This window comes from Vibrio sp. Vb1018 (genome assembly GCF_033338775.1).
GTDB lineage: Bacteria > Pseudomonadota > Gammaproteobacteria > Enterobacterales > Vibrionaceae > Vibrio > Vibrio alginolyticus.
In genome coordinates, this window is the sequence record NZ_JAWOTI010000020.1 from 56,757 (window position 1) to 99,025 (window position 42,269).

At 45.1% G+C, this 42,269-nt stretch carries 33 protein-coding genes and 4 pseudogenes (1 of these 37 only partly in view); 26 read left to right on the forward strand and 11 right to left on the reverse strand.

The features are described 5' to 3' along the window. The 10 genes from R7Z10_RS18685 to R7Z10_RS18730 all read left to right on the forward strand — a co-directional run. Nucleotides 1–382, forward strand: the 3' portion of a protein-coding gene (locus R7Z10_RS18685) for a hypothetical protein (protein WP_213867187.1). The gene continues 374 nt to the left of window position 1, outside the view; 382 of the gene's 756 nt are visible here — the last part of the coding sequence; its start codon lies off the left edge, out of view; its stop codon occupies nt 380–382. 50 nt (nt 383–432) lie between these two features. Further along, nucleotides 433–774 carry a hypothetical protein gene (locus R7Z10_RS18690; protein ID WP_213867186.1) on the forward strand — a complete coding sequence of 114 codons (342 nt, stop codon included), beginning with the start codon at nt 433–435 and terminating at the stop codon, nt 772–774. A 233-nt stretch (nt 775–1,007) separates the two neighbouring features. Then, a complete protein-coding gene (locus R7Z10_RS18695) occupies nt 1,008–1,559 on the forward strand; it encodes an N-acetylmuramoyl-L-alanine amidase (protein WP_170890815.1) in 552 nt (183 codons plus the stop codon). Beyond that, nucleotides 1,559–1,909 carry a hypothetical protein gene (locus R7Z10_RS18700; RefSeq protein ID WP_017635640.1) on the forward strand — a complete coding sequence of 117 codons (351 nt, stop codon included), beginning with the start codon at nt 1,559–1,561 and terminating at the stop codon, nt 1,907–1,909. Before R7Z10_RS18695 ends, R7Z10_RS18700 begins: the two co-directional genes overlap by 1 nt. 282 nt (nt 1,910–2,191) lie before the next feature. Then, nucleotides 2,192–3,841, forward strand: coding sequence for a hypothetical protein (locus tag R7Z10_RS18705; protein ID WP_213867185.1), 1,650 nt, complete (start codon nt 2,192–2,194; stop codon nt 3,839–3,841). 46 nt (nt 3,842–3,887) lie between these two features. Further along, a complete protein-coding gene (locus R7Z10_RS18710; RefSeq protein ID WP_213867184.1) occupies nt 3,888–4,319 on the forward strand; it encodes a DNA-directed RNA polymerase subunit alpha C-terminal domain-containing protein in 432 nt (143 codons plus the stop codon). Further along, nucleotides 4,312–5,886, forward strand: a complete 1,575-nt coding sequence (locus R7Z10_RS18715) for a hypothetical protein (protein WP_213892713.1) — start codon at nt 4,312–4,314, stop codon at nt 5,884–5,886. Before R7Z10_RS18710 ends, R7Z10_RS18715 begins: the two co-directional genes overlap by 8 nt. Nucleotides 5,887–5,908: 22 nt before the next feature. Beyond that, entirely contained in the window at nt 5,909–6,577 is a 669-nt protein-coding gene (locus tag R7Z10_RS18720) for a hypothetical protein (protein ID WP_140203484.1), read from the forward strand. A gap of 8 nt (nt 6,578–6,585) precedes the next feature. Beyond that, nucleotides 6,586–7,194 carry a hypothetical protein gene (locus R7Z10_RS18725; protein ID WP_213892716.1) on the forward strand — a complete coding sequence of 203 codons (609 nt, stop codon included), beginning with the start codon at nt 6,586–6,588 and terminating at the stop codon, nt 7,192–7,194. 13 nt (nt 7,195–7,207) lie between these two features. Next, nucleotides 7,208–7,705: a hypothetical protein gene (locus R7Z10_RS18730; RefSeq protein ID WP_213892718.1), complete on the forward strand. Its 498-nt coding sequence runs from the start codon at nt 7,208–7,210 to the stop codon at nt 7,703–7,705. Between the two features lie 66 nt (nt 7,706–7,771). On the opposite strand, the gene R7Z10_RS18735 is transcribed toward R7Z10_RS18730, so the two are convergent. Further along, nucleotides 7,772–9,103: a Fic family protein gene (locus R7Z10_RS18735; protein WP_213892720.1), complete on the reverse strand. Its 1,332-nt coding sequence runs from the start codon at nt 9,101–9,103 to the stop codon at nt 7,772–7,774. A 469-nt stretch (nt 9,104–9,572) separates the two neighbouring features. Between R7Z10_RS18735 and R7Z10_RS18740 the strand changes: the two genes are divergently transcribed. Beyond that, a complete protein-coding gene (locus R7Z10_RS18740; RefSeq protein WP_318105609.1) occupies nt 9,573–10,472 on the forward strand; it encodes an HNH endonuclease signature motif containing protein in 900 nt (299 codons plus the stop codon). Nucleotides 10,473–10,831: 359 nt separating this feature from the next. Here the strand turns inward: R7Z10_RS18740 and R7Z10_RS18745 are convergent, their stop codons facing one another. The 3 genes from R7Z10_RS18745 to R7Z10_RS18755 form a co-directional block, all read right to left on the reverse strand. Then, on the reverse strand, nt 10,832–12,871 hold the full coding sequence (locus tag R7Z10_RS18745; protein ID WP_014232713.1) for an ATP-binding protein: 2,040 nt from the start codon (nt 12,869–12,871) through the stop codon (nt 10,832–10,834). Continuing rightward, complete coding sequence (locus tag R7Z10_RS18750) at nt 12,868–14,286, reverse strand: SIR2 family protein (RefSeq protein WP_014232712.1); 1,419 nt, start codon at nt 14,284–14,286, stop codon at nt 12,868–12,870. The genes R7Z10_RS18745 and R7Z10_RS18750 overlap by 4 nt, the downstream gene beginning before the upstream one ends. A gap of 93 nt (nt 14,287–14,379) precedes the next feature. Further along, nucleotides 14,380–14,976 carry a tyrosine-type recombinase/integrase gene (locus R7Z10_RS18755; RefSeq protein ID WP_041154776.1) on the reverse strand — a complete coding sequence of 199 codons (597 nt, stop codon included), beginning with the start codon at nt 14,974–14,976 and terminating at the stop codon, nt 14,380–14,382. 109 nt (nt 14,977–15,085) lie between these two features. Between R7Z10_RS18755 and R7Z10_RS18760 the strand changes: the two genes are divergently transcribed. The 5 genes from R7Z10_RS18760 (at nt 15,086) to R7Z10_RS18780 (ending at nt 23,119) form a co-directional block, all read left to right on the forward strand. Beyond that, nucleotides 15,086–16,789, forward strand: coding sequence for a class I SAM-dependent DNA methyltransferase (locus R7Z10_RS18760; RefSeq protein ID WP_041154775.1), 1,704 nt, complete (start codon nt 15,086–15,088; stop codon nt 16,787–16,789). Then, entirely contained in the window at nt 16,779–18,032 is a 1,254-nt protein-coding gene (locus R7Z10_RS18765) for a restriction endonuclease subunit S (RefSeq protein ID WP_318105612.1), read from the forward strand. The genes R7Z10_RS18760 and R7Z10_RS18765 overlap by 11 nt, the downstream gene beginning before the upstream one ends. Further along, a complete protein-coding gene (locus R7Z10_RS18770; protein ID WP_318105613.1) occupies nt 18,025–19,251 on the forward strand; it encodes an ankyrin repeat domain-containing protein in 1,227 nt (408 codons plus the stop codon). The genes R7Z10_RS18765 and R7Z10_RS18770 overlap by 8 nt, the downstream gene beginning before the upstream one ends. After that, entirely contained in the window at nt 19,248–19,829 is a 582-nt protein-coding gene (locus tag R7Z10_RS18775) for a hypothetical protein (protein ID WP_238778001.1), read from the forward strand. Before R7Z10_RS18770 ends, R7Z10_RS18775 begins: the two co-directional genes overlap by 4 nt. A 62-nt stretch (nt 19,830–19,891) precedes the next feature. Continuing rightward, on the forward strand, nt 19,892–23,119 hold the full coding sequence (locus R7Z10_RS18780; protein ID WP_318105616.1) for a type I restriction endonuclease subunit R: 3,228 nt from the start codon (nt 19,892–19,894) through the stop codon (nt 23,117–23,119). Between the two features lie 337 nt (nt 23,120–23,456). Here the strand turns inward: R7Z10_RS18780 and R7Z10_RS18785 are convergent, their stop codons facing one another. Both R7Z10_RS18785 and R7Z10_RS18790 read right to left on the reverse strand, forming a co-directional pair. Further along, nucleotides 23,457–24,581, reverse strand: coding sequence for a GGDEF domain-containing protein (locus R7Z10_RS18785; protein WP_181387656.1), 1,125 nt, complete (start codon nt 24,579–24,581; stop codon nt 23,457–23,459). A 438-nt stretch (nt 24,582–25,019) separates the two neighbouring features. Then, nucleotides 25,020–25,274 (reverse strand): helix-turn-helix domain-containing protein, encoded by a 255-nt coding sequence (locus tag R7Z10_RS18790; RefSeq protein ID WP_181387657.1) that lies wholly within the window; start codon nt 25,272–25,274, stop codon nt 25,020–25,022. 431 nt (nt 25,275–25,705) lie between these two features. On the opposite strand from R7Z10_RS18790, the gene R7Z10_RS18795 reads away from it, so the two are divergent. Together R7Z10_RS18795 and R7Z10_RS18800 are read left to right on the forward strand one after the other, a co-directional pair. Then, entirely contained in the window at nt 25,706–26,302 is a 597-nt protein-coding gene (locus R7Z10_RS18795) for an HD-GYP domain-containing protein (RefSeq protein ID WP_004589546.1), read from the forward strand. 541 nt (nt 26,303–26,843) lie between these two features. Next, nucleotides 26,844–27,392, forward strand: a complete 549-nt coding sequence (locus tag R7Z10_RS18800; RefSeq protein WP_025594094.1) for an outer membrane protein — start codon at nt 26,844–26,846, stop codon at nt 27,390–27,392. A 385-nt stretch (nt 27,393–27,777) separates the two neighbouring features. On the opposite strand, the gene R7Z10_RS18805 is transcribed toward R7Z10_RS18800, so the two are convergent. From R7Z10_RS18805 to R7Z10_RS18815, 3 genes are all read right to left on the reverse strand, one after another. After that, nucleotides 27,778–28,413 carry a recombinase family protein gene (locus R7Z10_RS18805; protein WP_258512333.1) on the reverse strand — a complete coding sequence of 212 codons (636 nt, stop codon included), beginning with the start codon at nt 28,411–28,413 and terminating at the stop codon, nt 27,778–27,780. 319 nt (nt 28,414–28,732) lie between these two features. Continuing rightward, nucleotides 28,733–30,253: a glycerol kinase GlpK gene (glpK, locus tag R7Z10_RS18810; RefSeq protein ID WP_161755291.1), complete on the reverse strand. Its 1,521-nt coding sequence runs from the start codon at nt 30,251–30,253 to the stop codon at nt 28,733–28,735. A gap of 51 nt (nt 30,254–30,304) precedes the next feature. Beyond that, nucleotides 30,305–31,159, reverse strand: a complete 855-nt coding sequence (locus R7Z10_RS18815) for an MIP/aquaporin family protein (protein ID WP_161755289.1) — start codon at nt 31,157–31,159, stop codon at nt 30,305–30,307. Between the two features lie 534 nt (nt 31,160–31,693). Here R7Z10_RS18815 and glpA point away from each other — a divergent pair. The 3 genes from glpA to glpC are packed head-to-tail and all read left to right on the forward strand — an operon-like array spanning nt 31,694 to nt 35,909. Beyond that, nucleotides 31,694–33,364 carry an anaerobic glycerol-3-phosphate dehydrogenase subunit A gene (gene glpA / locus R7Z10_RS18820; RefSeq protein WP_025594253.1) on the forward strand — a complete coding sequence of 557 codons (1,671 nt, stop codon included), beginning with the start codon at nt 31,694–31,696 and terminating at the stop codon, nt 33,362–33,364. Next, nucleotides 33,361–34,686 (forward strand): glycerol-3-phosphate dehydrogenase subunit GlpB, encoded by a 1,326-nt coding sequence (glpB, locus tag R7Z10_RS18825; RefSeq protein ID WP_014257458.1) that lies wholly within the window; start codon nt 33,361–33,363, stop codon nt 34,684–34,686. Before glpA ends, glpB begins: the two co-directional genes overlap by 4 nt. Further along, nucleotides 34,683–35,909, forward strand: coding sequence for an anaerobic glycerol-3-phosphate dehydrogenase subunit GlpC (gene glpC, locus R7Z10_RS18830; RefSeq protein WP_004726856.1), 1,227 nt, complete (start codon nt 34,683–34,685; stop codon nt 35,907–35,909). The genes glpB and glpC overlap by 4 nt, the downstream gene beginning before the upstream one ends. 146 nt (nt 35,910–36,055) lie before the next feature. Here glpC and R7Z10_RS18835 read toward each other — a convergent pair whose 3' ends face one another. Beyond that, the gene (locus R7Z10_RS18835) at nt 36,056–36,529 is read right to left on the reverse strand and encodes a DUF4832 domain-containing protein (RefSeq protein WP_025594143.1); all 474 of its coding nucleotides are present in this window, start codon (nt 36,527–36,529) and stop codon (nt 36,056–36,058) included. Between R7Z10_RS18835 and R7Z10_RS18840 the strand changes: the two genes are divergently transcribed. The 5 genes and pseudogenes from R7Z10_RS18840 (at nt 36,506) to R7Z10_RS18860 (ending at nt 41,544) form a co-directional block, all read left to right on the forward strand. After that, nucleotides 36,506–36,919: a LysE/ArgO family amino acid transporter gene (locus R7Z10_RS18840; protein WP_025589760.1), complete on the forward strand. Its 414-nt coding sequence runs from the start codon at nt 36,506–36,508 to the stop codon at nt 36,917–36,919. The genes R7Z10_RS18835 and R7Z10_RS18840 overlap by 24 nt on opposite strands. Before the next feature lie 702 nt (nt 36,920–37,621). Then, on the forward strand, nt 37,622–39,094 hold the full coding sequence (gene ltrA, locus R7Z10_RS18845; protein WP_031848075.1) for a group II intron reverse transcriptase/maturase: 1,473 nt from the start codon (nt 37,622–37,624) through the stop codon (nt 39,092–39,094). Between the two features lie 360 nt (nt 39,095–39,454). Then, nucleotides 39,455–39,610: pseudogene (gene tdh, locus R7Z10_RS18850) on the forward strand (L-threonine 3-dehydrogenase); the annotation flags it as partial. A gap of 389 nt (nt 39,611–39,999) precedes the next feature. Next, nucleotides 40,000–40,251: pseudogene (locus R7Z10_RS18855) on the forward strand (SCPU domain-containing protein); the annotation flags it as partial. A 168-nt stretch (nt 40,252–40,419) separates the two neighbouring features. Then, a pseudogene (locus R7Z10_RS18860) lies at nt 40,420–41,544 on the forward strand (ISAs1 family transposase). Nucleotides 41,545–41,569: 25 nt separating this feature from the next. Here R7Z10_RS18860 and R7Z10_RS18865 read toward each other — a convergent pair. Continuing rightward, nucleotides 41,570–42,269: pseudogene (locus R7Z10_RS18865) on the reverse strand (PQQ-dependent sugar dehydrogenase); the annotation flags it as partial.

Genomic DNA, 42,269 nt, shown 5'->3' on the forward strand with positions numbered 1-42,269 from the left:
GGAAGAACTGAAAGCGCTTGAGGCAGTGATCAATGGTCTTTCCGGCCATGTGGATGCAGCCGTATCTCTTATGGCGCAAATCAATACTGCATTAACGCCACCAACAAGCGGCAGTGAGTCAGATAACGGTGCAACCTTACCGCCACCAGACTTGCCGCCGGAACTAGAAAGCCAAGCGAATGCGCTAAACGAGATCATGGCTCCCCTTGCTGGTGGCGTGACCAGCTCAAGCACGGTGATTGACGCAATGATCATTGCGTCGAAAGAGGAACGCACCTTAGCGTTAGGCTACTTCACTAAGGCGATTTCATTTACCATTTGTAGCAACCAGACGAAAAAAACGAGCATCAAAGATGCGACAATAGAGGTATTTATCCTGTAAAATGTTTTGGTATTTTGTAAATTTCCTATTCGTACCAAATATTTAACAATATGAGCTATTCAATTAACCTTAACGCATACGAGTTATGCGGATTATTGTCGCTTCTTATCGTACTGACGATTAACTTAGTTAAAGTCCGTAACGAGCTTAAAGCGACCAAGGCGCGCCTATCCTTTGTGGTACGCAAAAGCCTTAGCGTCGATGGCGAGTACATATACGATGGATGCCGAATGAACGTGATATTTGATGCGGTACGATACAGCGGAAATCAGTTTTACTTGATGCGTAAAGATCAGGTGATGGCCAGCTTCCACGTAGAACCCTATCGAGTTAATCCTGTTCTTGATTACTTCAAATCAAACAAGATAGACCCCGTTCAAAACCGACCATAATCCAAGCAAAGCCAGCGTTCGCGCTGGTTTTTTTCTGAATTGCAGGCAAAAAAAAGCCGCGAGGTAAGTGTTCGCGGCGCAAGAAGCTATTACAAAGGTTAAAAATGAAGTTTCAACGTTAGTTGACACCAGTCGATTGGGATGCCGATCTGGTAAAGCAAATATATTTCCTATTCCGAATATAGTCAATACTTAAGTGCATATTAGTTAAGCTAAGTTTGGAAATTTATAAAATGAAAAAAGTCTGTATTGTTGTTGGCCATAGTTGTAAAGATGGCGGCGCTTACAATGAAACATTCGGAATGAATGAGTATGGCTATAATCATCCCCTAGCCAGCTTATTGGCCGCCGAGCTACATAAGCGAGACATTCTTCCAGTGATCATGTATCGAGACACCTACTCACGGATGATCGGTGATGTGAACGAATCGGGCGCTGACTATGCCATCGAGTTACATTGTAACAGCGTGGCCAATAAGTCAGTTCAAGGCTCAGAGACATTGCATTGGCATAAGTCGGACAAGAGTCAAGCACTTGCTCAGCGCCTACAAAAAGCGGTGGCTGGACTTATCGGACAGCGTGATCGTGGCCTTAAGCCTATCTCGAACACTGGTACTGATACTCGCGGTTGGCGTTTCTTGATGAAAACCAAAATGCCAGCCGTGATTTTGGAGCCGTTCTTTTTGTCTAACGACGAGTCGTTACAAAAGGGATTGGAACTGCGCGAAAAGCTAGCCGTAGCACTGGCAGAAGCGTTCGCAGAACACATTAAAGAGAGCAACTAATGATGGGACTAGCAAAAGTGTTTACAAGTAGTCTATTTAAGAGCGCCACCAGCGAGAAAGTAGGTGGCATTATCCACGAACTGACCGAGTTTGGTGATCGTGTGTTTACCAGTGACGAAGAACGCAAAGAGTTTGCCTACAAACTGGCAGAGCTTGAAGCGGCCAGCTCTAACACATTGGTACGTACTGGACGCGCCGCTATGATGTGGAGCATCGCGCTGGTGGTCGTTTATCAACTCATTGTTCGTGACTTTTTGGCCGTTTTCTATGGGGTTGAGCTTCCAAGCTTAGAGACTGACACACAAGAGCTACTAAGCAACGTGTTCGGCTTTTTGGCAGGAACCCTATAACAACTGAAAATTTTTTAAATTTTTTTTAGATGCCCTTTCCTATCCCCTTTTCTCTCAACAAAAACACACGATCAACGACATAGAAATCCCCTGTCGTTACCATTCCCACAAAAGCGCACAAAAAGAAATAGATTCATTATATAACAATAAGTTAAACGAAATTTTACCCCTGTTTTTTTCGCAATAAATCTTAATTACTATCCGAAATTGAGCGAATTTTTACCGCTTTTCTGCGGCTTAACTATTCCGAACACTCTCAACTAATAGCTAAGGTTTATTTACATGGCAGATAAACGTTCTAACTTCAACAAACGCATTGAGGCGATTCATTTAGGCGCTCAAGCAATGCACAATCTGTGTGTCGAATCCCAATTCGATTCACAAACAGGCATATTTCTAACTGACGACAATTCTCGTGGCGCGGCTATTTTGTCAGCCATTGCGAATGAGCCTATGTTCGAGTCAGTGCCTCAAGAAACAGCGGTTAGCATCGTATCAGGCATGCAGTCTGCGGTGCGTGAATACGAAAATACTTACGGCCACCTACCTAGCGATGAACTAATGGCATCAGCTCACGCAACTATGCGTAACATGATGATGCTAGAGGGTGCTAAGCGTGATGGCTCAACAGGCGCAATGATGCTTGAGTCGATCGGTCAATCTCTATCAACATCTGAGGGTGTTGAAATCCGTGCGAAGATGGTTGGCCTAGTGCTTCCAGTTCTTCTTGAGACAGCAACACTTGACGCTGTAACGATGATCCCTGCGGGTGCTAACGAAGTTGAGATCTTCAAAGTGTACCGCCGCACTGGTTCAAACTTCGGTGACTTCGCAGCGGGTACTGAAATCGACCAAGCAACGGTTGGCCAATACTCGTCTATGCGTCAGCGCTACAAGTTTGTCTCTGAACAGCAACCAGACGGCACTAAGACAACTCACGTCTTTGACTCTAAGACTGACCTACAACACACCAAGTTTGAAATCCCATTCACGAAGACATCTGTTTCCCTATTTATTAACCATAAACGTGTGGCTCGCGACCTAGACAGCAACGGTAGTCAAATAATGACAGGTACTCACAATGGTATGGTTATTAACTGTCAGATAGACCATGCAAAAGGCAAAGTTACCGTCACTCCAACATCAGCCCTACCAGCAGGAACGGTTCTGCACATCGAGTTCGAAGTAGACATTGAAAGACGCCCTGACCTTATCCCAACGATCGACCATGATATGGACTCTCGTATACTGCGCCCACGTCAAAACGCAATCGCAGCAGACGCCACTATTCAAGCGATGTTCACAATGCAACGCGAGTTTGGCCAAGATCTGAAATCTCTACAGATGAGCCACATGCGCAACACATTGGCATCGGAAAAAGCGACTCGCCACCTAGTAGATATGGACTTTGCTTGTACGCGCGAAGAAACATTCAATATCTACGTAGCGGCTGGTGAAGATTGGCGTCTACATCGTGAACGTCTAAACGAAGTTCTTCTAAACGTTTCTACGAAGATCCTACAAGCGACTCGCACAACTGGCATGACAGGTATCTTTGCTGGTACTGGCGCGTCAACAATCCTTAAGTCTCTTGGTGCTCCATATTTCGTAGCTCCGGCTAATTACCAACAGAAAAACGCTATCCACTACGCAGGTAAGTTGTTCGGCATGTGGAAAGTATTCGAGTGTCCGGTAGTGATCGGTACGAACGACATGCTTTGTTACGGTCGCGGTTCTTCTCACTCAGAAGCGGGCTACGTAGCAGGTGATGCAATCGCAGCAACCATGTACACGCATCCAATCGGTAAAGGTCTAGTAGCGTCTAACACCCTATACGAACTGGCCTACGGCGAAATCCATCCATTCGACGGAGAAGACTACTTCTACCGCGTGAAACTTATCGACGAAGCTCCTGTAGCAGAAGCGGCATAAGGCAAGTAAGCGGCAGTCTTACGGGCTGCCGCTCTTGGGGGATTCGATGAAAGAAACGCTCGTTTTAATCACCAACCACACACCAAAGGAAATCACGGTACAGGGTCGCCTCATGCCACCACTGGCTAAAGATTTCCCTCTCTCAGTTTTCAACGTGAACCGCTTCAAACACGAAGTGGAAGCGGCCTACCCAAACGGCCTTGTTTCGGTTCGCCTTGAGCCAACGGTTCTACCAGAAGTTCAAACAAAACCAGACACAGCCACCAGCGACAAAGGCACAGTGCTATCAGCACTTGAGCTAAGCGCGAGCGTTGAAAAAGCACTGATTAACCACGGTGTGACAACGGTTGAGCAACTAACCGAAATGACGAAAGACAACGTGATTGCGGTGAAAGGTATTGCTCAAGCGGGTTTGCAAGAAATTGTAGACCAGCTTGCAGCACAGGATCTAACGCTGAAAGAGACAGAAGATGAGTAAGATTGAATTTTCAATGGATAACGTCTCACAAGTTGCGGTTTCGCCAATTAACGCTGACTCGACAACTAAGCAAGGCACTGGCTCTAACCAGCTAGTGTTTGGCGGTGTGATTGTGTCTCAAAAAGGTAAGCCGTTCGAAGTGATTCCGGTAACGGCGGCTAACTTCCTAGACAAGCTAGGTAAGCCTTACCACTCAAGCCTTGGCAAATTGGCTGACGGCATGCGCGTTCTTGATGAAGCCTTGCGCGGCGGTAATGGCCTTGTGGTTCGTGTCGTACCAAAAACGGCTACCTATCCAGCTATCAAGTTAACCAAACCAGCAGACGAAGTAACGATCACAAATGAAGCGATCAACTACTCGGCTGACCTGTCACTTGAAGATGGCGAATTTTTAGCGATCGCTATCAAAGACGGTGCTCAATCCGACAACCGCTCTATCACGCTTGCGAAAGCAGACGAAGCGACTTACGGCGCAGGCATGTTCACTCTTACCCTAGCAGAAGAACAGGCGGCTGGTGGCTCTGTAGTGCTAGAAGAATGGGTTGTATCCCTAGAGCCTACAGCAGTAGACCAAATGGGTAGCGCTGCGTTTATTGAGACTGTTCTTGAAGAACGTTCGCAGTACCTAACTTGTCGTATCGATGCAGAAGTAGCGAAACGCGAAGTTACTGCAATTGCTCAAACCAAATTCACAGGCGCAACCAACGGCAATATTAGCGACATTACGGCTGAAGATTACCAGAAAGCAGTGAAAGCACTACGCACTACCGTTTACAGCTACAACTACGTTTGTGGTTTGGGCTGCTACGAAACAGCGGTAATCACTGACCTAGCGCAAATCTGTAAAGACAAACGCATTTCTGGCTACTTCGATATTGATCCTCGCCTAACGCACGAAGCGGCATTGGAGTTCAAAAAAGGTCTGAACTTCAACAACCATCGCGCTTCATTCGTGCATATCCCTTACCAAGCTAAGTGTCGTTTCTACGGTAACATGGCGGTATGGGGCGGCTCGGGTATCGGCTTTGCAGCTAAAGCGCTTGGCGTTGCTAAGACCTCTCCGGTCGGCGGTTGGCACTACACACCAGCAGGTGTTGAACGTGCTGTTATCCAACGTACTGGCCTAAAACCAATCCAAGGTGCTGGCGAGCCTAACTACCAAGAAATGTACAAGGCACGTCTAAACAAACTAGGCACAGACGAAAACGGCAACCTGTTTATTGATGACTCCCTAACGTCATCTGCGGCTGAAAACTACCTACGTTTTGAGCAAGTCGTGTCTATTGCTGACGCTATCTCACGCGACTTCTACGCACTAGGTAATCGCCTAAAACACCAACCTGACGGTGCAACGCTTGAGGGTCTAACTGACGGCATGGCCAGCATCCTAGAGGGCTATGAAGCCGTTGGTGCGCTAGTGACACCTCGTAATCCAAATCAAGACGGCGAAAGCGCTTGGACACTGGAAATCAAGCAAGTCGAAATCGACTACTGGAAAGTCACTTGGTCGTTCTGCCCAACTGGCTCAGCGCGTCGAATCCTTGGTGAACCTGTACTAATCCGTTAATCAACAAAAGAGCAAGAATAGAATGAAATCAATGTTTTCTGAGGGTTCTGTTCTTGCTCGCCCATTTGTGATGCCACAAGTGGCCGAGCAGGAACAAACTGAAACTGCATTTTTTGAGTCTGTAACAGAAGACCAACTTCTTGAGTCAATCAACCGTGCATCAACCATCATGGCTCGCCAAGACGCAGCAGCGGCTTGTGTTCAGTGGGTTAACGGTGGTGACAGCTCAATCGACAACCTAGACGCAATGCTATTTGGCATGGCTGGTGGCGATGACGATACCGAGCTAACCGATGGCCAAGTAGCACTATACGAATCGCTACAGGAAGCGGCTAGCGAGTTCATTGCTCAAGTTGGCCAGCCAAAAGAGGGCGACATGCTAGAAGCACTGGAAGATCCAGAAGCAGCAGATCGCATCTTTGAATCCCTAGAGCGTGGCCTAGACAACGTGGACTCAGACGAAGCGATTGCAGAGTTCGCCGTTCGTGAATCCATGATGCTTGAAGCGCTTAAGAAAGTGATCCGTGATGGCAAGGTAACTTACATCAAAACGAATCGCCGTAAGCGCCGTATGAGTGCAGCACAAAAAGCAGCACTTAAGAAAGCGCGCGCGAAAGCTCACAGCTCATCGGCTAAAGCAGCTCGCAAAAAGTCTAACCGCATGCGCGATTCTCGCGGCATGGACAAGTAAGGAAAGCAATGGCTGTAATTATCGGCGTACCTAATGATGATGGCGTGTCTATCCACAATAAATGCGCCATTACACAAGTCATAGGCGGTCAAGAGGTTACGGTCATTGGTTACATGACTGATGAGTGTCAGCTTGCCTTTAGAGCGATATGGGAAGCGCCGTTTGAGGGCGATTCCGTGGGTAACATCAATGCCCTAGATAAAACGTCCTCAGTCGCGCAAACCGTGTCGGATAAGACGAGTAAAACACTATGGAACAGTCAGCAAGTTTGGCAAGGAAACGAACCGCCAGAAATCACAGCAACGCTGAAATTTGTCGCGTTCACCAATGCCAAATCAGAGGTTAATGATCCCATTAAATACCTGGCTCAGATGATAAGTCCCGAGCTGCAAAATACTGTTCCAGTCAGTTCCGATGGCCTTGGTGGCCGTGTTCCAAGTGATGCGCGATTCAAGATTGGCAAAGCGCTCAATCTACCCATGCGTATTAGCGAGGTGAGTTATGACATTAACGCACCTAAGACGCGAGACGGGAATTTCGCTTACAACACGGTAACTATTACCGCCGCTCCTAAGCAAATGATTAATCAGTCACAGATTCCGAACCACTTTCAATAGCATAGGTGTAATTATGGCCGGAGCATTTAACGCAAAAGGCGATATGAATTTCTTAAAACAGAAATTCACTAAGAACGTCCAAGCTGGCGAAAAGATGATGGGTACAGAGTTCGAGATGAAAATCGAAGAATACCCTAATCTTAGCGTTTTGGTGCGTTCTACTCAGTTTCCAGCAATGGGTCGTGCAGACGTAGAAGATTTTGGCCAAATGGGCTTGGGCTACATCCAAAATGGTGCGCTTGAGAACAAAGGCGAAATCACGGTGACGTGCGTAGAAACGATCACAGGTACAGTGCTAGAAATGCTACGTGAGATCGTTCGTGAAAAGAAAATGGTCACTGTCGTTATCGAGTCTACGCCTGAATCAACTAAGGGTAAGGGTGCAACCTCGCATCGATTCCGTTTGGAGCACGTAAAAGTACGTTCAGACGTGATCGACCTATCGACAGAAGATTCAGCAGCACTTGTTAAGCCAGCTATCACACTGCAATACAACTGGGTAGATTTCTAATCGCCAACCAGTCCTATTCTATTCCCTACAAAAAGGCCGCCAGTTTGGCGGCTTTTTTTGATGCTCTTAAGCTTTGGTTAGCCTATCTTTCAAGTCGGCTGGTGCAATGTAGGTATTCTCGTTGCCATCCTTTGATTTGAACAGCAATTTCAGCTCCACCAGCTTCTCAAGATACTTGCGCGCAGAGGTATGAGACACGTCAAAATCAGACTGAATTTCCTTAACTGAAAAGACACGTCCGGCTGTTTCTAATCCCTTGGCCAGAATCACAATGTGCGGCAGTTTCAACACATCCTTAAGATTGGATTCATCGAGTAGATCGCGCACCTCTCTCGTATCTTCAATCTTAGATTTAATGTACTCGTTAAAGCGCTCAATCGCCTTAATGATGACCGTTAACTGGTAGTCCACAAAGTGCGTTAAGTCGTTGTCGTCCGTTTCGGTGTAAACGTAGCTTCTAACGTACTTGGTTGACGCGAGTTTAAGTGGCGCAGAGATCGAGACGTACTTAAAGTTCTCATAACCATGCTTAAGGATGAACCAGTAGAAAAGCGCCCTAGCCGTTCTCCCGTTGCCGTCCATGAATGGGTGAATGTAGCCAATCATGAAGTGCAGAATACAAGCCTTAACGATTGGGTTAATAAAATTGGTGTTGGTGGTATGGTCGGTATTGGCGAAGTCACATAGTTGCTCAATGAGCTTCAAAACGTGCTCATGTTCGGGTGCTTCGTGAACAATATCGCCAGTGGCCACGTCTCTAACCATGACCGCATCCGTTCTATATTGGCCAGCAACGTGCTCATTCTCTAACACGCCATCGGTGGCTATTTCATTAAATCCGCTAATCAATTCTGGTGTGAGCTCTACATCCTTAAGATCATCGGCCATCATAATCAAACGCCAGTTATTGATAATCATCCGTTCGGAGTCATCTTTAGGCTCACGTTCCGTTTCAAGCATTTCCTTGGCCACTTTGCGCGTTGTGGCCGCTCCCTCCAATTGAGCGCTGCTAATGGCTTCTTCCATGATCACGCTTTTCACTAGGTGTGCCTTTTTATCTTGAGCAGATAGCGGCAAATCTTCTAGTTTGAGCTGTTTATCGATGCGGAATAGCTTAGCGTCGAGACTGGCGGCACTAAGCTGGAACGGATTGCCCTTTTCATCAACAAGCGAAATGTCGTTAAGGCCACGTCTGATTTTTAGGGCATGCCAAGCGTAGCCCTTTTGGTCGCGTTTAAACTCTTTTGAACGGTACTGAAAGTCATTCCAATGCAAGTAATTACCGCTGCTATCAAACCCGTACTCAATTGGGTCTAGCTGACCGATTAGTTCTACTACTTTCATGAAATCAGTAGGTTTTGCTGGTGGGATGCTGACTCCCGCTATCTTTTTGCTCATGACGTGAAACTTTTTGAAAATGTTTAATGCATCTAGTATTGCACACAGGAAGTGGGAGTCAATCGATTATCTATCTAGGAGTTACAAGGGGTGTAATGCTTTGCTGAATACTTTCAATAATACAGTTGCCCCTTAACTTCCATCCCAATCGATCAATATTTTATGCCAGTGATCAACAACTGTCGGTAGACAGTAAAGTTCAAAACCTTTCGAATAGTTGGCTTTTCAGGAAGTCACTCTAAAATTCACTTCGTAACACTTATAAGTGCCCTAAAACGTGTTGGGGCTGACCTCGGCAACCACGCCTTGTCACCGAAACAAGTGATGAACCAAAGTATGAGCATAGATTTTCTGTTAACTTTGATATGCAAAAAGTAATACTGGTCAAAAGTTAAGAACTAACACCGATTAACCTAATCAAACATTTATATTTACACAAATAAAAACTAACTACTAAGTAAGGTAGATAATGTCACGAAAAAAATTTATGGAATCCTACGGCGCAACTAATCGCAACGCTCGGTATGGCTGGGCCTTTGTGAATCACGAAAAAAAGGAAGTATATTTTGGTGCGTGGGATGTCAATACAAACGGAAACAGAGCGTTGATTTTTTCAATGGCCTGGGAGTTCAATAACGAAGGGCGTAGGGTTAATGCATTTGGCGAAGCTCTTGAGTATATAAAACTAGTAGAAAATGAAGGTTATTCATTAAGAACATTCCCAATAATATGGGATGAAGATAACGACGGTTACGCAGATACAGGCAGCGCCAAGATAAAAGAGTATATTGAAGAAGTCTCTGACATGTCTCTAGATATTGTTGGCGGTAATTACTATGCGGTTGGTAACCATAAAGCAAAGCACTCTAAAATGCCTTTACCCAACGTAGCACAAGACATCGATGGTATATTCGGTACTACTACTAATAAGACTGAGCGCGAAAGCTTAGTACTTTCTCGTGTTGGACAAGGGCAATTTAGACAAAACGTCATCAACGTTTGGGGTAATGGTGAGAGCTGTGCGTTAACCCTTACACCGGTGCGCGAGATATTAATTGCATCTCATATAGTGCCTTGGTCTAAATGCGAAAGTGATGAGCAGAGGATTGATGGGGCAAATGGTATTCTACTCTGTGCTCATATTGATAAACTCTTTGACGCGCACCTGCTAACCTTCACAAAGAAGGGCTCGAAGTACATATCTAAGTTATCACCCAACCTTGATACTTCACTGTTAAAAGGTTTGGGAATTCAAGGTGGTGAGGAGCTTTGTTCTGAAGAGATCAGTGAACAGCATCGTGACCGATTCGAAAAGTATTTAGAAGTGCATAACAACGAGTTCAACTTCAAGATCTCACAGACTCGCTAAACTATCACTATCTCGATCATTTGGAGTTTAAGTATTCTAATTAAAGAGCCCTACGTGATTCGTCGCGGTGATTGCAGTTAGGTGGATTTGCCAGGACGTCATCGCACGATACAGATATATTGATACAGATATATTGATCTAACTAACTCCTGCCCCATTATTGGTTTCGTCTAACAAATTTGCGATTTCAATCAGTCGCAATTTACCCAAATATAACTCATGTGACGTTAATAATAGTTATGCGGTGAAAGTGAAATTTTAATTGGATTGGTAAGTCGCTTCGGGACAAAAGCGCCTTAGATTAGTTAACCTTAATTCGTGTTGTAAGGCATATCTTTGGCGCTATTTTAACAGATAAATTAATCTCGGTTTTGCCACTCTTCAACGATTGGCTGCCAGTTTACTTCACGTGGCTCAGTTGTGGAGTTAGACCATACGTTCCAAAAGTCTGGATCATCAGATTGTGGTCTTTGTTCTTCAGTAAGTTCTTTCATTCGAACTAAAACGGGGAGTTCAGAAGCCCATCCGAGTAAAATTGCATGTCGTGATGGTAGTGATGGTAGCTCTCTTAATAATCCCCTCATGTTATCGGGAACAAGCCTATGGACTTGTTCTTGGTCTCTATCATTGCTAATTCTGTGCAATAAAAAAGTATTACATTGAGACAGAACAGTGGGAGATAGCTCAGAAGGTCGTTGGGATGATACTACTAGACCTAAACCAAATTTCCGCCCTTCGCGAGCGATCTTTTCAAAGACTTTGCAGCACACATCAGAGACTGACTGACTCTCACTTTCTTCTTTGTATCGTTTGATAAATGTATGGGCTTCCTCTGCAACCATTACTGTCGGTAATGGTTTTCCATTCATTTTCCTGTATCGTTGAAGAGCTTCAAAAGTCACTCTAGAGATTACTGCTGTTACAAGATGGATAATTTCATTTGGAACGAGTGAAAGGTCGATAACTGTGATAGCACCATGAGTGTCCTTCCCAAGAAAAGTATCTAACCAATTAGTTAAACTGATAGGTTCCTCCGAATCTTTAGTGACGGCACTAATTCGGGTGTCACCTAACATTGTGCGAATTCGAGTCAAAAGAAATTCCACGAATTGCTCTGTTCCTGTTTCTTGTGCTAAAGCTTCGAGATATGCTACGAAGTCATCACCTTCAAAACGAATAGGCGTATCTTCACTTTTCGGGAGAAGTTCTTGTTCATCGCCGCCAAGTGCAACATGAGCTTGTTTTAAGTCAGCAATCAACCTGTCTGTATCACCGACATCAGGCTTAGCAGGCCACTGTATTCCTCTTCTGGAGGATAGATACGCATTTATCGTACTTATTAGGTTATCGAAAGGTTGGTTGTCGATTTTTTCGTTTAGTGTTAAAAGGCTACTTTCCCATGACGTTAAACTTTCAACTAAGCCCTTGGCAGGGCCAGCATTCACATATATCTGCCCTTGACTTGCTAGTTGCCTTATTGAAACGAGAAGTATTCCGCAAAAATGTTTTGCTTGAATTGTTACGTCATCTTCTGACAACACATCATTTCTCATCGCCCTCAAAGCTCGTCGTAGCAATGGGAGTTGAACTTTTGAACTTGCTTGAGTGAACGCTCCCCACTCAGAACTATTCCATAGCCATGATGGTACTTTAAGATCTAGCTCACCATCATCAGAGTTAGCTTCTACGCGTAATAACTTACCCTTGTATTTTGACTTTGGGCCAAATGCTCGGCTGTACTCCCCATTAGGATCAAGTATTATGAATCGAGCATTTGGGGTCTTTCCCTGTTGTAAAACTGCGTCCAAAGACCATTGAATTAGCCCCGCCACAGAACAAGACTTACCACTACCCGTATTGCCCAAAACAGCTATATGTCGCCCAAAAAGCCTATCGGGATCGATTTTTATTTCTGCATTGTTAGCTAGAGGACTATCTCCTATTTTAACCCTTCTGTTTTCACCTGATTCGATTATTGAGTTTAATTGTTTATCAGTAGGTAGGAGTACTGAATCACCAACCGAAGGAAATGCATCTGTTCCTCTAGTGAATCTGAAGCCATCGTTTTTTCTATCGCTTCTCAATGTCCCAACGGGGTTGATACTGAGCTTTTTTAGTGGAAAAGGTAGATCTATCAAGCCAAAATCTTGCAAGCCTCTTCTCTTTGGATATGGCGAGTGTTCTACTGCGATCCACTCAACTTGACCAACGAGAAACCCATCATCACTGTTTATCAGTACATAGCTATTTATCCGGGGAAAGTTGCGAGGAGAACCTCCTTGAAGAGACACTGAGTCTGGAGAATCAATTTCTAAGGAAACTCTAATTTCACTAGGCGATACAAAACCAACGGTTCCGATTCGTAGCTGCTCTAGTCTTTCTATAGGCAAGTAACTCATAGTGTTACCTCGGTGGTAGTTGCATTACCTGAGTGTTCTGACTGGATAAAGCCTCGCTGCTTTAGTAGTTCGGCCATCTTTATTGATGCTTTATCTATGGCTGGTTTAGGTAGATAGTTATCAACCAAAGTTTTGAGGTCACCTAAATGGTCACCCATTAGTAAAGTGATTTGAGCTTTTCTTCCACTTTTACTAATGAAGTTCATAATTCTTCCGAGCGGGTCACCGAAAGCAATGATGACGAGATGGGTAGATGGAACGGTAAGCATATCTTCAATTACTCGGTTTATATGCTCATCACCAAAGCTATAGCCATACGTGACTAATGTACTGTTTGGACGGCTAGTCGCTGCTGCTAAGTCTCTAAATAGCTCTACATAGGGGTACTCTGCGGTTTCTCTGTCTTTGACTGAATTAGGGTAAATCATTAGTTGTTCATAGCTATTGCTTTCGTGACCTTCTGCTTCTAAAAACGGTTCAACAGAGCGTGCTCCAAAAGGTAAACCAAAGCGCCTAATCGCACCATCTTGTTCGTGCCAATCAAGAGAACCGTGAAGCTTGGTAAAACGAGCCACTCCTTCCAAATATCTTGGTTCACCACGTATTCCCGGAGGGTTATAGTGATAATCAACTTCTAATCTTGAGGATCTAAAAACGGGAGCGATACTTCCAACAAAACGATCTATGAGTCTTAAACCTGCAAGTTCAGCACCAACCTCGATAATTCGGTCGTAGTTCGTTGTAAAAATATGCAATCTATCGCGTGTAGCGGTTCTACTTGCAAAGCTCATTAAGAAGCTCACAAGATAGTTGAAAGTTTCCTCTTTTCGTTTTGGTTCAGCACTTTTAATTAAGTGTTCTCCGTTACTGACAGATTTTGAAAACTCACCTAGACATCGAGACAACTCCCCCTTAATTGCATCTAAATCAGCTTTTAGGTCTCTATAGGCTACAAAAGGAGCTGGAGGGTTTTCAGGTTGTGGGTTATTTAACACTGTTAGAATTTCAAGCCCTTTGATAAGTTCATTAATAGCTCTTATTTGATCTTCTATATTTCCTTTATCGCGACCAGCCGCTGTGGCAGCTTTTGTAGCGAATGCATTTATTTCGCTTTGACAGACGGCTAGATCACTGATCCACCCCATTCCAGCAGGAGGCGCACCTGTTGCCGACATTTGAATAGACGTACTCAAACCTGCACCGATCAATAGATTTAAATGTTCGGATTGAAAAAGAGCTGTTAACCAAGGCTCGATATTTTGACGCAATTTCTCTATCGATACTTCGGAACCTTGTTCTCCCCATGTACTATTCGTTGAGAGGGTAAAAGGATAAGAATCACTTTGCTCATTGGGGTTTGGCATTAGCTCAATAATATCGGGAACACTGCCAACTTTAATGTGCTGAGTAGTCATAAATGCACTTCTTATATTTGTATGAAAGATATAGTGTTGGGGACACAAACAACTGCCATTAATGTTTACAACTTAAGCCGTTGGCATTGAATCTTACGTCTCGCAACTCTCCGAAATCCTTAGCGCATCTTCAATCTCAACACCAAGGTATTCAATCGTACTTTCTAACTTAGCATGTCCAAGAAGTAACTGGATAGCACGTAAGTTCTTGGTTTTGGCGTAGATCAAAGAAGCCTTGGTGCGACGTAGCGAATGTGTGCCGTACTGAGATTTATCTAAACCGATATCCGTTACCCATCTGTTAACCATAGTCGTGTAGTAATGGTAAGAGATTGGTTGACCTTGACGACGTGGGCTTGGGAACACGTAGTCGGTTGGCGTCAGACAATTCTTAATAATCCATTGAGATAAGGTTTGTTGGGTCTTAGGCGTGATCTCGAAGTGCACTTCTTGATGGGTTTTCTGTTGCTTCACAATAGCTCGTGACATCACACAACCACTGCGGCTAACGTCTTGTACCTTTAGGTTACGCAAGTCACATGCTCTGAGTTTGCTATCGATGGCAAGGTTAAACAACGCCAATTCAAATAACCGTTCCTCAAGCTCCAATCGAATTCGAATGCGCCAAATGTCTTCCAATTTGAACGCTTTCTTCTGTCCAACTCTTTTTCCTTTATTCCAAGCAGCCATAATGTGCTCCTTACTTCATAAAAATCACTGTTAAGTAAGGCAGAACTCAAGGAAGTTTGCTTAGTTACTGGTATCATAAGGTAAATTTTTCGAATTCAAGAAATCAGCAATGAACGAACAAGAACAACTATTCCTCAAAGAGCTGGAAAGCAAGCTCTGGACAGCCGCAGACAAACTCCGTGCGTCACTCGATGCCTCTCAATACAAACATGCGGTGCTTGGCTTAATTTTCGTTAAATACGTGTCTGACGCCTTCATGTTGCGCCAAGAAGAGCTAAAACAAGACTTTGCTAATCCTGATCACGAGTACTTCCTCGATCCTGAAGGTTACACGGCTGAAGAACTTGAACAAGAAATCGCGATTGAGCTGGAACAGCGCGATTACTACAAAGAGAAAAACGTGTTTTGGTTGCCTACAGAATCTCGTTGGAAGTTCCTGCAAGACAATGGCCCGATGGTTATTGGTGGTGCCGATTTGGTTATTGATGGTAAAACGAAGAAAATCACGTCTGTTGGTCACCTGATTGATAATGCATTGGAGGGGATTGAGCGCGACAACCAGAAGCTAAAAGGTGTACTCAACAAGCACTACGCCGCTCTAAAAATTGATCAGTCAAAACTTAATGAGCTGATTAACCTCATCGCGACCATCCCATTCAATCATAAGTCGCTTAACAGCAAAGATATTCTTGGTCATATTTACGAATACTTCCTAGGCCAATTTGCTCTTGCTGAAGGTAAGAAAGGCGGTCAGTTCTACACGCCTGCATCAATCGTTTCGCTGATTGTTGAGATGATTGAGCCGTTTGAAGGCCGTGTGTATGACCCTGCAATGGGTTCGGGCGGTTTCTTTGTGCAATCAGAGAAGTTTATTGAGCGCCGCGCTAACCAAAAAGAGATTGACCCACTCACGCAAAAACAAAGAATCTCTATTTACGGTCAGGAATACAACTACACCACATGGCAGCTTGCAGCGATGAACATGGCAATCCGTGGGTTGGATTATGATTTTGGTAAGGAACCTGCCAGTACCTACACCAATGACCAACATCCTGATTTGCGTGCTGACTTCATCATGGCTAACCCTCCTTTCAACATGAAAGAGTGGAATACGGGTGTCGATGATAATGATCCGCGCTGGGTATACGGCACACCACCGTCGGGTAACGCAAACTTTGCGTGGATGCAGCATATGCTTTACCACCTAGCTCCTGATGGTTCTCAAGCCTTGTTACTTGCCAATGGCTCGATGAGTTCAACCACCAACAACGAAGGTGAAATTCGTGCGGCCTTAGTCGAGAACGATTTGGTTGAATGTATGGTTGCGCTTCCGGGACAACTGTTTACCAACACCCAGATCCCTGCTTGTATCTGGTTTTTAACCAAAAACAAGAAAGCCCGTACCGATAAATCAGGCCGAAAACTACGTGATCGTAAAGGTGAAGTGTTGTTTATTGATGCACGTAACCTTGGCTATATGAAAGACCGTGTGCTTCGAGATTTTACCCAAGATGATATCCAGAAAGTCGCTGACCTTTACCATGCATGGAAAACGGGTGCGGAAGTAAATGGTGTCGCTTACGAAGACCAAGCAGGCTTCTGTAAATCAGCAACGTTAGAAGAGATTAAGAAACACGATTTTGTGCTCACTCCGGGACGATACGTTGGTGCTGCTGAAGAACTAGATGATGGTGTTCCATTTGCTGAAAAGATGACTGTTCTAACCAGTAAGTTAAGTGAACAGTTTGCAGAATCAGCAACACTAGAAGCTGAGATCAAGAAGAACCTAGTGGAGTTGGGTTATGAGCTTTGAAACCGCGACTCTAGATTCATTGTGCGAACTTGTAGTTGACTGTCCTCATTCAACACCAAAATGGACTGATGAAGGGATTATTGTCTTACGAAATCAGAATATCAAAAATGGTGTTCTAGATCTTTCCGCTCCTAGTTTTACTAACGAAGAAGATTATCAAAAACGAATAAAACGAGCAGCCCCAAAAGCAGGTGATATCGTATTTACGCGTGAAGCCCCGATGGGTGAAGTATGCATGATACCGGAAGGCTTAAAGTGCTGCTTAGGACAGAGGCAGGTATTATTACGTCCAAAATCTGATGTAAATGGACAATATCTATTTTGGGCTTTGCAATCTCCTTACGTCCAGCAGCAGATAGCTTGGAATGAAGGAACAGGTTCCACAGTTAGTAATGTTCGAATTCCTGTATTAAAAGCCTTGAATATTCCTCGAATTGGCAATGAGGATATGGTTGCGAAGTCATTGTCTGATATTGCCTCAAAAATGGCGCTAAATACACAAACCAACCAAACCCTAGAACAAATGGCACAAGCTATCTTCAAATCGTGGTTTGTCGATTTCGATCCAGTTAAAGCCAAAATGAATGGCGAGCTGCCAGAGGGGATGGATGCTGCCACTGCCTCGCTATTCCCCGAAAAGCTAGTTGAATCTGAGTTAGGCTTGATTCCTGATGGGTGGGAATTAACTAATATTGGTAAGGTTTCTGAGTGCTTCGATAAAAAAAGAATTCCCCTATCAAAAAGGCAGCGAGAGCAGAAGCAAGGTTCGATTCCTTATTATGGTGCAACATCTGTGATGGATTATGTTGATGAAGCAATCTTTGATGATATCTATTTGCTTATTGGTGAAGATGGTTCAGTTATGAAAGATGATGGCACCCCGTTCATTCAGTACATATGGGGGCCTGCTTGGGTCAATAACCATGCTCATGTTCTTCAAGGAATTAAGCCTGTTTCTACTGAGCAATTGATGCTGTTTTTTCAACAAACAAACATCAATGCTTATGTAACTGGTGCTGTGCAGTTAAAAATCAACCAACGTAACATGAATAGCATTCCGTTCATCAAAGCATCTAAGGAAATAAACGAGCGCTTCTATGATGTAGTTGCACCTCTGTATGCAAAAATTCGAGCAATCAAAGAAGAAAATGAACAGCTTGCCAAGCTCCGCGACACCTTGCTTCCTAAATTGCTTTCCGGCGAAATCGAGTTAGACGTCGAAAAGGTTAATACGAATGACTGAACAATTATTAACTGCCATTGAGTCTGGTGATTTGGCGCTATTGAAAGACGTGCTAGAACATCAGCCAGAGTTAGTTAACACGATCTTTGAAGAATTAGAAGCAACGCCATTTGAGCTTGCTTTGAAAAATGGATTCTCGACACTCGCCGAAAACGTTATTAATCGTGACGGTTTTGATATCAACCATGCAGGTCATAACCCACTTCGGTTAGCAATCGAACTAGGTTTCTTGGATATTGCTAAAGCACTGTTACACAAAGGCGCAAACCCGAACTATCGACCACAACAAATAAGCAGTGCATTGTTGCTTTGTTTAGACAATGAATACTTTGAGCTCGCTGAGTTGATGGTCGAAAAAGGCGCTGAAGTTAACATTCGTAACGACAAGGGCTGGACACCATTGATTTGGGCATCAATGAAAGGCCGACTCAAAGCGGTTGAATTTCTGCTTAAGCACGGAGCAGCCGTCGATGTTTGCAATAACGATGGCTGGAATGCGGTTACGGGCGCTTATTTCAAACAACGTTTAGAAGTAGTCGATAAGCTCCTTGCTCAAGGTGCGGTATTCAGCGCCAAGTACTCAGAAGCCGCTATGCTGTCAGCGTATCAAAATGGGCATGTCAACATCACTAAGAAGCTACTAGCTGATGGCGTTAATCCAGATGTGAAAAACGAAGATAATGAAACGATGCTGATTATCGCCGTTACTAAAGGTGATGATGAAATGATCAAAGCGCTCGTTACTGCTGGTGCGAATCCTAACGCAAAAAATAAAGACTCACACCCAGCGTTATCTTTATTGGCTCAAAATGGCAAAAATGAACTCATTTCGTTGCTGATAGATAAAGGTGCGGATGTAAATCTTCAGAGTAAGTCTGGAAGAACTGCCGCTTATTGGGCAGCAAGTTATAACCAAGCATCAACATTAGAAGTTCTCCATAGTAAAGGTGCCAATCTTGATTTGCGAAATGAGGATGGATGGTCACCTTTGATGGTAGCAGCAAGTCAAGGTTATTTAGAGTCTGTTACGACATTAATGAGGTTGGGGGCCAATACAGAGCTAGCCCATAATAAACAGGGTACAGCTCAACAGATAGCTAGAGGTAATGCCCCGAAACATGGAAATACTTCAAAAGTAAATGGCCACTATGTACACCCACTAGTTGAGTCAAGCTATAAACAAATTGTTAAGTTGTTGAGCGAGGAACGCCAACAGTGATAGCTCAAAGCTCAGTTTTTGATGCAGTCCGTCGTGGTTATAACGAGTTAGAACTCGCAAGTAACGACGACATTCTTGATTACTTCTCTGATGTCGACCCCGATGCGATGTCGGGACATATCAGCAATATCAAAGGCATTGTGTTTGAGCAAGAAGTTGTTACTGCACTCAATGAGCAAGGTATGGATGCCTTGTTATTTGAAGCAACTAACCACCCCATTTCGGATATTGCTCTGATGAGTGATGGTGATATTGCCGCAGAAGTTCAGCTTAAAGCGACAGACAGCGTCAGTTATATCAATGAGACGCTTGCTGAAAACTCAGACATCCCAATTATTGTCACTAGTGAGGTCGCCGATAGCTTTGATAGCACGATGGTGATTGATTCAGGAATAGATAATGTTGCATTGGGTGATACTGTTTCAGAAGTATTATCAGGTGAAATTATCAACAATGTTGGTGAAACTGTCGTAAGTGATGTTGTGAGTGAAGGACTAGCCGATATTGTGGCAGATGTGGCTTTGCCAGTCAGTCCGATAGGATTTGGGATTGGGTTGTTATTCGGATTGCCATTCTAAAACGAGGGACTTTGAATGAATTTAGAATCAAAAGTTACAAATGTTCCATTTGAGGTAGCAATGTGATTACAGAAGACCAACTAGAACAACAATGCCTCGATTGGTTTAAAGAGCTAGGCTACCAATACCAAAATGGCTATGACATCGCACCGGATGGCAACACACCCGAGCGTGAAAACTATCAGCAAGTCACGCTACAGGCGCGGTTAGTGTCGGCATTGGAAACGTTGAACCCTAATGTACCGAGTGACACCTTAATCGAAGTGGCGAAAACCGTTGCCATGCCGCAAACGCCAATCCTGATCAAAAATAACAAGGCTTTTCACCAATATTTAATCGAAGGTGTGCCTGTTGAATACTCGGTAATGGAGCACGAACAATGGGTAACCAAGCATACTCATGTTCGATTAATTGACTTTGACGACCGCGAGAATAACGAATTCTTAGTGATCAATCAGTTCACCATCACAGGCACCAAAGTCAATCGTAGACCAGATGTGATTGTCTTTATCAATGGGTTGCCAATGGCGGTCATTGAGCTGAAAAATCCAGCCGATGATCACGCCGATATTTGGAATGCTTACAATCAAATTCAAACTTATAAAGAAGAAATCGCTGATCTCTTTGTGTTCAATGAAGCGCTGGTCATTTCAGATGGATGGACGGCGCGAGTCGGCTCGTTAACGGCTAATAAAGAACGTTTCTTGCCATGGAAGACGATAGAGAGTGAAGACGACAAGCCACTACTCGAATTCCAATTAGAAACCATGGTGCGTGGCTTCTTTAAGCCAGAATTGCTGCTCGATTATATTCGCTACTTCGTATTGTTCGAAAATGATAGCGACAAGATCATCAAAAAAATCGCAGGTTATCACCAATTCCATGCCGTCCGAGCTGCTGTTAAGGCAACCGTCACGGCTGCCACAACGTCTGACCAAATTACTGAGCCACGGGCAAATTACGCCAATACCGTGGTGCCCGGAAGTAAAAAAGCGGGCGTGGTTTGGCATACCCAAGGCAGCGGGAAAAGCATTTCGATGGTCTGTTACGCAAGTAAATTGCTGCAACAACCAGAAATGAATAACCCAACCTTAGTAGTGGTTACCGACCGTAATGACCTAGATGGCCAGCTATTTAACACCTTTACGATGGCGCAAGAAACGCTAAAACAGATCCCTCTGCAGGCAGAAGACCGTGACTCATTGCGCGATTTACTGCTCAATCGTCAATCCGGTGGCATCATCTTCACTACTGTACAGAAGTTTGCTTTACTCGACGAAGAAATGGCACATCCTATCCTTTCTGAACGCTCGAATATCGTGGTGGTTTCCGATGAGGCACACCGTAGCCAGTATGGCAACAAAGCTCGCCTAGTAGATGTTAAAGACGAAGATGGCAACGTGGTTGATCAGCGTTATGTTTATGGTTACTCCAAATACATGCGTGACGCGCTGCCAAATGCCGCTTTTATTGGTTTTACAGGCACACCGATATCAATGGATGATAAAGATACTCGCGGTGTCTTTGGTGATTATGTTTCTATCTACGATATTCAAGACGCGGTCGATGACGGCGCGACAGTGCCGATTTACTACGAATCCCGCTTAGCCAAGCTCGATATAAATCAAGATGAAATCGAAGCGCTTAACGATCAGGTCGAAGAGGAAATTGGCGAAGACGAAGAAACGGAAAGTCGCGAGAAAATAAAATCACAGTGGTCAGCACTTGAGAAACTCGTTGGTGCAGAGCCGCGAATCAAACAAGTTGCCCAAGATCTGGTTGAGCACTTTACCATTCGCTGTGAAACTTTTCCGGGTAAGGCGATGATTGTTGCCATGAGTCGAGAGATTTGTGTGGATTTATACGATGCCATCGTGGCCATCAAACCCGAATGGCACAGCGATGATCCAAACAAAGGCGCGATCAAAATTGTTATGACAGGCAGCGCTGCTGACAAGGCCAAAATGCAGCCTCATATCCATGATAAGAAGACCAAAAAGCTGTTCGAGAAACGTTACAAAGATACCGATGACGAATTGCAATTGGTTATTGTGCGAGATATGTGGTTAACAGGTTTTGATGCGCCTTGTTGTCATACCATGTATATCGACAAGCCAATGAAAGGTCATAACCTGATGCAGGCGATAGCGCGAGTGAACCGCGTGTTTAAGGATAAGCCCGGAGGTTTAGTTGTTGACTATATTGGTATTGCCAATGAACTTAAAAACGCACTGAAGACCTATACCAATAGCCAAGGTAAGGGAAAGCCAACCGTTGATACCGCTGAAGCTTTCGCAGTCTTTATGGAAAAAATCGACGTAATTCGCGGTATGTTTGCCACGCCTGTTGATGGTGACATCTTCAACTATCGTCCGGATTTTGAAACCAAACCGCTGCAACTGCTTCCGGGAGCGGTGAACCATATCTCAGGTCTCTCACACCGCAACAGCAAAGGCGAAGAAGTTCGTGATGGCAAACGCCGTTTCCTTGATGTCATGGCTGCGTTGATGAAAGCCTTCTCATTGTGTAATACCTTGGATGAGGTTGATGGTTATAAGAGTGAAATCGCCTTTTACGGAGCGATCAAGACCGCCTTCTTAAAACACTCAACAGTTGATAAAAAGCGCAGTGATGAATTGCGTAATTCTGCTTTGCGCCAGATCTTGAATAACGCGGTGGTTGCCGATGGAGTGGATGATATCTTTAAAACGGTTGGTTTAGATAAACCGAATATTGGCTTGCTCTCTCCTGAGTTTTTGGAAGATGTCGCCAATATGAAAGAGAAGAATTTAGCCGTAGAACTGCTAGAAAAGCTGTTGCGCGACGAAGTGAAAGCAAGAATGAAAAACGATGTTGTGCAGGAAAAGAAATATTCCGACCGTATTATGTCGACTTTGCAGAAATATCATAATCGCAACATTGAAACCGCACAGGTAATTGAAGAGCTGATCCAGTGGGCCAAAGAGATGCAAGCTGACGCTGAGATGATGGAAAAGCTGGGGCTTTCCACTGATGAAATTGCGTTTTACCGTGCATTGGTCACCAACGAGGCTTCCGTGCGAACGTTAGGCGATGACAACCTTCGTCAACTCGCCATTGAACTCACTCACCAACTGCGTAAATCCGCTACGGTAGACTGGCAAAAACGTGAGAGTGTCCGTGCTCGTATGCGCAACCTTGTACGTCGTTTACTGCGTCGCTGGAAATACCCGCCTGATGCGGCAGAGGAGGCGATTAAGCTAGTTCTCGATCAAGCTGAAGTGCTGGCTGATGGATGGTATGCAGCATAATTTTAATATAGGCAAGAGGTGGAACCTCGCCTTTTGCATATTTATTTATCATTGACTTCCACTTTAGTGGGAGTATCGGTTCGGTCAGAATACATTAAGTAATGAATAGAGATTTTTTAGAGTATCGACTCTAACTGATTTTTGTCCAAAAATGTTTACAGAGCCAAGCTTTGGGACAAAAGCGCCTTAGAACATCCACTCTAAAACATGTATGCCCCAAACTATTTTATAAGGTGTCTTCCATTCGATAGATTTAGCTAATTGGTCTAAAGGTGGCAATAATGCGCAATGCAATTGTATTTGCTAGTTGGAAAGTAGAGCGTTTTTGGGGCTGCTCCTAGAAACCATTAGCTGATACAACAACATTACGACCACTATTTTTTGCTTTGTACAGAGCAGCATCGACCTGTTCTAAATAAAGTTCGACTGTATCTCCACGTTGAGGAACATAACTGAACACCCCAATAGAAGTTGTAATTTGATGGGATATACCAATGTCTTCGCTAGAGATAGTAATAGTTTCAATATTCCCACGAACTCTTTCCGCTAACTCTAGGATTTCAGGACTTGATGACCCAGATACGACCACTAAAAACTCTTCTCCTCCCATCCTGAAGGAGAAATCTCCAGCACGCCTGCAAAGCTTGGAGATTCTCATGCTAGCCTCAACAATAGCTTCATCTCCTTTAGGGTGACCGAGTCGATCATTGAGGGATTTAAAATGATCCAAGTCTATGGAAATGAAGCTGATTAAAGATTTTTCCCTGATAGCTCGTTGAATCTCATTGGGGATTATCTTATTAAAATAACGGCGATTGAAAAGACCTGATAATTCGTCAGTAATAGATAACTGCTCTAACTTTCTATTTGCTGAACGTAGTTCTCCTTCAACCTTAATACGTATTTTTCTCTCTCTAATTAATTCGATTGCTTGGAAAGAAAGCTCATCATACATACCTAGAATAGTATCAATGAGAATACGAATCGAACCACTCATATGTTCATCGGCTATTTCTTTAGATTCAGAAAAGCTCTTACCTTCCATCATTTCATGAACAACAAAGCTCATCCTCTTATCATCATCCAAAATGTGAAAAGCAAGCCAGCGGATCAAAAACTGGATTATTTGCTCTATTACCTCTTGCCAAGAGTTAGCTGAATCCAATTGTCTGATTTTATTTACTTTTGGCAAGAATGAAGCATGGCTTGAGCGATGGGAATCGAGAAAACTTCCATCAGGAAAATACTTTTCCCAAATACTTTCTTCTGTAGAGAAGTGGTATTCTGCATATGCATAAAGTTTATTAAAAGCAAGATCGATATCAACTTTGTTGTCATTTACTATGGTGTTAGCTAACTGATTAAGTATTGAGACCAGTTCTTTGTGTTGGTTGTCAATAAGTTCAATACCTGTCTCAAAATTTTGATTCCACTGAAAAATGACAATATCTTTGCTCTGCATTAATCGAACCCACTCAATTTAAACTTGGCTGGATGAAAGGGTAATTTTACTGAATCAGCCCCAAAATCAAACGTATGCCAACTCTATGATACTGATAATCAGGTATTTTAACATGAAAAAGTTCACTAATCGGCAATAAGTCCATAGTAACAGTAAGGGGCTGTTGCCGAAGTTATCTGCTCTAGTGAGACTGGACTTCTCGTTAACCGAATTTTCAATACCTTTAGTTATTCTTGAGTTGCTAAATTAGTAAAATCACTGACCAGCATTGCCCCGAGACAGGTTTGACGAGTGGTTCGTAAAGTGCGGTTCGGGTTTTACGAACTGAGAAGCTTTTGTCCAGATTGGAGCTACGACATCGGGTGACCGCCCATTCGGGGACAGAGGTGGTTTTAGGTTCACTTAACTTGGCGTTTAAATCTGCTGTGCTGGTGAGAATCAAAACTCGTGATTTGATATCCGTTTGATTTTTGAGCTGAAACTACCTCTGTTAATACCAAGCATTTTTGCAGCCTTTGTTTGATTGCCTCGGGTGTGGATCATCAACTCAGTAAATAGTGTTTCTAACACTATGGGCGTAACCCAAGACATATCAGGTGTTGCCGACAGACTATCAGACCATGTTGGATCTAACTCTGAGCGAAGTAGTTTCTTCAAATGATTTTTGTCGATTGGGGATAAATGGTTATTCATTGGTGCTCTGTTAAAAATGGCGGATGTTAGTGGGTTAGTGAAAAATGATGCACTATATCGTTGCAGGTCTAATGTGTCGAGTCTTAGTAACCTACCTAGATATTCCCTTGCTCTCTTAGGTTTGGGACAGAGACGTTTACGACGCCTAGCTTCGGGACAAAAACGTGTTGAGGCGAATGCCTCAAAAGAGCGATAACCGGTCATTGAGGATGGCTAAATTTTGGGCTAATTAATAGATAAAGTTGTGTCGTTTATTCATATAGTCAAGCAAACGAGCAACGCGTATATCCTACATTTAAATTTATTTAAAATTTTGAAATACCCTCGGTTATTTGTTGGAATGTGGATAGATGAGCTTGAAGTCAGCAAAAATATGCGTGATGAGCGCACTATTAAATTGTTAGGCGTTGCTGAACAAGGAGAGATATTCAATGGCTTTTGCCCTCGCACCAGATCAAGAAAATGCTTACCCATCACTCATTACGGCATTGTGCGCGCGCGATGCGTATACTAGAGGCCATTGTGACCGCGTCTGTGCGCTTGCGTTGGAAGTGGGGCGTGCGGCCGATTTGAGTGCCCCCTCATTAGATGACTTGCGTATTGCCAGTCAATTACACGACGTGGGTAAGATTGGAGTTCGTGATACTGTTCTCTCGAAGCCTGGAAAGCTCACACCTGATGAAAGGGAAGAGATAAAGGCTCACTCGGTTATCGGTGAGAGAATAATTAGTGAGACATTCCTGACAAACAGAGACGAGGTCGCGTCTATTGTCAGACATCATCATGAAGCATTTGATGGAAGCGGATACCCGGACGGACTGGCTGGTGCCGATATTCCCCTGAGTAGTCGAATACTTTCGATCATTGATGCGTATGATGCACTGACGACTAGCAGGCCATACCGCATGGCTAAATCGCACCTTGAAACTATGAATATCTTGAAGCATGAAGTGGACACGAAGTTTGATCCAAATATTTTTTTGTTGTTTACAAAAGTCATAAAGGCCAGTTCGGCACGTGCCTCGTAAACGCTCGTTCCTAGAATACGGTGAACGCTGCCTAAAAAGTCTCTGCAGATGACATTTGATCCGCCACCCACTTTTTTGCTAACGCAAAAGCAGGCGTTGTCTCAAATGCACCTGAGCTCAGGCGTTGCTAATGTCTGCAATTGGCACAGAGCCGTCCTTCGGCTCTAACTCATTTATGCCCCATTATTGGTTTCGTCTAACAAATTTGCGATTTCAATCAGTCGTAATTTACCCAAATATAACTCATGTGACGTTAATAATAGTTATGCGGTGAGAGTGAAATTTTAATTGGATTGGTAAGTCGCTTCTGGACAGAAATCAGCTAGAGCATCTACTTAAATTAGCAATTCATAAATTACTTTTTGTATGGCAAAGTGAGTTTGGGAGAGCTAGCGCTTCGGTTAAGATAGCGCTAGCTAAAAGGATTGCCTCAAGATTAGGCTTTGGCTTGATGCGCACAACGAGCGTTACGTTAAATATTCGCTATTAACGATACTCCCATGCATGCATAATATCTCCAAATCAACTATAAGGACTTAAAGTGAAAAAACTGATTTTACTAGCACTCTTAAGTGCAAGTGCAAGTGCAAGTGCAAACGAGGTAGACCATTTTTATGTCGGCGGCAATTTACTTGTAGGTCACAATACTGAGTTAGATGCTGGTATTGCAACTATTGATGAAAGCAACGACTTAGGTGGAGGTGTGTATGCTGGTTATAATTTTGCAGTTCACCCTAATGTAGATTTAGGTGTGGAGTTAGAATACCAACATTTTGGTGAAGCTGAATTTAATGAAGATGCCAGTGTTAAAGGTGATGCCTTTTATATTAACGCACGCCCTAAGTTTATAGATAAAGGTAATAAATTATATAGCGCACTCATTCTTGGCGTTGGTTCATTAAAGGGCGAAGCCAACGTCTTCGGTATATCTGAATCAGAATCCAAGTTCTCTTATCAAGCAGGATTGGAAGTAGGTTACATGCTTGACAATGTAGACCTTGCTATCGGCTACAGATACAGGTCTGCTGAATTTGATGGTGTAGATATCAACATTCAAGGTGTGACAGTTGGTATGAGATATAACTTCTAGTAGCTTGCTACGAATGAGCTATCACAACCAAAAAGCTTCCCATTCGGGAGGCTTTTTTAAGTGCAGGTTATTCCTACTATGGTAAATCCGTAAGTTAGCTATCAAAAATCAGGCTTCCTGTTACCTAGAAAGCGTTAGCAACGGTTTTAATAAGAAATCTATACCTAACGTTTTGAAAGTTTGTGACACTTTGAACTTGATTTACAGGGCAAAAGTCAGCGAGTGCGCTTGAAACAAGAACAGCACAATGATGCCCATTTTTCGTACTAGTTATACTTGGTCAAAATTCAACCAGTAACAATCCTGTTCTTTTTGACGAAACAAACTTTGGGGCATTTCTTGTTTAGGGGACTAGAGCCCATAAGGAACAGAAACGTTAAGCTTCTTATCCCAATGAACGCTCACTTGCTAACTTCTTAGCCACCCGAATTACCGTTCTAGTGGACACATTCGTCAATTTAGCGGTATCACTGATACTTAACCCATTGATAACTCTTAACTGATAGATTTTTTCATGAATCTGGAGATCTGCTTGTCTTCCTCGATATTTTCCCTCTTCTCGAGCCTTCATGATCCCTTCAGCTTGCCGCCGCCGTCGATCTTGGTAATCTTTTCGTGCAATTGCAGCGAGCATATCCATCATCATCCCATTAATAGCCCTGATCATCGAACGAGTGAACTCGTCGGGAATGTGTGGCGCAAAAGCGATATGGCTAGTTGGTAAATCGATACTGATTACCTTAAGTTCCTTTTGGTTCAGCATTTCTTTTAATTTGAACCAACTTTCTTCATCAAGTCGAGAAAGACGATCAATTTGCTCTATTATGATCGCATCACCAATTGCAGCATCATCAAGTAATCGGAGTAATTCAGGTCTTTGTAATGAGGCTCCCGATTCATTCTCAATATACCAACCTGCTATTCGAAAGCCCTTTTGCTGTGCAAACTCCTGTAAAGCACCTTGAGCACGTTTTGCATTCTGATCAGAGGTTGATGCTCTTAAGTATCCAAAGATGTACATAAGCCCCTCAAAGTGACATTTAGATTATGATCTAAACAAGTGTGACAAATAGGTTATGACAAATCTACTTTTCGTGTCAATTTTTACGTGTGACTTATAAGTATACCTAAGCGTCATACCGTTCTAACTGTTTGATTTAATGCTTAACGTACGAAACCGTACCGTTGGGCTTCACACCCCAAGGTGTGCAAAACGCCGCTTAAATAAAAATAAAAAAAGACGTGTAAAAAAAGCCCGGGCAATTGCCCGGGCTTTTACTTTTCCCCGATAACCGCTTCCCCCCTACGAAGAAACGGTCATTCACACAATGGTTGTTACATTACTCTTCTTCGTGATGTAACTCAGCCCATGCTTGCGCACATTTCACCGCGCGTTTCCAACCTTTGTAACGACGTTGACGTTTCTCTTCATCGTGGAGAGGTTCAAAACTGCGATCAATTTCGGCTTTATCTTTCAGTTCTTCCAAGTCATCCCAGAAACCAACAGCCAAGCCCGCCAAATAAGCGGCACCCAGTGCTGTGACTTCAGTGACTTTTGGACGATGTACTTCGGTATCCAACACATCAGATTGGAACTGCATCAGGAAGTTGTTGGCAACCGCACCGCCATCCACACGCAGTGCAGACAGGCGAATGCCGGAGTCTGCTTGCATCGCATCTAGGACGTCACGAGTTTGGTAAGCAATACTTTCCAACGTTGCACGGATGATGTGATTTGAGTTCACGCCGCGAGTCAGGCCCACAATGGTGCCACGTGCGTAAGCATCCCAATATGGTGCGCCAAGGCCCGTGAATGCAGGCACCACGTACACACCGTTTGACGTGTCTACTTTGGTGGCGAAGTATTCTGAGTCGTGCGCATCAAAGATCAGTTTTAGCTCATCACGCAGCCACTGAATAGAAGCGCCGCCCATGAATACTGCACCTTCCAGTGCGTAAGCCGGTTCGCCTTTCGGACCACAAGCCAGAGTCGTCAGCAGACCATTTCTTGACGTCACTTTTTCCTGACCGGTGTTCATCAGCAGGAAGCAGCCTGTGCCGTAGGTGTTTTTCGCTTGACCCGCTTTCACACACATTTGGCCGTACAGCGCCGCTTGTTGGTCACCCGCAATCCCTGCGATTGGAATACGCGTACCGCCTTTACCACCGATGTTGGTTTGGCCGTACACTTCTGAAGAGCGCTTCACTTCTGGCATCATTGCCAGCGGAATGCCGAACTCTTTCAGGATCTTCTCATCCCACTGCAGTGAGTTGATGTTAAACAGCATGGTACGCGATGCGTTGGTGTAATCAGTCACGTGTACGCGACCTTGGGTCATTTTCCACACCAACCATGTATCGACGGTACCAAACAGTAGTTTTCCCGATTCAGCGGCTTCGCGTGCGCCTTCGACGTTGTCCAGAATCCACTTGATTTTGGTGCCCGAGAAGTACGGGTCAAGCACCAAGCCGGTGTTTTCGCGAATGTACTCTTCTAGCCCGTCACGCGCTTTCAGCTCTTCACAGATTTCAGCCGTACGGCGACATTGCCATACAATCGCGTTGTAAATCGGTTTGCCCGTTTCTTTGTCCCAAACGATGGTGGTTTCACGTTGGTTGGTAATACCAATCGCCGCGACTTCATCACTACGGATCCCCGCTTTGCCCAGCGCTTCAACCAGCGTTGAACTTTGCGTCGCGTAGATTTCCATTGGATCATGCTCAACCCAACCCGCTTCTGGGTAGATTTGAGTGAATTCACGCTGAGAAACGCTCACAATATTTGCATCGTGGTCGAATACAACAGCTCGCGAGCTGGTGGTGCCCTGATCTAATGCAACCACATATTTCTGCTCAGTCATGGTTTATTCCTTATAGTTTCACGTTCTTGCTAACTTCGAATTACTTTCATTTTAGACGTGTGATTGTTCACTTTCTTCCACGTCATCACACTGGTTCGGGATAGTACAGCCCGTTCCCACGGTTGGAAGATAAACCGCGATAAATTTCGGATATGCCCACGCACCAAAACATGCACCCAAGATTGGCGCTGCAATCGGGACGATGAAATATGGGATATCTTTGGCGCCGCTCAGTGCATAATCCCAACCGGCCAGGTAAGCGAACAGCTTCGGACCGAAGTCACGCGCTGGGTTCATCGCAAAACCAGTCAGTGGACCAAGCGAGCCGCCGATGATTGCAATCAGAATACCGATCAACAGTGGGTTCAGCGCATTACGGTGTGCACCGTTGTTTTCGTCGCCCAGTGCCAAAATCGCAAACATCAGTACGGCTGTAATGGTAAATTCGACCGCGAACGCACCGCCAAACGACAAGGCAGCATTCGGATACGTCGAGAAGATACCCGCAGTGGCCAATGCTTCTTGGCTGCTACGTACAAAATTGTGCGCGATTTCGTAATCGGTAAAAAGGTTGCTGTACAAGCCGTAAACCAATGCTGCCGAGCAGAAGGCACCCAGCACTTGCGCCACAATATAAGGAACCACTTTCGCTTTATCAAAACCATGGAAAGCGGCCAGAGCGATCGTTACCGCGGGGTTAATGTGAGCCCCTGAGACACCAGCTGTACAGTAGATGGCGATGGCAACGCCCATGCCCCACATGATACTGATTTCCCATTGACCAAATTGTGCGCTAGTCAGCACGAGTGCTGCCACACAACCCACACCGAAGAAAATCAGCAGTCCGGTGCCGATAAACTCCGCGATACACTCTCCTAAAAGAGTATGTTGTTTTGTTCGAGTCATAAGTAAGAGTCCTGTTTATAGTTATGTACACAAACTTTGTGTGGGCAAATCTGACCACAGAAGAGCACTCTCGAAAATCGAACAAGGAAATTTATGAGCGTTCGAGCACAGGTTTGTTAATGTCAAACTCGTTTTTTGTTAATTGGCGCATCATTTTGATCATTTCATCAGTAGGGTTAGTTTTTATCGCGCCATTTTCTAATCAAGAAAACCCTAATAAACTGAGCAATTGCTTATTAAACAAGGCATCATACGTTTTCATTTACCAACAACGTTCTTGACTCCGCTTGCACATCAGACCAGCTCGTTAGCGAATTTATTCCTGTTTTCATCGATTTACATGTAACAAATATGTGCCTAACCCTGTTAAATACCAGCAACATTGTTGGTTAATTTCTCCACACCCACACGAAACAATCACCAAAACTATCAATTTAACGCTCGTTCGCGCTTTTGTGAGCAATATATCGAACGTAAATGATAAAAAAAAACATACTAGTTGTAAGTTTATTAAAGTTGCATAAGGTAAAGGTCATGACGGCTTATCAACGAATGGAAACCGACGTTGTCATCATTGGCGGCGGCGCGACCGGCACAGGCATCATGCGAGACTGCGCATTGCGAGGCATCGCGTGCATTCTGTTAGAGAAAGATGACATCGCCTCCGGCACCACGGGTCGTAACCACGGCTTGCTGCACTCTGGTGCGCGCTATGCCGTCACTGATGCAGAATCGGCCAAAGAATGCATTCAAGAAAACCAAACGCTCAAACGCATCGCTCGCCATTGTGTGGAAGCGACTGACGGCCTATTCATTACTCTGCCTGAAGACGAACTCAGCTTTCAAGACACCTTTATTCAGGCTTGCGGCAATGCCGGTATCGAAGCGACCCGTTTAACGCCAAAAGAAGCACTCGCGCTCGAACCGAACGTGAACCCGGCGCTGATCGGTGCGGTGAAAGTGCCCGACGGCACGCTGGATCCGTTCCGTTTATGTGCCTCGAACGTCCTTGATGCCAAAGAGCACGGCGCGCGCATGTTCAACCGCACCATCGTCACCAGTTTGATTCGCCAAGGCGATACCATACTCGGTGTACGCTGTTTGCAATTGGGCACCAACCAACAGTTTGAAATCTTTGCCAAAGAAGTGATCAACGCCGCGGGCATTTGGGGACAACATATCTGCGAATATGCCGACCTCAACATCAAGATGTTCCCTGCCAAAGGCTCTCTGTTGATCCTCGATTACCGCATCAATAACTTGGTGATCAACCGTTGCCGTAAACCTTCCGATGCCGACATTCTGGTGCCCGGCGACACCATTTCACTTATCGGCACCACGTCCGAACACATTGATTACGACCAGATCGACAACTTGCACGTCACCGAACGTGACGTGGATGTGCTGTTGGCAGAAGGCGCGAAACTTGCGCCGATCATGGCCAATACGCGCGTACTGCGTGCCTACGCGGGGGTACGTCCTTTGGTTTCGGTAGATGACGATGGCAGTGGCCGGAATATCAGCCGCGGCATCGTTTTGCTCGATCACCAAGAGCGCGACGGCCTCAAAGGCCTCACCACCATTACCGGCGGCAAACTGATGACCTACCGCTTAATGGCGGAATGGGCGACCGACTTAGTGGCGAAGAAACTGGGCAACACTCAGGCGTGCGAAACCCACACGCGCCCACTGCCGGGGTCAAACGAAACGCCAAAAGCCATCAAGAAAACCGCCAGCATCGCCAAACCGGTGTATGAATCCGCCATTTATCGCCATGGTGAACGCGCCACGCAATTCTTGTCTGACGATGCCAAGAGCCAAGCGATTATTTGTGAATGTGAAATGGTCACTGCGGGCGAAATTGAATACGCGATTAAACAGCTCGACGTCAACAACTTGGTCGATCTGCGCCGCCGCACTCGCTTAGGCATGGGCCCTTGTCAGGGCGAACTGTGCATCTACCGTGCGGCCAGCCTGTTTTCCGAATATGGTCAGGTCGATGGCTGTCAATCGAGTGAATTGTTGGTCGATTTTCTAGAAGAGCGCTGGAAAGGCATCAAACCCATTTTCTGGGGTGATGCGCTGCGCGAAGCGGAATTCAGCTATTGGATTTACGAAGGATTACTCGGTGCCAGCGACCTGCCCCAGCCCGCTCAATCAGAACACCCTCAAGCAGAACAACAAAAACAGGAGGCGGAATTATGATGCATTATGATGTGGCCGTGATCGGCGGGGGCATTGCGGGTTATACCGCTGCAATTCGCAGCCTGCAAGCTGGCAAAAAAACCGTGCTCATCAATCAGGGTCAAAGCGCGTTACATTTCTCTTCCGGCTCCATTGATGTGCTGGCGAAATTACCAGATGGCAGCGCGGTCACCCACCCGTTTGATGCCCTCGACGCATTACAGCAACAAGCGCCGTCCCATCCGTACAACACGGTGGGTCGTAGCACGCTGCAAAAAGGGCTGGAATGGTTTCGTCAAACGCTCGCCACCGCGAACGTGCCGCTATCGCATCAAGATGATTTGGCCAATCACGGGCGCATCACGCCGCTTGGCACACTCAAAGCGACTTGGCTATCGCAGCCATTTGTTTACCAACACCGCCAAGAAGTTTCGTTTGAGCGTATTGTGGTGGTTTCGATCGATGGCTATCGCGATTTTCAGCCACAAATGCTGAAAGATAACCTTCACCAGCATCCTGATTTTCAAGGTGTGCCGATTCACACGGTCACCCTGTCGATTCCGGGGTTTGACGGATACCGCCGCAACCCAAATGAGCTGCGCTCAATCGACATTGCACGTTTGCTAAAACACGATGCCGCGTGGACCGCGCTATGCGATGGTTTGATGCGTGCAGCCAATCGCAACGACTTGGTGATCATGCCCGCGATCATGGGCAACGGCGATGGCCTAACGCTGCTAACGAAGCTACGCGACACCACGCAACTGCAATTTCACGAAGTGCCGACCATGCCACCATCGCTGCTGGGTATTCGCATTGAAGAGGCGCTCAGTCGCACCTTCCTGCTGCTGGGTGGCATTCACCTCAAAGGCGACAAAGTGGTCAACGGCACGTTTGACGGCGAGCGTCTGGTTAGCCTGCAAACGCAAAACCTGCGCGACATGGCCATCAGCGCTGACAACTACATCATGGCAACCGGCAGCTATTTCAGCCAAGGGTTGCATGCCGAGCAACACGCCATCCAAGAACCGATCTTTGGCTTGCAAGTGACGCATAAACCAGCACGCGTTGATTGGCGCAATCCGGCCTTCTTTGCCGACCGTTCACACCCTTTTATGGCATTCGGTGTCGAAACCAACGCGCAATTGAACCCACAGCGCAGCGGCGTCACCATTAAAAACTTGTACTGCTGCGGCTCCATGTTGTCGGGATACGATCCCGTGTTTGAAGGGTGCGGTGGCGGCGTCGCGATTGGCACCGCCTACCACGCCATCATGCAATGCCTAGAACCTCAATTGTCAGCGTCTCACCCTAACCCATTCGATCAGGAGGTGCTCGCATGAACGCGCCATTTTCAAAAGCTGCTCCTCTGAATACCAGCTTTGACCAATGTATTAAATGCACCGTCTGCACGGTGTACTGCCCCGTGGCAAAAGCCAACCCAGATTACCCAGGCCCGAAACAGTGCGGGCCGGATGGCGAGCGCCTGCGCATTAAAAACCCGGAATATTACGACGAAGCGCTTAAATACTGCACCAACTGCAAACGCTGCGAAACCGCGTGTCCTTCTGGGGTGAAAATCGGCGACATCATCGCCGTCGCGCGGGGTAAACATGGCAAGAAACCGCTCAATCCGAAACTGATGCGTGACTACGTGCTGAGCCACACCGACCTGTTCGGCTCACTGGCCACGCCATTTGCACCAGTGGTGAACTTCGCCACATCGATGCCATTGGTGAAAAAAATCATGCACAAAACCATCGGCGTGCATGACCACAAAGCGTTGCCGAAATACTCGCACGGCACGTTCCGTCGCTGGTTTAAACAAAATTGCACCAGCCAGCCGCTGTATCAGCGCCAAGTCACCTACTTTCATGGCTGCTACGTCAACTACAACCACCCACAATTGGGCAAAGATCTGGTGAAGGTGTTGAATGCGATGAATATTGGCGTGCGCTTGCTGAACAACGAGAAATGCTGCGGCGTGCCTTTGATTGCCAACGGTTTTCATGACAAAGCGCGTAAAAACGCATTGCTGAACGTGAAGAACATGGAAACTGCGGTCAATGAATATCACACCAAAGTGATTTCAACCTCCTCAACTTGCTCGTTCACGCTGCAACAGGAATACCCGCATGTGCTCGGCGTCGACAACAGCCAAGTGTCCAACGACATTGAATACGTCACGCGCTTCCTGCTGAAAGAGTTTATGAATGGCAATGCGCCGAAAATGAAACCGGTCAACCTCAAAGTGGTTTATCACACGCCTTGTCACTTGGAACGCAGTGGCAACGTGATGTTTACCATTGAGTTACTGCGCATGATTCCGGGCCTAGAACTGATTGTCCTCGATAGCGAATGCTGCGGTTTGGCGGGCACCTATGGCTTTAAAGAAGAGAACTATGACGTGTCGATGAAAATCGGCTCGCACCTGTTTGACTCGATCAAAGCCTCCGATGCAGATTTTGCGATCACCGACTGCGAAACCTGTAAATGGCAAATCGAAGAGAACACCGCGCTGGAAACCATTCACCCGGTCAGCTTGCTGGCGCAAGCACTGGCTTAGTCTTCCAACCCCAAAAAGGCGTCTTCAAAGAAAGTCGTTTCAACGCTCAACGTACAAAAAAGCGGGCATTGCCCGCTTTTCTTCTGTCACTTTCGCTTTTCGTTTGCTGCTGTCTATCGCACCACAGCATGGCGAAGGCTGTCGACCTAACGAATGGTCACGTCAGATAAGCGATACCAGCCCGACGCCTGCAACCCTTCATTGGCCAGATTCACTTCTGCCTCAGCATGGCGATCGACCAAGGCCAACTCAAGGTAGTAATGGCCGGTGGGGATCGTTTCAGGCAAAGTGAAACTGCTGGAGGTCGCGTGTTCACCCGGCAGCCAACGCATGACATCTGCGGTTGAGACGTTGAAAAACGCGGTTTCTTCGTCCTCATTCACCAATCGATACGCCAGATAATGGTGCTGATACGGTGGCGCGTTCCCTTCGTTCACAAGCAAGGCCTGAACCGTCATGGTCGCGCCCGGCGTCAATTCAGCAGGGTGCACCAGTGTGTCTACACGCAGACGATAGCCAATTTGAGCCAACGCATCGTCCAACAAATCACGATACTGAGTCGGCACCACGTGCGATTTCAGGTTCAATGTCGAAGCGTGCTGCGCAATCGCCCAATCCAAGCTTTCTGGTATGGCTACCAATCTGCAAAATCAGCTTGGAAAGGTTCAAGTCACCTAGAGTTGGAAAATTCGGACATTGCCCAGAGTTGGTTAAAAGTCGTTTTAATGGCGATGGCTATCACTTTTTTAAATCCACATGTATATCTGGATACGGTGGTGATACTCGGGGGCGTGACTGCTCAAATGGAACCTGATGAAAAACTATTGTTTGTTATAGGGGCACTGATCGCATCAGGGGGCTGGTTTTATGGATTAGTGTATTTGGCTAACAAGTTGATCCCACTTTTTAGTAAGCCAAGAACATGGCGAATTTTAGATTCTGCGATTTCATGCATCATGTGTGGTATTGCATTGAAGCTGGCAGCACCTTTGTTAAGCCAATACATATAGAGCGTCGCGATGAAGCTGCATTTCTATTAACTAAATTGCTCCTGTTAGATTGGACACTGAGTTTCCATACCAGAAGTTATTCGTCCTTTGCTAATTTAAGTAAATACTCTAAACCATTTCTGTCCGTGCGACCTGAAGTCGTATGAAGCGTTGTTCACCGCTTTATGAGTGAACCGTCTGTATCACCAGATGAACCTACGAGCCTGAATAAAGCAGCGGCTCGGACAATGTAACGAAACTTGGCCGTTGGGCTGAGTGGGAAAAGAATCGTGAGAGGACGTTCCTCCTGAAAACCACAATTCGGGTAAGTGCTAGGTAGTCAGTATGATGAACATATGTGAATCCATTCAAGGTGCGTTATATGATGAAGCAGCGGAAGTGGTTATTACGCTGTAGCCAAAAGGCAATGAGAGTTGGAAAGAGGTTGGACAGTACTTTTTCGTGGTCACTGCACTCTCCGCACTATAGTGGGCATCTAACCCGACATTTTACGCAACATACGGAACAGGGTAAGCCTGTATCACTCCCTTTGGGAAAGCCTTTGTGGCCGATAGTGGTGCAGGTATAGGAGGTCGGAAAAAGCGAAAGCTACATTGTAATGATGCAGATACAGACTTATGTCTGATCACGAAAGTGAGCCCACTTCCGACTGGTCTTCCATTGCGAGAGAATTTGAAGAACTTTATTCAAGGAGAAAAGCAAATGGTGATCTCGAAAGAGATTAGTGCATCTTCTGACGGCGATCAATGGCAGTCCATCGACTGGAAATCCGTTGAAGTACACGTATTGAAGCTTCAAATGCGTATCGCAAAAGCAACTAGAGAAAAGAAATACGGTAAGGTGAAGTCTTTACAGTGGCTCTTGACTCATTCTCGCTCAGCCAAGCTTCTCGCGGTTAAGCGAGTCTCTCAGAATAAAGGCAGTAAAACGCCTGGAATAGACGGTGTCATCTGGAACACAGATGCACGCCGTATGAAAGCAGTCGATCAACTGAGTCGCAAGGCTTACTCCGCAAAACCACTCAAACGTATCTATATTCCCAAAAAGAACGGTAAGCTCAGGCCACTGGGTATTCCATGCATGATTGATAGAGCGCAACAAGCCCTCCACCTTCTTGCATTAGAGCCTGTGTCCGAAACGTTTGCCGACCTCAATAGCTATGGTTTTAGACCAAATCGCAGCACGGCTGACGCTGTCAGTCAGTGCTTCAAATGTTTAGCTCTAAAGCAATCCGCGAAATGGGTTCTTGAGGGAGATATTAAGGCTTGCTTCGACAAAATCGGGCATAAATGGCTGATGGACAATATCATTGTAGATAAACGAATGTTAGAGCAATGGTTAAAATCTGGCTATGTAGATAAGGGGCTGTTCTACGATACCGAAGAAGGTACACCTCAAGGTGGAATAATATCTCCAACCTTGATGCTAATGACTCTCGCGGGAATAGAGCAACAAATAAAATCTACAGCTCTGAAAATGGGTGCTAGGGCCAACTTTATCGGTTATGCGGATGATTTTGTGGTCACCTGCTCTTCAAAGGAAGTGCTAGTGAACGATATCAAACCGTTGATTGCTGGCTTTTTGGCAGAAAGAGGGTTAACCCTCTCCGAAGAAAAAACGAAGGTCACTCATATTGATGATGGCTTTGACTTTCTGGGTTTCAATCACAGGAAGTACAAAGGGAAATTGCTCATTAAACCGAGCAAATCCAATACGCTGTTATTCCTTAGAAATCTACGTGAAGTTATTAAAAAGCACGCAACCATCCCTGTTAACGATCTTATCAAGTTGATAAATCCGAAACTTAGGGGATGGGCGAATTACTATCGCCACTGTGTTGCTAAACAAGTATTCGGGTATGTCGGCCATAAACTATTCCAAGCGTTATGGCACTGGGCAGTTAGACGTCATCCAACCAAGTCCAAAGACTGGGTTGTGCACAAGTATTTTCTCAATCGTAAAGGCCAGTGGCAATTTCACGGTTGGCAGAAAATCATGAACATGGACTGTCACTTCAATCTGTTCCAAATAGCGAAAGTGCCTATCGAAAGACACGTAAAAATTAGGAGTGCTGCGACCCCTTTTGACCCTCAATACCAAGAATATCTGGTGAAGAGAAAATCTAAAAGGCTAGCTCGTAACTCTTGGAAAGAGCCTGTCCCGACTGCGTTATAAGTTGCTGGGTATCAATGATGCCTTAGTGGAGGCTTGAGCCGTATGCAGTGAAAGTTGCACGTACGGTTCTTAGAGGGGCGGCACTTGGTAACAAGTGTCGTCTACTCGACAAAAACTTTCTTACGATAACGAGCTTTCTGTTTCGTGAGTCGGTCGCGACAGATCCAGCTTAGGGATAACTTCCGGGTATTGTGAGGTTTGGCTTGATGTTGAGCGTACTCTATAATAATAGGGGCAGTGTATTGGCTTAGAGTCGTCAACTTTAAAGAGTGAATCAAAACGTCCCAAATCGGTCCCATAGAAATCTGGTTGGGTTGTAAGATCTTGATAATTAATACTTTTTATCCTATCATGCCCAACATGTTCGAAACTTGGTACAAGATGGCTTCACTGATCCAATCTGGTCTGGATCTATCGCCAATCATCACGCACCACTACAAGATTGATGACTTCCAAGAAGGCTTCGATGTAATGCGCAGCGGTATGTCAGGCAAAGTTATTCTTGATTGGGAATAACTTATTCAAGTAAGAAATGCGCTCCTTTTTGGGGCGCATTTTTGTTTCATGAAGATTTTTGTTTCGGGAAGAAATGGTCGCCAATCTTTTCTAAACTTCTCGTATCGTTCTGCTACTTTTTTTAGATTTTTTCCACTCAACTTCACCCTACCTTCTAACTAATTGTCAATTCTGTATTTGGAATAAGATAATAACCATTTGTTTTTAGTGGTTATTTTTTAGCGTTACATGCTTAAAAATCGTCATTTTTAAGTTTAATGTTTTTATTTTCTGTTCGTCTTTATCCTTACCCTGCTTCTTTTTATTGTTTTACATTTTATATGCATTTGGTTTGTCATAATTGAGCTATAACTAATAAAAAGGTTACCGATATACAGTGGAATGTAAAAATGGAGCTTTATATGAAAAGATTTTATCTGATGATGCCTCTGCTCTTAACCTCATTTAGTTGGCAAGCGAATGGAGCGTCAGTGAGCGGTACGATTGATGTTTCAATTAACCTTGTACAAGGTTGTGTGATTAATGGAAATAATGCGGTAGATGCAGCTTCTGGCGTTGGCTTTGGCTCACTTGCCTTTGGAGACGTGCCTGCAATCTTCAGTGAACAAGATGGTGTGGTAAATGGTGGTAGTGCGACAGGGAAAATTCACGAACATGCCCATGTTTAAAGAGTTCGTGGCGCATTGAGTTCTCAATTTTCGAACTTCACTAGTTGGCGCAATCACACAACAATCAATTGGCCGAAGATCGATTTGTAGATCATTTTCAGTGTTTTTTAATACCTCCATAGACAAATTGGAGGTCCAACAATGAGTAACCAGCACCCATTTATGCATTTCGATGTTATCCCAGATTACCGACAAAAAGGCAAAGTCGAGCACAAGTTAACAGATATCATTTTGTTAACAATTTGCGCGGTGCTTTCTGGTCAAGATGACTGGAAAGCGATCAGTCTTTACGGTCAAGCTCGACTAGATTTTTTGAAGCGATTCGGTGATTTTAGTCATGGTGTTCCTCAACATCGACCATAGCCAGAACGATGGGAATGATAAGTGCGACTCGATTACAGAAGTGCTTTATTGAATGGATGAAAGATTGCTGTGAGTTGACCAAAGGAGAGGTGGTTGCCATCGACGGTAAAACGGTGAGGGGCTCTTACGATGACTCTCGCGGACTCGGTGCTATCCATATGGTCAACGCGTTTGCCACTGAAAATGGCGTGAGCCTCGGACAACAAAAAGTTTACCAGAAGTCGAATGAGATCACCGCCATTCCAAAGCTCCTTGAACTGCTTGATATATCAGGCTGCTTAGTTACGATTGATGCGATGGGCTGTCAAAAGAAAAATTGCACAAAAGATACTTGATAGTGACGCGGACTATCTTTTAGCAGTTAAAGGTAACCAAGGTCGTTTAGAGCAAGCGTTCGATAACTATTTTGACATGAGCATGTTTCAAAACCACGATGGTGACTCCTACAGCACGCAAGAGAAATCACGTGGTAGACAAGAAACTAGGCTTGCATTGACCAATAAAGATTTAAGTGTTTTAGGTGATATTGAGTTTGAATGGCCTGGTCTTAAAACCATGGGTATTGTGGTTTCAATAAGGCAAGAAGAGGAAGTAGCGAAAGAGTCAGAATTAGTGGTGAAATACTACATCAGCTCGAAGGATTTAAATGCTAAAGAATTGTTAAATGCAACGCGTTCACATTGGTTGGTGGAGTCGATGCATTGGAGCTTGGATACCACATTTGGTGAAGACTCGAGTCGTAAGCGCGCGGAAGAAAGTGCAGAGAATTTCGCAAGGATCAGACAAGCGTGTTTAAATATGCTCAAGAGTGAAACGACTCTGAAAGCGAGTGTGAAGCACAAAAGAGCGATGTGTGCCATGGATTCTGAGTACCTATTGAAGGTGCTAGCAAGCCTTTATTGATGGGGATGTTCATGATTTTTCCGTGGACGTATACCAGCTTGGGATCTTCCATTCCCGGTAACGACTTAGCTTCCCCAACGCCCAACGGCCCCCAATATTCTTTACCATGAGAGACTTTAGCCCAGCCGTAGTTCGCGCCTTTCTTGATTAGATTAATTTCATCGCCGCCGCGTGGTCCATGTTCAATAGACCACAGCTGTTTTGTTGCTTCGTCGTAAAACATACCTTGTGGGTTGCGGTGCCCGTAACTCCATATCTCAGGACGAGCTTCGGAAGGTTTGAATGGGTTGTCTTGCGGAACCGAACCATCAAGGTTAAGGCGCACAATACTACCAGCATGGGTTTGACTGTCTTGCCCATTATCACGTTCGCCACGGTCACCGATTGAGAAGTAAACTTTATCGTCTACAAATGAAATTCGACTGCCGTAGTGGCGACCCGTGTCGGTGATGGCATCAGCAACAAAGAGATCGTTCCAACCCACAAGTTGATTGTTTTGCAATTGCGCCGTCGCTAACGCCACCGTATTGCCTTTACTTGTGCGCTTGCTGTAGGTAAAGAAGAGTTGCGGGTTTTGCGTATCGGCATTCGGTGCGAGCGCAACATCCAATAAGCCGGCTTGTCCAATGGTGTTCACATCGGGGACGCTAAACAGCTTTTGAGGTTTGCCTGTGGTGATATCCAGCAACGAAACCGTACCGTTCTTTTGATTGACGATAACGCGT

Excerpts from the sequence above, each read along its gene's own strand:
- glpK (WP_161755291.1), bottom strand. The coding sequence starts at position 30,253 with ATGACTGAGCAGAAATATGTGGTTGCATTAGATCAGGGCACCACCAGC.
- R7Z10_RS18740 (WP_318105609.1), top strand. The coding sequence starts at position 9,573 with ATGTCACGAAAAAAATTTATGGAATCCTACGGCGCAACTAATCGCAAC.
- R7Z10_RS18760 (WP_041154775.1), top strand. The coding sequence starts at position 15,086 with ATGAACGAACAAGAACAACTATTCCTCAAAGAGCTGGAAAGCAAGCTC.
- R7Z10_RS18770 (WP_318105613.1), top strand. The coding sequence starts at position 18,025 with ATGACTGAACAATTATTAACTGCCATTGAGTCTGGTGATTTGGCGCTA.
- R7Z10_RS18720 (WP_140203484.1), top strand. The coding sequence starts at position 5,909 with ATGAAATCAATGTTTTCTGAGGGTTCTGTTCTTGCTCGCCCATTTGTG.
- R7Z10_RS18745 (WP_014232713.1), bottom strand. The coding sequence starts at position 12,871 with ATGAGTTACTTGCCTATAGAAAGACTAGAGCAGCTACGAATCGGAACC.
- R7Z10_RS18755 (WP_041154776.1), bottom strand. The coding sequence starts at position 14,976 with ATGGCTGCTTGGAATAAAGGAAAAAGAGTTGGACAGAAGAAAGCGTTC.
- R7Z10_RS18690 (WP_213867186.1), top strand. The coding sequence starts at position 433 with ATGAGCTATTCAATTAACCTTAACGCATACGAGTTATGCGGATTATTG.
- R7Z10_RS18715 (WP_213892713.1), top strand. The coding sequence starts at position 4,312 with ATGAGTAAGATTGAATTTTCAATGGATAACGTCTCACAAGTTGCGGTT.
- ltrA (WP_031848075.1), top strand. The coding sequence starts at position 37,622 with ATGGTGATCTCGAAAGAGATTAGTGCATCTTCTGACGGCGATCAATGG.
- R7Z10_RS18710 (WP_213867184.1), top strand. The coding sequence starts at position 3,888 with ATGAAAGAAACGCTCGTTTTAATCACCAACCACACACCAAAGGAAATC.
- R7Z10_RS18750 (WP_014232712.1), bottom strand. The coding sequence starts at position 14,286 with ATGACTACTCAGCACATTAAAGTTGGCAGTGTTCCCGATATTATTGAG.
- R7Z10_RS18735 (WP_213892720.1), bottom strand. The coding sequence starts at position 9,103 with ATGAGCAAAAAGATAGCGGGAGTCAGCATCCCACCAGCAAAACCTACT.
- R7Z10_RS18700 (WP_017635640.1), top strand. The coding sequence starts at position 1,559 with ATGATGGGACTAGCAAAAGTGTTTACAAGTAGTCTATTTAAGAGCGCC.
- R7Z10_RS18765 (WP_318105612.1), top strand. The coding sequence starts at position 16,779 with ATGAGCTTTGAAACCGCGACTCTAGATTCATTGTGCGAACTTGTAGTT.
- R7Z10_RS18785 (WP_181387656.1), bottom strand. The coding sequence starts at position 24,581 with ATGCAGAGCAAAGATATTGTCATTTTTCAGTGGAATCAAAATTTTGAG.
- glpA (WP_025594253.1), top strand. The coding sequence starts at position 31,694 with ATGACGGCTTATCAACGAATGGAAACCGACGTTGTCATCATTGGCGGC.
- R7Z10_RS18790 (WP_181387657.1), bottom strand. The coding sequence starts at position 25,274 with ATGAATAACCATTTATCCCCAATCGACAAAAATCATTTGAAGAAACTA.
- R7Z10_RS18815 (WP_161755289.1), bottom strand. The coding sequence starts at position 31,159 with ATGACTCGAACAAAACAACATACTCTTTTAGGAGAGTGTATCGCGGAG.
- R7Z10_RS18805 (WP_258512333.1), bottom strand. The coding sequence starts at position 28,413 with ATGTACATCTTTGGATACTTAAGAGCATCAACCTCTGATCAGAATGCA.
- R7Z10_RS18795 (WP_004589546.1), top strand. The coding sequence starts at position 25,706 with ATGGCTTTTGCCCTCGCACCAGATCAAGAAAATGCTTACCCATCACTC.
- R7Z10_RS18725 (WP_213892716.1), top strand. The coding sequence starts at position 6,586 with ATGGCTGTAATTATCGGCGTACCTAATGATGATGGCGTGTCTATCCAC.
- R7Z10_RS18705 (WP_213867185.1), top strand. The coding sequence starts at position 2,192 with ATGGCAGATAAACGTTCTAACTTCAACAAACGCATTGAGGCGATTCAT.
- glpC (WP_004726856.1), top strand. The coding sequence starts at position 34,683 with ATGAACGCGCCATTTTCAAAAGCTGCTCCTCTGAATACCAGCTTTGAC.
- R7Z10_RS18695 (WP_170890815.1), top strand. The coding sequence starts at position 1,008 with ATGAAAAAAGTCTGTATTGTTGTTGGCCATAGTTGTAAAGATGGCGGC.
- glpB (WP_014257458.1), top strand. The coding sequence starts at position 33,361 with ATGATGCATTATGATGTGGCCGTGATCGGCGGGGGCATTGCGGGTTAT.
- R7Z10_RS18730 (WP_213892718.1), top strand. The coding sequence starts at position 7,208 with ATGGCCGGAGCATTTAACGCAAAAGGCGATATGAATTTCTTAAAACAG.